Here is a 57,512-nt window from a genome sequence, read left to right as displayed (position 1 = left end):
GCCGTTCTCGTCGGTCTCGGCGACCGCCGGGTCGCCGGTGGTGTGGGCGAGCGCGGGGAAGGAGCGGTGGTCGTGCATCAGGCCGGTGTCGACGACGAGCACGCCGACCGCGGTGTCCGGGTCGTGGAACCCCTCGGCGGGGGCCGGGTTGGGGGTCTCGGTGCGCGGCGCGGGGACGGGCTCGTCGCCGGGGCAGGCGTTGACGGCGATGTGCACGACGTGGTTGCGGCTGACCAGGCGCCGTCCCGTCCGGCCCTCGTGCCGCCGCACGGCCCGCAGCGCGTGGGCGACGGCCGGGTCGCCCTCCGGTCCGCCCTGGCCCGGGTCGCCGACTCTGATACGGGTGACGCCGGTGCGGTTGGTCTCGGGGCTCGCCCGGCGCACCTGGTCCGGGGTCAGGTCCGGGGCCTCGGTGAAGTACGCCCGGACGGCGTCCTCGACCACGCGGGCGTCCTCGCCGTCGCGGACCAGGACGACGCCCTTCTCGTAGAGGAACTCGGCGGAGTCGTCCGGGCCCATCGCCAGGGGGACGTCGGGCATCGAGCGCTGGATGTGGTGGAACTGCTCCTGGAATCGCTGTGGCGCCATCACACGTCCTCCGGATGGGCGAGGGTCGACAACTAGAGTCGGGGTCTCGGTGATTGATACAGAGCCGAACTGGTGTCGTGCGGTTCCGCGGCCCTAACATCCGAGGGGTGACAGCGGGAGACGACTCGGTTCTCGGACTGCTGCCGATGGTGTTCGCCGCTCCGAAGGAAGCGCTGGCCGGGGCCCAGCGGGTGCTCGGCGGCGATCCGCCGCCGCTGCACGCCTCGGTCGCCCATCAGGTGATCGGCATCTGGCAGCGGGACTGGGGCGACATGCGCATCGCCCTCCGTCACCTGCGCCGCGCCCGCGATCTCGCCGCCCGCGCCGAGTCCGCCGAGCGGGAGGCCGACGTGCTCGGCACGCTCGGGGTGGCGCTGGTGCACGCCGGCCGCACCCGGCAGGGGCTCGCGGCGTTCGAGCGGGGCGTGCGGAGCGGGCCGCGGCACACCCGCGCACGCGTGCTGTACCGGCGGGCCTACGTCTGGTGGGTGCTCGGCCGTCACCGGGAGGCGCTGGAGGACGTACGCCGGGCGATCCCCGTGCTGCGGCAGGCGGACGACGTGATCTGGACGGCACGGGCGCTGACGCTGCGGGCCACGGTGCACCTGGCCCTGGGCGCGGTGGACCGGGCGGACGCGGACTTCACGGCGGCCGAGGCGCTCTGGGACACCACCGGGCAGGAGCACGACAAGGCGGACGCGGTGGAGAGCCGGGGCCTGGCGGCGTTCCGGTCGGGCGACATCCCGGCGGCGCTGCGGCTGCTGGACGAGGCCGAGGAACGCTACGCCAAGCTGGGCACGCCGACGTTCATGCTGAACATCCGGCGCTGCGAGGTGCTGATGGCGGCCGGCCTGGCCCCGGAGGCGCTGGCCGAGGCGGACGCGGCGATCGGGGTGCTGGACCGGATCGGCGGTCAGTCGACGCGCAAGGCGGAGCTGCTGCTGGTCGCGGCCCGGGCGGCACGGCTGGCGGGCGACCCGCACACGGCGATCGCCCGCGCGGCGCTCGCGGTGCGGCTGTTCGGGGCGCAGCGGCGCACCTGGTGGGAGGCGCACGCCCGGCTGGTGCTGATCGAGGCGCGGGTGGCCACGGGCCGCCGCTCGGGGCGGCTGGTCGCGGACGCGGCGGCGGTGGCGGAGCGGCTGGCGTCCTTCGGCGCCCCGGCCGCCCCGGAGGCGTCGCTGCTCGCCGGCCGGATCGCGCTCGCGCTGCGGTGGACGCAGGACGCCGAGCGGCATCTGGCGGTCGCCGCGCGCAGCCGGCACAGCGGGCCGCCGCTGGCGCGGCTGACGGGCTGGGCGGCGCAGGCGCTGCGGGCGCGGGCGGCCGGTTCGGCGCGGGGCGTGCTGGAGGCGTGCCGGCGCGGACTGGACGTGCTCGACGACCACCGGATGACGCTGGGGGCGTCCGAGCTGCGGGCGCGCGCCACCGAGCAGGGCGCGGAGCTGGCCGCGCTCGCGCAGCAGGCGTCGCTCGCGGCCGGGCAGCCGCGGCGGCTGCTGGTGTGGAGCGAGCGCTGGCGGGCGACCGCGCTGTCCGCACCGCCCACCCGGCCGCCGGCCGATCCGCAGCTGCTGGGCCATCTGACCGCCTTCCGGGAGATCGCGGCCCGCGCGGAGGCCGCCCGGATGGAGGGGCGGCCGGTGCCGGCGCTGGAGCGGGAGCAGCGGCGGCTGGAGCGGGAGATCCGGTCGCGGACCCTGCACATGCGCGGCGACGCGCCCGGCGACGGGCACCGGTTCGACGTGGGCCGGCTGCTGGCGCGGCTCGGCGACTCGCGGCTGGTGGAGCTGGCCGTGGTGGACGGGCGGGTGCATGTGCTGCTGTGCGCCGAGGGGCGGGTGCGGCGGTTCGAGGCGGGGCGGCTCGCGGAGGCGGAGGCCGAGGCCGAGTTCGTGCAGGCGGGGCTGCGGCGGCTGGCGCATCCGGGCGCCGAGGGCCGACTGCCGCTGGTGGAGCTGGCGGGGCTGCGGTTGGAGGCGCTGCTGCTGGGCCCCGCCGCCGCGCACCTCGGGTCGGGCCCGGTCGTCGTGGTGCCGCCGGGCCGGCTGCACCGGGTGCCGTGGGCGCTGCTGCCGTCGCTGCGGGACCGGGTGCTGAGCGTGTCGCCGTCGGCGAACAGCTGGCTGCGCGCGCGGGAGACGGAGCCTCCGCCGGGGGGCCGGCAGGTCCTGGTGCGCGGGCCCGGGCTGGCGACGGGCGGCGCCGAGGTGCCGGAGGTCGCCGGCCGGTACGGCACGCCGACCGTCCTGGAGCACGACGAGGCGCGGGTCCCGCGGGTGCTGGAGGAGCTGGACGGGGCCGCGCTCGCGCACATCGCCGCGCACGGCACGTTCCGCGCGGACAGCCCGCTGTTCTCGGCGCTGCGGATGGCCGACGGGCCGCTGATCGTGCACGACTTCGAGCGGCTGGACCGCAGCCCGTACCGGATCATCCTGTCCAGCTGCGACACGGCCCGTCTCGCCGCGGTCGGCGCCGACGAGCTGCTGGGCCTGGTCACCGCGCTGCTGCCGCTGGGCACGGCCGGTGTGCTGGCGAGCAGCGCGCCGGTGAACGACGCGGCCGTGGTCCCGCTGATGCTCGCCCTGCACAAGGGCCTGAGCGCCGGTCTGTCGCTGGCCGAGGCACTGCGCGACGCCCGGGCCTCGCTGCCCGGCGACACGGTGCATCGGGCGACGGGGTGGGCGTTCACGGCGTTCGGCGCGGCCTGAACCGGGCGCGGAGCGGGAACGGCCTGAACCGGCGCGAGGCGGGCGCGGGCCCGGAGCGGCCCGAACCGGGGCGGACCGGTGACGGGCGCGAACGACCTCAACGAGGCCGGGAGCGGGCGCGGTCCGAGCCGGGCCGGGGCGCGAGTGGCCCGCACCAGCCGGGCGCGGTCCGAGCCGGGCCGGGGCGCGAGTGGCCCGCACCAGCCGGGCGCGGTCCGAGCCGGGCCGGGGCGCGAGTGGCCCGCACCAGGCGACGCCCGCACCAGGCCGGGACCAGGCGTGGCTCGGACCAGGCTCGGATCGGGAACGGCCTGCACCGCGGGCGGCGGCCCGGACGGGGCCGGGAGCCGGCGCGGTCCGGACCGGGACCGGACCCGGTCGTGGTTCAGGCAGGTCGTGTGTCGGGGAACTCCACCAGCCAGGGCAGGGAGGCCCGGTCGCCTGCGCCGAGGCGGGCGTAGGCGCTGTAGAGGTGGTTGCCGACGGTGCGGATGGACAGGGTCAGCCGCTCGGCGATCTGCCGGTTGCTCAGGCCCGCGGCGGCGAGGGTGACGATCTGCCGCTGGCGGGCGGTGAGTTCGCCGAGGACCAGTCCCGACAGGGCGGGCGTGCGGGCGGACTGGCAGCGCCGGGCCAGGGCGGCGGCGCGGGCGCGGGAGATGCCGGCGGCGCGCGGGTCGCGGTGGGCGCGCACCGCCTGGGCGTACGCCTCGGCGGCGAACAGCAGCAGGCCGCGCCGCTCCAGGTGTTCGGCGGCGCGGTCGAGGGCGGGCCCGTCACGGCGGGCCAGCGCGTCGGCGTGCTCGGCGAGGACCCCGTCCAGCGGGCCCGCGGCCCGGTGCGGCGCGCCGAGGCGTACGGCGTCGTACGCGCTGTCGTCGTCCACGGCCGCCAGCGCCGCGTCGAGGTCGCCGCGTACGGCGGCCTCCCACACGGCCGCCGCGCCCCGGTCGCGACGGCCGGCCAGGGCCTCCCTGGCGGTGGCGGCGTCGCCGGACTGGGCGGTGGCCAGGGCCAGTTCATCGGCGCAGGCCGGGTCGCGCGGTGCGGTGGCCAGCCCCAGCCGTGCCCAGGCCGCCGCCTCCCTCAGCTGCCCGCGCAGCCGCGCGAAGCGGGCGCGCACCGCCGCGTACTCCGCGGGCAGCGGGGCGCCCTCGTCCGCTGCCCACTCCCCCGCCGGCGCGGGCAGGGGCCGTACGTCGGCCCGGTCCACGCGCGCGGCCAGCGCGGCGCGTTCGGCCTCCAGCGCGGCGGCGTACCGCTCCCGCGGGCCCGCCAGCCGCCGGGCCCGCAGCCTTCCGGCCACCGCCCGCAGCGCCGGGCCGTACAGGGGGTGGGCGAGCCGGGCGAGGCCGTGGTCGTCGACGTGGACGAGGCGGTCGTACTCGAGCTGTTCCAGGGCCCTCATGTCGAGCCGGTCGACGGGCAGCGGGAGCGGTTCGGCGAAGGCGAGCCGGTCGAGGGTCTCGCGTTCGGCCGCGTCGGGGCGGTCCAGGACCGGCGCGGTGCGCTCGCGCACGGTCGCGGTGAGAGGCAGCGGGCCACGCCAGGCCCGCTCGCCGGTGCCGACGACGGGGGCGAACTGCCCGCCCGCGCGCAACGCGCCGAGCAGTTCGCGCAGCAGCCGCAGATCGCCCTGGACCAGACGGTGCAGCCGCTTCTCCGTGAGCGGCTCCAGGGGCGTGCCCGCGCCCGCGGCGAGGAGCCGGGCGGTTCCGGCGGCGGGCAGGGGCTCAAGGACGAGCCGGGGCAGCAGCTCGCGGGTCCACAGCCGGGTGACCGCGCCGGGAGCGGGGACGCCGTCCGTGGCGGCGACGAGCAGGCGGGTGCGCCCGTGGAGGGCGAGCTGGTGGACCAGGGCGGCCGAGGAGTCGTCCAGCAGGTGCGCGTCGTCCACCACCAACTGCCGTACGCCGGACAGCAGCCGGAGAGCGCCGGGCAGGGTGACGTGCTCGGGCAGCACATGGGCGAAGGCGGCGAAGGGAAGGCTCCGGGTCTCGGGCGTGCCGGCGGCCCGGACGCAGTCGGCGCCGCGGACGGCCTCGTCGACCAGCCGCGTCTTGCCGCAGCCGGCGGGCCCGGTGACCACGATGCCGCCCCGCCCGGCGGACAACGCGCGGCGGACCAGCTCCAGTTCGTCCTCCCGGCCGGTGAACGGCCAGGGCGCATCGAGGGTCCTGGTGCCCGGTGCGCAGGTCGTCGGGTCAGCAGTCGTCACGTCAACAGGAGTCGGGCTGCTCACCCCTGATACACGCGGACTTGAGTAGCCCTCGACTCAGGCGGCCCCGGGTCGGCCGACGGCAGGCTGTGGGCATGCCCGGTCGCTACTGCTCCCTCGCGCCGGCGGCGGCCCGCGCCGTCGTCCCGGGGCTGACCGCCGAGCGGATCGGCGCGCCGGGACGACGGCGGCACCTTCGGCAGCGCCGCCGTCAGGGCCCGGCTCGTCAAGGGCCGCCGCTACTTCGTCCGTGTCCGCCCGTACTCCTCCTGGGGTCCGGGCGAGACCGCGGTGATGTGCTGGTGACGGCACCGCCCGCACCCCACGGACGGCTGGACCGCCATCCGGCACCGGGGGAGCGGCCGGGGACGTCGTCTTCTGGGGGAGGACGACGTCCCCGGCCACGCCATGTGCCCGCCGGGTCTGCCCGGCGGGCACGGGGGTACTCCTGAGACGGACGCGGCCCGCGACCGGGGTCGCACCGGAAGGAGGCCTCTGTCATGGGCTTTGCGCACCGGCCGCCGGCCGGCGACGCCCGCCGGGACACCGCCCTGCTGGTCGCGGGCGGTTACGGAGCGGTGGTGCTGGGAGTCGCCGCCTGGGTCGGCATCCTGCGCGCGACCGGGGAGGCCGGGCTCGCCGGGGTGTGGCTGATCGCGGTGACGCTGCCGGTGTCGGTTCCGCTGCTGGCGGTTCCGGTCCCGCAGGGCGCGTACGTCCCGCTGCTGGCCGCCGGGGGCCTGGCACAGGCCTGGGTGCTGTGGCGGGTGCTGCGGGGGCGGCGGGGGCGGCGGACGGGCTGATCCCGGCCCACGGGCCCGGCCCTCACGAGCCCGGCCTCGAAGACCGCTCGGGCCCGCGAGGCCGGGCTCAGCCCCGTGGGCAGCACTCACTCCGGCGAGTCCCGCTCCCGCGCGCCGGGCCGGCCAGGGCGTCCGCCGTGCCCTCCGGGACGCCCGCACCGCCGGACGCCCGCCCTCCCGGGCGATCCCGGTGCGGGACTCGGACCAGTGGGCCGGCCCACTCCGGCGAGTCCCGCTCCCGCGCCGGGCCGGCCAGCGCCTCCACCGCCTCCCGGACCGCCCACACCGCCGGGCGGTCGCGATGCGGGGCCGGCCGGCGCGGACACGGACGGGGCGAGGTGCGTCACGTCGACGTGGCACACACCGGGGCGGGGGAAGAACCGCCGGGCCGCCGGGGGCAGGAGACACACGCCCTCGCCCCGCACCGCGAGCAGCAGCCCTTCCAGGTCCGGGACGACGGGGCCGTAGCGCGCTGCTCCGCGGCGAGGTCCCGCCGCACACCCACGCCGGCTGACGCGGCCGGAGCGGGAGGCCAGGGCGGGTCACTGTCCTTCGGGGCTGAGGTCGAGGCGGCGCAGGAGTTGCGCGTTGAGGGCGACGACGATGGTGGACGCGGACATGAGCAGCGCCCCGACGGCCGGGCCCAGGACGACGCCCGCCCAGGCGAGCGCGCCGGCGGCGAGCGGCAGGGTGAGGAGGTTGTAGCCCGCCGCCCAGGCCAGGTTCTGGATCATCTTGCGGTAGGAGGCGCGGGACAGGGCGATGACGGCGGCGACGCCCCGTACGTCGGAGGAGGCGAGGACGACGCCGGCCGACTCGATGGCGACGTCGGTGCCGGCGCCGATGGCGATGCCGACGTCCGCCCGGGCGAGGGCGGGGGCGTCGTTGACGCCGTCCCCGACCATGGCGACCGTGAAGCCGCGCTGCTGCAGGCCGGCGACGGCCGAGTCCTTGTCGGCGGGCAGCACCTCGGCGAACACCTCGTCCACGCCGGGCCGGAAGCCGAGCGCGGCGGCCACCCGGTCGGCGACGGCCTGCGCGTCGCCGGTGATCATGACGATCCGCAGACCGCGGTCCCGGAGCCGCGCGAGGAGCGGACGGGCCTCGTCGCGGACGGCGTCCTCGAGCGCGAACGCGGCCAGCGCCCGCGGGTGTTCCTGGTCGCCGAGGTCCAGCAGGTGCAGTACGGCGGCGCCGTCGGCCTCCCAGCGAAAGGTGGCGGCGAGGACGTCGTCGGGGATGTGCGCGCCGGTCTCGCGCAGCAGCCCCGGGCCGCCGACCGCGTAGAGCCGGCCGTCGACCACGGCCTGGACGCCCCGGCCGGCCAGCGGGCGGAAGGCGGTGGCCGCGGCGGGCGCTGCGGCGGCGGCCATGACGGCGCGGGCCAGCGGGTGTTCGCTGTCGGCCTCGACACCGGCCGCGATCGCGAGCACCCGCTCCTCGGGCAGCCCGGCCCCGGCCGCCGTGACCCGGCCGGTCAGCACGGGGGCGCCCTTGGTGAGGGTGCCGGTCTTGTCGAAGAGGACCGTGTCCACGGTCCGCATTCGTTCGAGGGCGAGGCGGTCCTTGACGAGGATGCCCGCCCGCGCGGCGATGGCCGTGGACAGGGCGACGACCAGCGGGATCGCCAGGCCCAGGGCGTGTGGGCAGGCGATGACCAGGACGGTGACCGTGCGGACGACGGCCTCCTCGGTCGAGCCGGCCGCCCACCATGCGGCGAAGGTGACGACGGCGGTGACGGAGGCGACGTAGAACAGCGCGCCCGCGAACCGGTCGGCCAGCACCTGGGCACGGCCCTTGGACCGCTGGGCGGCGGCGACGAGCCGGGTGATGCCGGCCAGCGCGGTGTTCTCGCCGACCGCCTCGACCCGCACCCGCAGCACCGAGTCGGTGGCGACGGTCCCGGCGACGACCCGGTCCCCCACGGACCGGGCGACCGGACGCGACTCCCCGGTGATCATGGATTCGTCGACCTCGGCACGGCCCTCGACGACCGTGCCGTCCGCCGGCACCCGGCCGCCGGGCCGCACCAGGACCTCGTCGCCGACGTCCAGCGCGGACACGGACACCTGGTGCGTGCCGCCGGGACCGATCAGCTCGGCGGTGTCCGGCAGGAGCGCGGCGAGCGCGGACAGCGCGCCCTGCGCCTGGCCGATGGCCTTGGTCTCCTGCCAGTGACCGAGCAGCATGATGGTGACGAGCGTCGCCAGCTCCCACCAGAAGTCGAGGTCGAACAGGCCGAGGGTGGTGGCCAGCGACGCCGTGTAGGCGACGACGACGGCCATGGAGATGAGCAGCATCATCCCCGGCGCCCGGCCGCGGATCTCGGCCACCGCGCCCGTCAGGAAGGGCAGCCCGCCGTGGAGGAAGACGGCGGTGCCGAGCACGGGCCCGACCAGGTCGGTGTCGGGCAGGGTGAGTTCGTAACCGAACCACTCCTGGAACATGGGGCTCGCCGCCACCAGGGGCAGCGCCAGAACCAGACAGACCCAGAAGCGCCGGCGGAAGACCTCCGGGTCGTGATGCCCGGCGTGCGCGTCGTGCTCGGGGTGCGGTGCGCCGTGGTGGTGCGCGTCGTGCTCCGCGCGCGGTGCGCCGTGGTCCTGGTGCGCGTCGTGCTCCGCGTGCCGCGCGCCGTGGTGATGGTGCGTGTGCGCCTGCCCGGCTCCCCTGCCCTCGGTCATGGGGCCAACTCCTCGCGTGGTACCGACTCCTGCCGGGCTCACGCTAGGAGCGGGCCGCCGCCGGGCCGGGCACTGCGCGCGCACGGTGGTTTCCCGAGGATGCACGGCGATACGGCGCCGGGGACGACGAAGGCCGCCCTCCCGTCTCCGGAAGAACGGCCTGCGACCTGCGATGAAGCTGGTCGGGACGACAGGATTTGAACCTGCGACCCCTTGACCCCCAGTCAAGTGCGCTACCAAGCTGCGCCACGTCCCGTCGCCGACCCGCGGTTTCCCGCGTGATCGTGCTGGCCAACCCTACCGCATGCGTGAGGGCGCTTTAATGGGAGGCACCGCGAACGGGAGGGGACGACGATGAGGCGCGTGTACGTGGGACTGGGGGCGGCCGTCGTACTGGCGGGGGCCGGCCTGTACTGGTTCAAGCCGTGGACGCTCTGGGTGGACGAGACGGTGCGGGAGGCGCTGCCGTCGGCGAGCGCTCCGGCGGCCTCGCCGAGCGCGCCCGGCACGGCCGAGCCCGGTGCGACGACGTCCGGCACCCCGGAGCCGGAGCCCACGGGTCCGGTCACCGTGGCGCGCGGCGAGCTGATCAGCCATGAGCACGAGACGTCCGGCGAGGTGAGCCTGCTGCGGCTGGCCGACGGCTCCCATGTGCTGCGGCTGTCGGACCTCGACACCAGCAACGGACCCGATCTGCGGGTGTGGCTGACGGACGCGCCGGTGAAGGAGGGCAGGGCGGGCTGGCACGTCTTCGACGACGGCTCGTACAAGGAGCTGGGCCGGCTCAAGGGCAACAAGGGCGACCAGAACTACGCGGTCCCGGCCGACGTGGACCCGGCCGCGTTCACCAGCATGAGCATCTGGTGCGACCGCTTCAACGTGTCGTTCGGGGCGGCGGAGCTGACCCGCGCCGAGGCCTGACCCGGCCGGGGGCGACGGGCGGCAGGGCTCCGGCGGGGCGCCACGGCGGCCGGGGCACTGCGCTGCCGAGGGATGACGGACCGGCACGTCACCCTCGCAGCACCGCCGCACCGCCGCACCGCCGGCGGCCCTCGCGGTGCGCCCCGCCCGATCCGCGGCCGCCCGCCGGCCCGAGATCCGGGTGGTCTTGCCGGATTGACACCTTTCGGGGCGGGTTCGAGGGTGGGCGGGAGGTTCCGTCGCCGTCCGCAGAGGGGCTGCCGTGGTGAGTGATGCCGCCGCCGGGACGATCGGGGTCGCCGTCGTGGGCTTCGGCTGGATGGGCCGGGTGCACAGCCGGGCGTACGCCCGCCTTCCGCACCACTACCCCCGGCTGCCCCTGAAGGTCCGGCTGGTGGCGGTCGCCGACGAGGCGCCGGGCCGGGCCGAGGAGGCCGCCGCGCAGTTCGGGTTCGCCTCGGCGGTGCGCGACTGGCGCGAGGTGGCCACCGACCCCGAGGTGCGGGCGGTCAGCGTCACCGCCCCGAACTTCCTGCACCGGGAGATCGGCGTCGCGATGGCCGAGGCCGGCAAGCACCTGTGGATCGAGAAACCGGTGGGCCTCACGGCCGGTGACGCCCGCACGGTCGCCGACGCGGTCGCGCGGGCGGGGGTGCAGGGCGCGGTCGGCTTCAACTACCGCAACGCGCCCGCGGTGGAGGCCGCGCGGGAGCTGATCGCGTCGGGCGCCATCGGGGCGGTCACGCACGTCCGCATCCGGCTGTTCAGCGACTACGCGGCGCATCCCGAGGCCGCGCTGACCTGGCGGTACGAGCGGGAGCGGGGCGGCAGCGGGGTACTGGGCGACCTCGCCTCGCACGGCGTGGACCTGGCCCGCTTCCTGGTGGGCGAGATCACGTCCGTGGCCGCCGACACGGCGGTCTTCGTCCCCGAGCGGATCCGCCCGGCGGGCGTCACCCTCGGCCACGAGCGAGCCGCGGGCGACGGGCCGGGCAGCATGACGGGCCCGGTGGAGAACGAGGACTACGTCGGCTGCCTGCTGCGCTTCGCCTCCGGCGCCCGGGGCGTCCTGGAGGCGTGCCGGGTCTCGGTCGGCGAGCAGAACGCCTACGGCTTCGAGGTGCACGGCGCCCGCGGCGCGGTCCTCTGGGACTTCCGGCGGATGAACGAGCTGTCCGTCAGCCGCGGCACGTCCTACCAGGACCAGCCGGTCGGCACGGTCCACGTCGGCCCGGGGCACGGGGAGTTCGCGGCCTTCCAGCCGGGCGCCGCCAACGCGATGGGCTACGACGACCTCAAGGTCGTGGAGGCATACCGCTTCCTGCGCTCGATCGCCGAGTCCACTCCGTACGGGGCGACGCTCCCGGACGCCGTGCGCGCGGCGGTCGTACTGGAGGCGATGGCGCGCTCGGCACGAAGCGGCGCGTGGGTCGACGTACCGGACGGCCGGGCGGGGTGCGAGTGAGGCCGGGACGCGTACCCGAGCAGCACGTGTGAGGGACAGCGACGCGCGCCCCGGCCTCTCCCAGTCCGCAATCTGGCACATGGGCGGCCGGCATGCCCGCCGGGTGCGTCCGGCCGGGGCACGGGTGCGTCCGGCCGGGCAGGAGGGCTTCAGGGGGCCGACAGGACCAGGCGGCGGGCGAAGTTGCGGTAGCCGAGCCGTTCGAAGGCGGCGGCCATCGGCCGGTTCGGCAGGTCGGTGTCGGCGCGGACGAGGCGGGCTCCCTCCTCCTGGGCGAGGAAGCGGGTGATCTCCGCGAGGAGGTCGTCCACGTAACCGTGGCCCCGGTGCCCGGGCAGCACCCCCAGATAGCCGACGACGTGCGCGGTCGGGCTGCTGGAGGGCAGGGCGAAGCCGACGGTGCGACCGTCGGGGGTCTCGGCGATCCGCCACCAGGAGCGGTCGCCGGACATGTCGTCCCGGTAGAAGGCGACGTCGGCACGGGCCTGCGCCTCGGCGCCGAGCCGCTCGGCCTCCGCGCGCGAGCCGGCGTCGAGGGTGCCCTCGAGCACCCGGCGGAACAGATCGACGAAGACCTCGTCGTCCGGCTCGGCCCGGAACCGCAGCCGCCGCGACGGCTCGGGCACCCCGCGGTCGGCCGTCCACTCGTAGCGCAGCCGCTCCAGCTCGGCGCTGAGGCCCACCCGCCGGGCCGCCTCCCGGCGCCAGGCCAGCTCGGCGACCGCGTCCGGCCGGTCCCGCCAGTCGGCGGGCAGCAGGACGTGGTAGTCGGGCGGCACGCCCTGCCCGGCTTCGGCGAACACCGCCTGACCGGCGGCGAGCAGCCGAGCGGCGACGTCCACGCGGTCACCGCCGACGTCGGGATCGACGTGGAGCGAGTCGAGCGCACCGGGCCGCCCGGCCCCCACGGGACCCCACCACAGGGCGATGGCGCACGGCCGCCCCTCGTCCTGCGCGACCCAGGCCCACTGCGCTCGGTAGTCGCCGCGGGCGAGCCCGGCCAGGAAGTCGTCGGCCCCGACCCAGACGCCGACCTGCCCGTCGGGCAGCAGCGGACGGACCTGCTCGGGATCGAGACCGGACTCGGCGAGGCTGCGGAAGATCAAGAGGGCTCCGGGTGCGGGGAGGGACGGTCGGTCGGCGGCGAGGGCGCCGGCGACAGCGTTCCACACCGGGCGCCTGGAGCGACACGCATTTCTTGAGCGGCCTTGCTTCGGGCGCCCTCGGTCAGGCGCCGCAGGAGCGCAGGAACCGCCGGGTGCGCACGGCGATCGGGAAGGGCTTGTCCGGCTCGCACGGGTACATGTCCTGCTCGACGATCGCGAACAGCTCGACGCCGAGCCGTTGTGCGGCCGTCAGGACGGGACCCAGCTCCGGGATGCCGGACGGCGGTTCGCACATCACCCCGCGCTGCACGGCCGGCCCGAAGGGTACGCCTCCGGCCACCACGTCGGCCAGGATCTCCGGGTCGACCTGCTTGAGGTGCAGATAGCCGATGCGCTCGCCGTAGGTCTCGATCAGCTTGACGCTGTCGCCGCCGCAGTAGGCGTAGTGACCGGTGTCCAGGCAGAGGCCGACCAGGTCGGCGTCGGTCGAGTCGAGGAAGCGTTCGACGTGGGCCTCGGTGTCGATGTGGGTGTCGGCGTGCGGGTGGACGACGATGTCGAGGCCGTACGTCTCCTTCACGCGGCGCGCGAGGCGTTCCGTGCCCCGCGTCAGGTGGTCCCACTGCTCGCCGGTCAGCTCCGGCGGTTCGAGGATCTCGGCGGTCCTGTCGTCGCGCCAGAAGGACGGGATGACGACGAGGTGACCTGCGCCCATGGCCCGGGTGAGCGCGGCGACGCGGCTGACGTGGTCCCAGGTGGCGTCCCAGACGGCGGGGCCGCGGTGCAGGCCGGTGAAGACCGTGCCGGCGGAGACCCGCAGGCCGCGCCGGCCGACCTCGTCGGCGAGCCGGGCCGGGTCGGTCGGCAGATAGCCGTAGGGGCCCAGCTCGATCCAGGAGTAGCCGGCCTCGGCCACCTCGTCGAGGAACCGCTGCCAGGGCACCTGGCGGGGGTCGTCGGGGAACCACACGCCCCAGGAGTCGGGCGCCGAGCCGATCCTGATGCGGTCCAGGACGGGGGCGGGGGCGTCTGCCATGTCGGGGTCCCTTCGTCGGTCTGCGTGGCCGGTCTGCGTCGCGGCGTCCGCGGCGGAGACCGGCCGGAGGGCGGTGCCGGCTCGGCGCCCGGTGACCCAATTCCTCCTGGCCGGCCGCCTCGCCGCGGGCGGCGCTCTCGACTCCATCCTGCCCCGGATACGGCGCGCCGAAGTGGTCGCCGGTGCCGCCGGCCCTACCGGCGTCTCCCCCACCGCCGTCGCCGGGACGCCGCTCACCCGGCCGGGTGTGCCGGGAAGGGCGGGGTCTCAGTGCGCCTCGTCCAGCCGGGTCCGCTGTTCCGGCGTGAGCTCCAGGTCCACGGCGGCGAGGTTCTCCTCCAGTTGCGCCACCGACGACGCCCCCGCGAGCGGAACGATCGGCAGCGGGCCGCCCGACTGCCAGGCCAGCACGACCTGGTTGACGGTCGCGCCGGTCTCCCGCGCGACCTCGCGCAGCACGGCCAGGCGGGCCGGGGTGCCGGGGTGGTCGTAGTCGGCGGGCAGCGGCTTGTCCTCGCGTACGTACGCCCCGGCGAGCAGCGGCGAGTAGGCGACCAGGGTGAGCGCGGGCTCGGCCCGCAGATAGCCGAGGAGTTCGGGGCCGGCGTGACCGAGGCTGCCGTCGGGGAAGAGGTCGCTGGGCATGTCGGTGCGCGGGCGCAGATGGCTGTGCTGGTACTGGAGCACCTCGTAGCCGGGCAGTCCGGCCGCGGCGGCCAGGGCGCGGGCCCGCTCGACCCGCCAGATCGCCTGGTTGCTGACGCCGAGCAGCCCGACCGTGCCCTCCGCGACGAGGGCGGCGAATCCCTCGACGGTCTCCTGCTGCGGCACGGTGGGGTCGTCGATGTGCGCGTAGAGCAGGTCGAGCTTCTCCACGCCGAGGCGTTCACGGCTGCGTTCGGCGGACTCCCGGATCACGCGGGCCGACAGGCCCTCCGGGTTGTCGGTGTAGCCGGTTCCGGGGGCGAGCGGCCGGGCGCCGAGCTTGGTGGCGATGACGACCTCGTCCCCGATGCCCCGGCTGCGCCGCCACCGGCCGAGCAGTTCCTCGCTCTGCCCGCCCTGGCCGCCGTCGACCCAGAAGGCGTAGTTGTCCGAGGTGTCGATGAAGTTGCCACCGGCCTCGACATAGCGGTCCAGTACGGCGAAGGAGGTCCGCTCGTCGGTCACCGAGCCGAAGAGCATGGCGCCCAGCGCGAGCACGCTGACCTCGCGGCGGTGGTGCGGATCCGTGCCGATGGTGCGGTACTTCATGGGTTTCCCTCCGGTGCGTGCCCGCCCGCGCGGACTGCGGGCTCGGGGTGCGGGCCGACGTGCTCGCGGATGCTGCGGGCACGCACCGGAGTCTTCATTCTGGAGCGCACTCCAAGTCAAGCGGGTCGGGTGCGCGGGCTCGGCGCGGCCCGGCGTGCGCGACCGGCGCGGCCGGGCTTCACAGCCCGATCGTGCCCGGTCCCGCGCCCCGCGTGACGGTGTCCTTGACGGTGCGGGGGTCGTCGACCGTGTAGTCGTAGTAGTCGGCCGGGTTCTCGACGCTGCCGCCGACGACCGGCTCGCCGACCTCCTCGCCGGTGAAGAGGTTGTTGCGCTCGACGATGCTGCCGTCCGGCCCCGAGTAGCTGTTGGTCATGGGCTCCTCGACCTCCTCGAAGTGGTTGCCCTCGATGAAGCAGCCGGAGTCCGCGTTGCAGGCCGGACCGGTGTCGCTGTTGTCGAAGAAGTAGTTGTTGTAGATGTGCACCGGGTCGCCGAACCGGGTGCGCGGATTGCGCTGCGGGGTGCGGTCGTACCAGTTGTGGTGGTACGTGACCTTCAACCGGCCGGTGTCCTGGGCGCCGTTGCTGTCGGAGTGGCCCAGCAGCATGTTCTTGGTGTGGTGGTGGGTGTGGTTCCAGGAGACGGTGATGTAGCTGGAGCCGCGCTTGATGTCGATGAGGCCGTCGTAGCCGGCGGACAGGTCGTTGTGGTCGATCCAGATGTGGTGGGAGAACATCTGGACGTTGATCGAGTCGTCGCTGGCGTTGCGGAACGTCAGGTTGCGGATGATGACGTTGTGCACGGCGTTGGCCGGGGGCGTGGTCACGTCGCTCACCGGAAGGCCGATGTTCAGACCGCCGCCGGAGATCCCGGAGGTGGCGCCGACGCCGACGATGGTCTTGTCGGAGGTCACGTCGTACATGCCGGCCGGGAGCTGGATCATGCCGTTGACGCGGACGATCCTCGGTCCGTCGGCGCGGATGGCGGCGATGAGGTCGGCCGCGGTGGACACGGTGACGGTGGGGCCGCCCGCGCCGCCCGTGGTGCCGTTCTGTCCCCAGGCGTTGACGCTCGCGAAGCCCGTGGGGGCGGACTCCGCGAGGACGGCGGAGGGCGCGGCGTCGGGCGCGGCGGGGGCGGTGGGAGCGGCGGCCGTGACGGCGAGGGTGGCGAGGGCCGCGAGGAAGAGGGTGCCTTTGCGGTTCATGTCGGTCTCCTGGATCTCAGGCGATCTTGCCGACGCCGACGCCGGCCGGGACGATGCTGGGGATGCTCGCGGCGGGGTCGGGGGTGTAGCCGTAGTACGTCCGGGGCTCCACGACCGTGCCGAGGGTCTGCGGCTGCCCGCAGTTGACGTACACGTTCCCGCGCTCCACGACCCGGCCGGGCCCGCTGTCGTCGTAGCCGGAGTAGATCGGGTGGGCGACGTTCTCGAAGTAGTTGGCCTCGACCAGCACGCCCGCGTCCTCGGTCGACGCCACTCCGTACAGCCGGTTGTTCCGGTAGAGGTTGTTGTAGACGTGCACGGGCTCGGCGAACCTGACGCGCGGGTGGCGCTGGTCGGTGCCGTCGAAGAAGTTGTGGTGGTACGTCACCCGGAGCTTGCCCCGGTCGGCGGTGTAACTGTCGTTGTGGCCGAGCAGGCAGGTCTTGCTGTGGTCGTGGAAGTGGTTCCAGGACACGGTGACGTAGTCCGACTCCCGCTTGATGTCGAGCAGTCCGTCGTAGCCGAGCGAGAAGTCGCAGTGGTCGATCCAGACGTGGTGCGCGCGGTTGGTGACGCTGATCGAGTCGTCCGAGGCGTCGGTGAACCGGATGTTGCGGATGATCACGTTGTTTCCGGGCCGGGTGGTCGTGCCCAGCTGGAGCCCGCCGCCGGTGATCTCCGCGGTGGACCCCACGCCGAGTATCGACTTGTCGGCGACGACGGTGATCATTCCGTCGAACGCGATGCGCCCTTGGATCAGCAGCACGTACGGGGAGTTCCGGCCGGCGTAGTCGCGCAGTTGTGCGGCGGTGGTGACGGTGACCGTGGGCCCGGCGACGCCGCCGGTGGTGCCGGTGAGGCCGAGCGCGCCGACGCCGGCGAACCCGTCGGCCGACTGCGCGGCGAGGGCTGCGAGGCGGGCGGGGTCGGCAGGGGCGACGGCGCGGGCGGGGGCGGCGCCGGTGGCGAGGAGGGCGGCGGACGCTGCGGTGGCGGCGGTGCCGGCGAGCAGGCCGCGCCGGGAGATGCCGGGGCCGTGAGGGTTGTGGGGCATGTGGGGGAGGTGGGGGGTGTGGGGGGAGTCGGTCATGATTCAGGCGCTCCTCGGAGGCTGTTCTCAGATGCGGCCGACGCCGACGCCGGCCGGGACGATGGTGGGGATGCTCGACACCGGGTCGAGGGTGTAGCCGTAGTAGGTCCGCGGCTCCACGACCGCGCCGAGGGTCTGCGGCTGCCCGCAGTTGACGTACGCGTTCCCGCGCTCCACGACCCGGCCGGGCCCGCTCGCGTCGTAGCCGGAGTAGATCGGGTGCGCGACGTTCTCGAAGTAGTTGCCCTCGACCAGCACGCCCGCGTCCTCGGTCGACGCCACCCCGTACAGCCGGTTGTTCCGGAAGTAGTTGTTGTAGACGTGCACGGGCTCCGCGAACCGCACGCGGGGATGGCGCTGGTCGGTGCCGTCGAAGAAGTTGTGGTGGAAGGTGACCCGCAGAGTGCCGCGGTCCTGGCTGCCGTTGGCGTCCGAGTGGCCGATCAGCATCGTCTTGCTGTGGTCGTGGAAGTGGTTCCACGACACGGTGACGTAGTCCGCGCCGCGCACGATGTCGATCAGGCCGTCCGCGCCCGAGCTGAACTCGCAGTGGTCGATCCAGATGTGGTGCGAGGACTGCTGGATGCTGATGGAGTCGTCCTCGGCGTCGGTGAAGCGCAGGTTGCGGATGATGACGTTGTGGCGGCGGTAGAGGTCCAGGCCGCCTCCGGTGATCTCCGCGTCGTCGCCCAGACCGATGATGGTCTTGTTGGAGCGGACGCCCTGTTTGCTGGTGATGCGCATGGTGCCCGAGACCTGGATGACGTACGGCTCGTTGCGGTCGCAGTAGTCCAGGAAGGCGTCGGCGTCGGTGACGGTGACGACCGGGGCGCCGGCGCCGCCGGTGGTGCCGGTGAGGCCGAGCGCGCCGACGCCGGCGAACCCGTCGGCGGTCTGTGCGGCGAGGGCGGCGGTGCGCGACGCCGGTCGGGTGGCGGCGCGGGCGGGGGCGGCGCCGGTGGCGAGGAGGGCGGCGGACGCCGCGGTGCCGGCGAGCAGGCCGCGCCGGGAGATGCGGTGGGCGTGGCGGGTGTCGGGGACGTGGGGCCGGTGGGGGGTGTCGGTCATGATCCGGGCTCCTCAGATCTTCCCGACGCCGGCGCCGGCCGGGACGACGGTCGGGACCTCGGCCGCGCGGTGCGGCGTGTACGAGTAGTAGGTCCGCGGCTCGACGACCGAACCCCGCGTCTCGATGGCGTGGTTGCAGTCGACGAGAACGTTGTCACGCTGGACCAGTCGGCCCAGATCGCCGCTGAAGTCCACGCGGGCGGGGTTGTTGACGCTGTAGAAGTAGTTGCCTTCCAGCACCACCCCCGCGTCCATGGCCGAGGCGACGCCGTAACTGTTGTCCCGGTAGTAGTTGTTGTAGACGTGCACGGGCTCGGCGAACCGGACGCGCGGGTTGCGCTGATCGGAGGCGTCGAAATAGTTGTGGTGGTACGTGACCCTCAGTCGGCCCCGGTCCTGGGCCGCGTTGTCGTCGTCGTGACCGAGCAGCAGGGTCTTGTCGTGGTCGTGAAAGCGGTTCCACGACACGGTGACGAAATCCGAGCCGCGCTTGATGTCGACGGCGCCGTCGTCGCCGTTGGAGAAGTCGTTGTGGTCGATCCAGATGTGGTGGGAGAACATCTGGATATTGATCAGGTCGTCCGTGGCTCCGTCGATCGACAGATTGCGGATGATGATGTTGTGCACGGCGTTGGCGGGCGGCGAGGTGACCCGGTCGTCCACCGGGAGGCCGATGGTGAGCCCGCCGCCGGTGAGCCGTGCGTCGGCGCCCAGACCGATGACGGTCTTGTCGGAGGCCACGGGGTGCATGCCGTCGGAGGTGCCGACGGGCAGCGTGATGGTGCCGCTGACCTGCACGATCAGAGGTTCCGGGCGGGAGATGTAGTCCAGGAACCGGGCGGCGGTCGTGGCGGTGACGACCGCTCCGCCGGCACCGCCCGTGGTGCCGTTCTGCCCGAGGGCGCCGACCCCGGCGAACCCGTCCGCCACGGCGAGGGCGCCGGGCGCGGGCCCGGCGGCCGCGACCGGGGCGGGCCCGGCCCCGAGCAGCGCGCCGGCCAGTGCGGCGACGGCGGCGAACGCGGTGGCGGCGCGCCGGACGGGCCTTCTGCGGGATAACCGCGGTGGGGATGACGGGATGAGTGCCATGAATGCCCCTTTCGCTGTTTCGCGATGGATGCGCCTCATTACACGGCAAGCGCTTTCCATGGAAAGTAGGTTCATTGTCCGGACCACGTCAATCAGCGGGACGTGACAAAAGCTCAACAAATACACTCAGAAACAAACACGAAATACGGCGTTTCAGGGCCTCCGAGCCCCCGCCCGATCAACCGAGCACAGGCGCGATCCGGCCACCGGCCGTCGCGGCACGGGCGCCGGTTCGGGTAGCGTGCCGGCCATGTCGAGCCCCGAGTCGGACAGGGCGGGGGCTTTCGGTCACGCGCCGTCAGCCCCCTGAGCCACTGAAGTTTCGGCGTTGCCGCCCCGCCGTGTCGCGGGGCCGCGCAAGTGCGCCCGCGGGGCCGACCGCGGTGACGAGACGCCCTTCCCGCGTTTCTCCTCGCCCCGGAGCCACTCGATGCCTCTCCCGCTGTACCTGCTCGCCATGGCCGTCTTCGCCATGGGCACCTCGGAGTTCATGCTCGCCGGCCTCCTGCCGGACATCGCCTCGGATCTCGACGTCACGGTCGGCACGGCAGGCATGCTCACCCCGGCCTTCGCGCTCGGCATGATCGTCGGCGCACCCTTGGCAGCCGCGCTCGCCCGCGGCTGGCCCAGGCGCACCGGCCTGCTCGGATTCGTCGTCACGTTCGCGGCGGCGCACGCCGTGGGCGCCCTCACCACGAGCTTCCCCGTGCTGTTCGCCGCCCGGATCGTCGCCGCGCTCGCCAACGCCGGGTTCCTCGCCGTCGCCCTGACGGCGGCCGCCGCACTGGTCCCGCCCGACAGGAAGGGGCGCGCGCTGGCCGTACTGCTGTCCGGCACGACGGCGGCCACCATCGCCGGTGTCCCCGGCGGCTCGGTCCTCGGCACGCTGCTCGGCTGGCGGGCCACGTTCTGGGTGGTCGCCGCCCTCTGCCTGCCCGCGGCGCTCGGCATCCTGAAGGGGATCGCGGCCGGATCGGCCCAGGAGGGGACGACCACAGGACCGACCTTGCGGGCGGAGCTCGCCCGGCTCGCCGGCCCGAGACTGCTCCAGGTCATGGCGCTCGGCGCGCTGGTGAACGCGGCGACGTTCGCGAGCTTCACCTTCCTGGCCCCCGTCGTGACCGACGACGCCGGGCTGGACGAGTGGTGGATCTCCGTCGTCCTGGTCCTCTTCGGCGCCGGATCCCTCACCGGCGTCACCGTCGCCGGCCGGCTGTCCGACCGGCGTCCCGGTCCGGTGATCGCGGCCGGCGGCCCGCTCCTGCTCGCCGGCTGGCCCGCCCTGGCACTGCTGGCCGACGCACCGCCGGCCCTGTTCACCCTGGTGTTCGTACAGGGCGCGCTGTCGTTCGCGCTCGGCAGCACCCTGATCACACGGGTCCTCTACGAGGCGGCGGGCGCACCCACCATGGCAGGCTCGTACGCGACGGCGGCACTCAACGTCGGCGCCGCCGTCGGCCCCCTCGTCGCCGCGTCCACGCTCGACACTCCGGCCGGGAGCCTCGGTCCCCTGTGGGCGAGCGGCGCCCTCGTCGCCGCGGCGCTGCTCGTCGCGGTGCCCTTCCGCGCGGTGCTCACGACGACGGGGCGAGGGGCCGAGGAGACGCTCATGTGACGCCGGTCGTCGCAGCCCTGGGCACCGGCGCCTCGCAGGCAGTGCCGTATCCGTTCCTCCTGCGGCGCACCGCGTCCACGCCCGGCCCCGCGTCGTCCGCGGGGCCGGGCAGGTGCGCGACGGCGGTGGCGGGACAGGGGAGGCCGTGATCCGCCCCGCACCGGCCGCTCAGCCGATGCGGATCGGACCGGACCGGACCCAGGGCCGCCGACACACGCCGCGGCCACCGGGGTTCCGGGCCGACCGCTACAATGACCGCGTCGGCCTTCGGCGCCCCAACGGGTGCGTCCGGAGGCTTTTTTCATGCCCTCCCACACCTCCGCGTCCAGCGCACACCCCGCCACCACCTACCGCGACCTGCTCCGCAACCATGAATTCGCCGGTCTGTACGCCAGTTTGATCCTGACGGTCACCGCGAGCACCTTGTCCGGCTTCGCGCTCGGCACGCTGGTCGGCCGTGAGACCCGGTCGCCGTTCCTGACGGCCGTGAGCATGTACGGCGCCGCGTTCGCGACGGTACTCGGTGCGCTGACACTGATGTCGGTCGCGGACGGAAGCCGCCCGCGCCGGAGCCTCGTCGCGCTCCAGTGCCTCTCGCTCGTGGGTGTCGCCGCACAGGCGGTTCCGGGGCTGCCGCTCGCCGCGCGGTTCGGTCTGCTCCTCGTGCCGGGCTTCTTCCAGTCCCTGGCGACCGGAACACGGATGGGACTGATCGCCGAGGTGGTGCCGGCGTCCGCGTACGCACTGGCGCGTTCGCTGATGAACATCACCTCGGGCGGCACGGCCGTCCTCGGCTACGCCGTCGGAGCCGTCCTGCTGCGGTACATGAGCCCACAGGGGATCTTCGTCGCCGCGGCAGCCCTGACCGGCGCCGGATCGACCGTCGTGGCGGTGACCGTCCGGGAGCACTCGATCCGTCCGGCCCGTCGCCCCGGACTGCGCCGGACCTGGACGACGAACGTCGCGCTCTTCTCCCACTCCGGCCAACGCGCCCTGCTGCTGAACCTGTGGGTCCCCAACGGCCTGATCGTCGGCTGCGAGGCCCTGTTCATCTCCTACGCCCCCGACCAGGCCGGCGCCTTCCTGGCCGCGGGATCGGCAGGCATGCTCCTCGGTGACCTGGTCGTCGGACGGCTGCTCACCGCCGAGCAGCGACGCCGCCACGCGTTCGCCCTGCGACTGCTGCTCGCGATCCCCTACCTGCTGTTCGCCCTCCACCCGCCCGCGCCACTGGCGGCAGCCGCGGTGTTCGTCGCCGGCGCCGGGTTCGCCGCCACCCTCCCACTCCAGGAGCAGCTTCTCGAGCTGACCCCCGACCCGGTCCGTGGCCAGGTCCAGGGAGTCGAATCGGCGGGCCGGATGACATGGCAGGGCCTCGGAGCCGCGCTCGCGGGCGGCGCCGCCCAGCACCTGACCCCCGGCACGGCCATCACCGCCGTGGCCGCGATCTCCGTCGCGGTCACCGTCTTCTCCCGGCCGTATGTGGTCCGCGCCCGAGCCGTCGCCGTGGAGACGGCCGGCCCCGCGGACGACCCGCATCTGTAGCCGCGGGCGCGTACGACGGGGCCGATCCCGGACGACTCCGAAACCGGCCCTGATCTGCGACTCTCACAAGTCGGGACGACAGGATTTGAACCTGCGACCCCTTGACCCCCAGTCAAGTGCGCTACCAAGCTGCGCCACGTCCCGATGCGCGCCGCCCGTGCGATCACGGGGACGCGCGGACAGAACTTTACCGCACCTCCCCCGTGGAGCCGAAGCCGTGGCCGGGCGGGACAATCGGGGGCATGGGTGGATCGGAAGGACTCGGCGGCGCACGGGACCGGGACGACGAAGGGCGGGCGCGCAGCGCGCGGCCCCGGGACGGGCTCGGGCGGCCGCTGCCGTACGGGGCCGACGGGGTGGAGCGGCAGCCCGAGGGGGTCGCACGGACGCCGGAGGACACCGTCGCCGAGGCGCAGACGCTGCTGGACGCCGGGAAGCCGTTCCACGCGCACGAGGTGTTCGAGGACGCCTGGAAGTCGGGGCCGGCCGAGGAGCGGGGCCTGTGGCGCGGCCTCGCCCAGCTCGCCGTCGGGCTCACCCACGCGGCACGCGGCAACGTCACCGGCGGGGCGCGGCTGCTGCGGCGCGGGGCGGGCGCGGTCGAGGAGTGGGCGGACGTCACCGGGCGGGGGCGGCCGTACGGGCTGGATCTCGCGGGGCTGGGCGGCTGGGCCCGCGACCTGGCGGGCGTCGTGGAGGGCGAGGGGCGTGCGGTGGACGCGCGGGAGCACGCGCCGCGGCTGCTCGGAGCGTGATCGTCCGGGCGGTGGAGGCACTGTCGGCGGGGTGCGGCAGACTCTGGGCGTGCGAAAGATTCATGTCATCGGTATCGGCGCGGGCGACCCCGAGCAGCTGACCCTCCAGGCGGTCCGGGCGCTGCGGGACACGGACGTGTTCTTCCTGCTGGACAAGGGCGAGGTCAAGTCGGACCTCACCCGGTTGCGCCGGGACATGCTCGACGCGCACATACCCGGGGGGACGTACCGGGTGGTCGAGGCGCGCGACCCGGAGCGCGACCGTTCGGCGGGCGGCGCTGCCTACTCGCCGGCGGTCGGCGACTGGCGCAGCGCCCGCGCCGACATCTACGAGCGGCTGATCGTCGAGGAACTGGGCGAACAGGAGCGCGGCGCGTTCCTGGTGTGGGGCGACCCCGCGCTGTACGACAGCACGCTCGGCATCCTGGAGGAGGTCCGCGGGCGCGGCAGGGTGGACTTCACGTACGACGTGGTCCCCGGCATCAGCAGTGTCTCCGCGCTGGTCGCCCGTCATCGCACGGGGCTGAACCGGGTCGCCCGGCCGGTGCAGATCACCACGGGACGGCGGCTCGCGGAGGGTTTCCCGGAGGGGGTGGACGACGTGGTGGTGATGCTCGACGCCCACCAGACCTTCCTGCGGTACGCCGACCAGGACATCGACATCTACTGGGGCGCCTACATCGGCACGCCGGACGAGATCCTCGTCTCGGGTCCGATAGCCGAGGCGGCGCCCCGGATCGAGCGGGTGCGCGCGGAGGCACGGGAGCGGAAGGGGTGGATCATGGACACCTATCTGCTGCGGCGGAAGCCGGAGGGCGGTTCTCGCTAGGGGCGGACCGGCGGCGAGTGCGCGGAACCCGTCGCGCCGGGTCCGCTCGCCTCGCCACCGGTCGGCTCCCCGCCACCGGCCCGTTCCCCCCGCCGCCTGTCCGTCCGTCAGCCTCCCGTGTGCCGCGCGGACGCGCTGACCGGTACCGCGTCGCGTCCGCCCGTGGCCGGGGGACCGTCCGTGGCCACAGGTCCGTCCGCGCCCGGGGGACCGTCGGGCGACGGGTCCGGCAGCCGGCGGGCGCGCAGGGCCTGGAGGCCGACCAGGTCGTCCGGCCTGGCGTCCGGCACCTCGGCGTCGAAGCGGGCCAGCGCCGGAATCCGCCGGGCGCAGAGGACCACGAGCACGAGCGCCAGGCCGAACAGCACGTACATCAGGCCCAGTCCGCGGCCCTCCCCCGTGCCCAGGATCCGGCCCGCGGTGCCGGCCAGTGCCCCGTCCGGTTCCATCGCGGGCCCGAGCAGCGCGGCGGCGCCGGGACCGAGCAGCAGGAAGCCCACCGGCATGGTGCACCAGGCGAACACCGTGTTGACCGCGAAGATCCGGCCGTGGAAGCGGGCGGGCACCTTGACCTGGATGATCGTGGCGTAGATCGCGTTCATCACGGTCAGTCCGGCGAACATGCCGAACACCCCCGCGGCCACCAGCGGCAGCGACGGGCGCAGTCCGGTGACCGCGCAGCAGGCGGCCAGGACGAGGAAGGCCAGCAGGACGCCGGTCATCCTGCGCTGTTTCGGCCCGCCCCAGACCGCCATCAGGGCGCCGCCCGCGGCGATGCCCACCCCGCCCGCGAGCGATACCCGGGCCACCTCGCCCAGGCCCGTGAAGCCGAGGACCAGCGGCTGGAAGAAGATGAGCAGCGGCCCCAGCAGCAGGTTCGTCACGGCGAAGAACAGCAGCATGGCCCGGAAGCCGGGCGTGCTCATCGCCAGTCGGAAGCCGGCCCGGATCTCCTCGCCGACGCCCTCGCGGCGCTGCCAGCCCAGCCGGGCCGGGAACCGCAAGGAGGCGGTGACGGCGATGGCGACGGCGTAGCTGCACACGTCGATGATGAGGATGCCGCGCAGTCCCACGGTCGCCAGCACGGCGGTGGCGAGCAGGGGGACGGCGAACTGGACCGCCCCGGCGCCGGCCTGCACCAGGCCGTTGGCGTGGCCGAGGTACTGCTTGGGCGCGAGCTGCGGGACGGCCGAGGCCCAGGAGATGCGCTGGAAGGTCAGCGCCACGGACAGCAGGGTCATCAGCGGGTACAGGACGGCGTCGGTGAACGCCCCGGCCAGCAGCAGTGTCAGCATCAGGCCCTGGATCAGCAGGGCGGCGACGTCCGCGGCGATCATGACGCGTCGTCGGCTGAACCGGTCGGCCACGGCTCCGGCCAGCGGGGCCACGAGCAGGCCCGGCACCAGCGCCAGGGAGGACAGCAGGCCGAGCTCGAGCAGCGAACCGCTGCCGAGGAACACCCACAGCGGCAGCGCGAACTCGGTCATGGCGGTGCCGGCCATGGAGACGAGCTGCCCGGCGGCGACGGCGAGGAAGCGGGGCATCGCGGGTTCGGGCGGACGGCGGTCCCGTCGCCGGCGAGGGCCGGGGGACGGCGACGGCGTCCGCCCACCGGGATGCGAGCCGCCTTCCTCACCGGGCCCGCCGCCGGACAGCGGCTCCTCGCCGTGGGACACGTCCGCCAGTCGCCACGTCCGCGCCTGCGGCCGCGGTGCGGCGGGGGCGGTCGGCCGCGGTGTGCCGGCCTGCGCCTGCGGCGGGCCCGCGTCCGTCGGCGCGGTCAGGGCCGGGTGGACGCCGGTGATGATGTCCGCCAGTTCGGGCGCGCGGAAGTTCAGGAAGTAGTGCCCCGCCTCGTCCAGCACCACGAGGGCGCTGGTGCGGGTGACGAAGTGCCACTCGCGGAACCGTTCCTCGTGGTACAGCGTGATGTCGTCGCGTTCGCCGACCACCGAGATCACCGGCGCCGACAGCGGTTCCACCCGGTCCTGGAGCAGCGCGGTGAAGTATTCCTCGGCGTCCCGGTTGTCGGCGCGCATGTCGCGCACCATGCGGCGGGCCTGCGCCGGTTCGACGTCGTCCATGCTCAGGCCGATCGAGATCAGCCAGTCCCGGTAGCGGCGGTCGCTGCCGAATCGTTCCAGCCTGTCGAGCATCCGCACCACGGGACCGCGGGGCCGGGCGAAGGGGAAGATGCCGCCGGCGTAGACGGCCTCCACCGGCCGGCCGGCCGCCTCCAGGGCGAGGGCGAGGGCGATCACCAGGGCGCCGCCGACCCCGCAGTGGCCGTAGAGGACGAGCGGGCCGTGCACGCGTTCCAGGATCTCGGCGACGGCCGCGTCCACCAGTTCCGGGAGGGCGGTGCGGCGGCCCTGGAGTCCCATCTCCTCGCCGGTGCCCGCCAGGGCGAACAGGGCGTGGCCGGGCGGCAGCGCCTCGGCGAGCGGCCGGTAGACGACGGCGCTGCCGCCGCCGTACGGCACCGCCACCACGGTCAGCTCCGGTGTGCGGCCCGGCGGCGGGGTGGGCGTCAGTTCGTGCAGCACCCGGGCGGGGCCGCGCTCGGCCTCCGGCGTGGTGAGGTGGGCGGCCAGGCCGCGGACCGTGGGATGCCGGAAGAGGTCCATCAGGGTGACCCCGGCCGCCTCGGGCAGGGCCCGGCGCAGCGCGGCGATGATCCGGATGGCGAGCAGGGAGTGCCCGCCGAGGGCGAAGAAGTCGTCGTCGCGGTCCGGCAGGGGTACGTCGAGGATCCGGGCCCACACCTCGGCGACGGCGCGTTCGGCGTCGGTGGCCGGCGCCCCGCCGCCGCCCCCGGCGCCCCGCACCGGCGCGGGCAGCGCCCGCCGGTCGAGCTTGCCGTGGGGGCCGATGGGCAGGGCGTCCAGGACGACGTAGGCGGAGGGGAGCATGGAGTCGGGCAGGGTGCGGCGCAGCGCCTGGCGCAGCGAACCCGGGTCGGCGGCCATGCCGTCCGGACCGTCTTCCAGGACGTCGCCCGACCGGCCGGGTTCCGGGGCGTCGCCGGGTGCTTCGGCCGGGTCGCCGGGTGCTCCGGGCACCAGGTAGGCGACCAGGCGCCGGTCGCCGGGGCGGTCCTCGCGCACCACCACCGCCGCCGCGCCGACGCCGGGCAGGGCGCGCAGGGCGGCCTCGATCTCGCCGGGTTCGATGCGCAGCCCGTGCAGCTTGACCTGGTCGTCGGTGCGGCCGAGGTATTCGAGGGCGCCGTCCGGCCGGTGCCGGGCGAGGTCGCCGCTGGCGTACATGCGGGCGCCGGGCTCGCCCCACGGGTCGGGGACGAAGCGCTGCGCGGTCAGGTCGGGCCGGTTGAGGTAGCCGAGGGCCACGCCGGGGCCGGCGATGTACAGCTCGCCGGGCATGCCGACGGGCACGGGCCGGCGGTTGCGGTCGAGGACGTACATCCGCATGTTCTGCACGGGGCGCCCGATGGGCACGCGGTGCGCGCCGGCGAGCGACTCGCGGGTGCAGGGCCAGGCGGTGCAGTCCACGGAGGCCTCGGTGGGGCCGTAGAGGTTGTGCAGTTCGCAGGAGCGGAAGCGGTCGAGGAAGCGGCGGGCGAGGTCGGCGGGGAGTTCCTCGCCGCTGCAGATCACCCGGCGCAGCGTGGTGCACCGCTCGACGCCGTCCTCGGCGAGGAAGACGGCCAGCACGGACGGCACGAAGTGGACGGTGGTGACGGCGTGCCGGCGTACGGCGTCGCGCAGGTAGCCGCCGTCGCGGTGGCCGCCGGGGCGGGCCATGACCAGCCGGGCGCCCTCGCGCAGCGGCCAGAACAGTTCCCACACGGAGACGTCGAAGCCGGTCGGCGTCTTCTGGAGCACGGCGTCGTCGGCGTGCAGCGGGTGGGCGCGCTGCATCCAGTCGAGCCGGTTGTGGATGCCGCGGTGGGTGCAGATCACTCCCTTGGGGCGGCCGGTGGAGCCGGAGGTGAAGATGACGTAGGCGGGGTCGTCGGGGGCGATGTGCGGCGCGGGCGGGGCGGCGGGGTCCGGGCGCCACAGTTCGGGGTCGTCCAGGGACAGGACGCGGGTTCCCTCGGGCGGCTGCGGCAGCCGGCCGTGGACGGCGTCGGCCGCGAGCAGCACCGGGGGCGCCGCGTCGGCGAGCAGGCCGGCCAGCCGTTCGGCCGGGTTGTCGGGGTCCAGCGGCAGATAGGCGCCGCCCGCCTTGAGCACGCCGAGCAGCGCGGCGACGAGCGCGGCGGAGCGCTCCGCGCAGACGGCGACGACGGTGCCGGGTCCGACGCCCGCGCCGCGCAGCCGGCCGGCCAACGCGGTGGCGCGGCGGTCGAGTTCGCGGTACGTCAGCTCCTCCGTGCGGGGCCGGCCGTCCGGTCCGGCGGGGCCGTCGACGACCAGGCAGACCTGGCCGGGGGTGCGGGCGGCGCGCTCCTCGAAGCGGCCGTGCAGGGTGTGCGGGCCCGGCACCTCCTGCGGGACGTCGTTCCAGGTGCGCAGCACGGTCTCGCGCTCCGCCTCGTCCAGCAGGTCGAGCCGGGACAGCGGCACGTCGGGGTGGCGCACCGCCTGCCGCAGCAGCCGCTCGAACAGCACCGGCAGCCGGGCCGCGGTGGCGGGCGAGAACAGGTCGGTGCTGTAGGTGAAGAAGCCGTGCAGCCCGTCGGGGGTCTGGCGCAGATACAGCTCCAGGTCGAAGCGGGTGGCGCGGATCTCGAACGGCTGGTGGGCCACCTCGGGCGCGTCCGCGCCGGGCCCGGCGGTCCTGTCGTGCGTGCCGCGGCCGTGCTCGGTCCGGTCGTGCTCGGCGCGGGCGCGCCCCGCACGATCGTGCTCGGCGCGCTCGTAGTTGAGCAGTGTGAAGGCGGTCTGGAAGACGGGGGTGCGGCTGGGGTCGCGGGGCAGTGCCAGCTCGCCCACGAGCTGTTCGAACGGCATCTCCTGGTGGGCCAGGTCGGCGAGGAAGCCGTCCCTGACCCGGCCCAGCAGGGTGACGAAGTCGGGGTCTTCGGACAGATCGGCCCGCAGGGCCAGGACGTTGGCGAACAGGCCGACCAGCGGCTCCAGTTCGGGCAGGGTGCGACCGGCGACGGTGGATCCGACGGCGAAGTCGTCCTGGCCCGACCAGCGGCCCAGCAGGGCCTGGTAGGCGGCGAGCAGGGTCATGTACGGGGTGGCGCCGTGCGCGGCCCCGAGGTCGAGCACCGCGCGGGAGAGTTCGGCGTCGAGGGCGATGCCCTGCCCGGCGCCGCGGAAGGTGGGCTCGGCGGGGCGGGGCAGGTCGGCGGGCAGGTCCAGGGGTGGTACCCCGGTCAGCCGGGCGCGCCAGTGGTCCAGGTCGGCCTGCCGCACCTCGCCCCGGTAGCGTTCCCGCTGCCAGGCGGCGAAGTCGCCGTAGCGGACGGCCGGTTCGGGGTCGGCCTGCGGTTCGGGGGCGTCGTCGGCGCAGGCGGCGAGGAGTTCGCGCAGGAACAGTTCGCTGGACCAGCCGTCGGAGACGATGTGGTGGTGGACGAGGACGAGCACGTGCTCGTCCGGTGCGGCGCGCAGCAGCGCGGCGTGCAGCACGGGGCCGGTGGCCAGGTCGAAGGGGCGGGAGATCTCCTCGTCGATCCAGCGGGCGAGAAGGGCCTCGCGCCGGGCGGGGTCGGCCTCGGGGGGTGTGGTGCGGACGTTCAGGCGGACGCCGCCGTCCGCGGTGACCTCGACGCGGGGGCGGCCGTCGGCGTCGGACGGGAAACGCATCCGCAGGCTCTCGTGGCGGGCCACCACCCGCCGCAGCGCGCGCTCCAGCCGCTCCGGTTGCAGCGGCCCGCGCAGCCGGACCGCCTGCGGCACGGTGTAGGCGGTGGTGTCCGGGACGAAGCGGTCCATGAACCACAGGCGTTCCTGGGCGAAGGACAGCGGCGGTTCGGCGCCCTCGGGACGCCGGGGCACGGTGAGCGCCGGGGCGGCGGTGCGGGCCCGGCGCAGTCTCCGGGCCAGCAGTTCGGCGCGGGCGGCGGACGTGCCGCGGGCGTCGTGGCGGTCCTCCGGCTGCGGTCTGTCGTCGACGATGCTCATACGGCCGGATCCCCTTCCTTGATCATCTCTTCGACCTCGGCGTCGCTCAGCGCGGCGATGTCCGCGAGCAGCAGGTCCTCCACGGCCACGGCGGTCTGCGCCACGGTGGGCGCGGTGAACAGGGTGCGCACCGGGACGTCGACGCCGAGGGCGGCGCGCAGCCGGGCCACGGCGCGCAGGGCCAGCAGGGAGTGCCCGCCGAGGGCGAAGAAGTCGTCGTCGGCGCCGATCCCCCGTACTGCGAGCACCTCCTCCCACACCTCGGCCACCAGTTGTTCGGCCTCGGTGCGGGGCGCGGTACCGGAACCGGTGCGCCCGGCGGCCTGGCCGGCGGCGCCGGGCGCGGGCAGCGCGGCGCGGTCGATCTTGCCGCGCGAGGTCAGCGGCATCCGGGCGAGCACGACGACGGCGCTGGGCACGAGGTGGCCGGGCAGCAGGCCGCCCAGGTGGTGCAGGAGCTGCGCCGCTTCCGGTTCGGCGCCGGGGCGCGGCACGATCCAGGCGGCGAGGCTCTGCCGGCCCGCGTCGTCGTACAGTCCGGCGACCGCTTCGGCGACCGCCGGGTGGCCGAGCAGGGCGGCCTCCACCTCGGCGGGTTCCACCCGGTGGCCGCGCACCTTGAGCTGACGGTCCGTGCGGCCGAGGAACTCCAGTGCGCCGTCGGGCCGTTGGCGGGCCAGGTCGCCGGTGCGGTACATGCGGGCGCCGGGCGGGCCGAACGGGTCCTCGGTGAATCGACGGGCCGTCAGTTCCGGGCTGCCGGCGTATCCGTCGGCCAGCCCGTCGCCGGAGAGCCACAGTTCGCCGGGCACGCCGGGGGGTACCGGTCTGCGGGCCGGGTCGAGCACATAGGCGCCGGTCGCGGTGATCGGTCGGCCGATGCCGGGCCGTACGAGGGCGTCGTCGGGGCCGAGGCGGGCGGCGGCGGCGATGACGGCGGCCTCGGTGGGGCCGTAGGTGTTCCACAGTTCGACGCGGTCGCCGAAACGCTCCCGCCAGGCGGCGACCGCCCGGGAGTGCACCTGGTCGCCGCCGAGCACGACCGCCCGGAGCGCGGAGGGCCAGACGACGCGGTCGCCGGCCGCGACGAGTTCCTGCCAGTAGGCGGTGGGCAGGTCGAGCACGGTGACACGGTCGCCGGAGGGTCCGGCCAGCCAGTCCGGCAGTTCGGCGGACGGCACGGGCAGCAGGACCACCGTCGCGCCGGAGCACAGCGCCGGGAAGATCTCCTCGACATGCGTGTCGAAACCGAGCGAGGCGAACTGGAGCACGCGCTCCCCCGGCCCCAGCCGGTAGGCCTCGCGCATCCAGCCGACCCGCACGGCCAGCGCCCGGTGCGGCACCACGACCGCCTTGGGCTCGCCGGTGGAGCCGGAGGTGTACAGCACGTAGGCGGGATCGGTGGGCGCGGGGGCGGCGGGCCGCTCGGGTGCGGGCTCGTCCGCCCGGTCCGCGGCCGCGGTGAGGGAGGGCAGTTCCACGGTGGGCGGGCCGCCCGGGACCGTACGGCTCCCCGCGCCCGCCAGTACCGCCGTCGCGCCGGCCTGTCGCAGCATGGCGGCAAGCCGGGGCTCGGGCAGGCCGGGGTCCAGCGGCAGGTAGGCGCAGCCCGCCAGCAGGATGCCCAGCATTCCGGTCACGGTCTGGGCCGACCGGGCGCCGGCCAGGCCGACCGGGGTGCCCGGTAGCGCCCCGGCGGCGCGCAGCTGCCGGGCGACCCGGTCGGCGGCGGCGAGCAGGTCGCCGTAACCGAGCACCAGGCCCGCCGACTCGTCCTCCAGGGCCGGGGCGTCGGGCGTGGCGGCGGCCTGACGCAGCAGCCAGGTCACCACGGTCTCCCCGGCGGCCGTGCCGGGGACGTCCGGTCCGCGCAGCAGGGCGCCGGTCTCGTCCGGGGCGAGCAGCGGCAGCCGGTCCACGGGCGTGTCCGGGTCGGCGGCCGCGGCACGGGCCAGCAGCGGCAGCCGGTCCAGGAGCGCCTGGGCGGCCCCGGGGGCGAGCAGCGCGGGGTTGTGCATGAGGACCAGGTCGATGCCGTCCGGTGCGGGCCAGGCGTCCAGGGACAGGTCGAACGGCGTCGGCGGCGGGTCGGTGCGCAGCGGCTCGATGCGCAGCCCGGTCCCCGCCCCGAACTCCTCGCCGCCGTCGCCGGACGCCGCGCTCTCGGTGTGCAGGTTGAACCAGGAGCGGAACAGCCGCGGCTGACCGGCCCCGCGCGCGGACCCGAGCGTGCCGAGCAGCTTCTCGTACGGAACGTGCGGATGGGTGAGCGCGCCGGTGACCGTGCGCCGGGTGCGCGACAGCAGCCCGGCGAACGTCACCTCGCCGCCGAGGTCGGCGCGCAGCGGCAGTACGGCGGTGAAGCAGCCGACCAGTTCCTCGTCCTCGGCGCGCTCACGGCCCGCGAAGGCCGTGCCGACGACGACGTCCTCCTGCCCGGTGTGCCGTCCGACGAGGATCTGGAACAGGGCCAGCCACGCCATGAAGGGCGTGCAGCCGTGCCGCCCCGCCAGTGCGGCGACGGCGTCCGCGGTCGCGGCGTCCACCCGTGCGCGGGCCGGGGCGGACGGTCCGGGCTCCGTCGCGCCGGGCGGGACGGGTGAGCCGGGGGGCAGTCCCGGGCCGGGCGGCTCGGCCAGTTCGGCCGTCCAGTGGGCGAGGGCGCGGTCCGCCTCGGGACCGGCCAGCCGGGAGCGCCGCCACATGACGTGATCGCCGTAGCCGGCCGTGAGCGGGCGGAGTTCCGGCTCGCCTCCGGCGGTGAACGCGGCGTAGCAGTGGGCCAGTTCGCGCAGCAGCAGCTGGATGGACCAGCCGTCGGAGACCAGATGGTGGGCGCCGAGCAGCAGGACGTGCTCGTCGTCGGCCACCCGGTACAGCTCGGCGCGGAACAGCGGTGCGCGGTCCAGCCGGTAGGGCTCGGCGCCGCGCAGTTCCGCACGCCGTACGGCCTCCCGGCAAGCCTCGGGCGTGCCGCGCAGGTCGTGCCGGACCAGGACGGGGCCGGTCGCGGTGACGCGCTGCACGGGTGTTCCGTCCGTGTCGGTGACGCAGGCGCGCAGCGGCTCGTGGCGGGCCGCCGCGGCGGCGAGGGCGCGCTCCAGCGCGCTCGCGTCGAGGGGGCCGCGCAGCAGGCGGACGGTGGTCAGGTTCTCCGAGGTGTCGTCGGGGTCGAGCCGGTGCAGGAACCACATCCGCTCCTGCACCGGGGTCAGCGGGTACTCGCGGTCAGCCATGGCGGTGCTCCTCGACGAGCCGGGCGAGGGCCGCGCCGAACGCGGCCGGGGTGGGAGTCTCGAAGAACAGGACGGCGGGCACCGGCACGCCGAAGCGGTCCTCGGTCCGGGCGGCGATCCGTACGACGGCGAGGGAGTCGCCGCCGAGCGCGAACAGGTCGTCGTCCGGGCCGATGCCGGGGCGGCCCAGCACCTCGGCCCACAGCGCGCACACCGCCTCGGTGACGGACGCGGTCCCGGCGGCCCACGACGGCGCGTGGGCGCCGTCCACGGCGCGGTCCTCCGCGTCGGCGGCGGCCTCCGCGCCGAGGGGGTTGGGGCCGGGGGCCGGCCGGGACTCGGACGGGGCGCCGTCGGGGGCCGGGGCGGGCCGCCACGCCTCCGGGGTGCGCAGCCGGCTCACGGGAGCGTCCGGATTCTCCGCCGACAGGCGCAGCAGATCGGCCAGTTCGGCCGTGAAGGCGCCGGCGGCCCCGGGGGCGAACCGGTCGCGCGGGTAGGTCAGCACCAGTTCGGCGCCGCCCGGGCCGGTGGTCGCGGCCAGGGTGAGGTCGTACGCGGTGCCGTCGACCTCCTGGCCCCATGGGCGGGAGGCCAGTCCGGGGCCCCAGCCGCTCCCGGCCCCGCCCGTGGCCGCGCGGGCGCCCTCCTCCCGTTCCACGAACAGCGCCTGGAACAGCGGGTGCACGCCCGGAGCGCGGCGCGGCGCGACCGCGGAGACGATCCGGTCGAAGGGCGCCGCGTGCGTCAGCGCGGCGGCGAGCGCGTCGCGGACGCGGTGCGCCAGGGTCCGGAAGCCGGGGTCGCCGTGGAGCTTGACCCGCAACGGCAGCAGGTCGGTGAAGCAGCCGACGGTGGTGGCGAGTTCCGGGTGCGGGCGGCCTCCGGAGACCACGCCGACGGTCGCCTCGGCGGTGCGGGCGGCACGCGCCAGCAGCATCAGGTAGCCGGTCAGCAGGGCGGTGTGCGCCGTCAGGGGCGCTCCCCGGCCGGCCCCGCGCAGCGCCTCCAGCGTGGCGGCGTCGACCCGGGCGACGGCCGTGGCGGTGCTGCGTCCTCCCGCCCGGACGGGGCGGGAGGGGGGCGCGAGGTCGGGCAGCAGCCGCGGCGGGGCGCCGGCGAGCTGGTGGCGCCAGTAGGCGAGCCGGTCGGGCAGCACCCGTTCCAGCCGGTCCCCGGACCACTGGGCGTAGTCCGCGTAGTCGGGGGTCTCCGGGCCGGCCGGCACGGTGTGCGGCCCGTCCCGGTAGGCGGTGGCGAGCCCGTCCAGCAGGACCGCGACGGAGGCGCCGTCGGCGGCGAGGTGGTGGCAGGCCAGCAGGAGCCGGTGCCGGTCCGCCGCCAGGCGCAGGACGGTCAGCCGCAGCAGTCGGCCCGTGGCCGGGTCGAAGGGCTGTCCGGCGGCGGACACGGCCATGCCGCGGGCGATGTCCTCCCGCTCGGGTTCCGGGAACGGCGTCAGGTCCAGGGTCTCGACCAGGACGGCCGTCTCGGCCGCGGTGGGCGGATCGGCGGGCAGGGTCTGCCACGGTTCGGCGTCCGGCCGGCCGTCCGGGCCGGTGCGGGCGGCGAACCGGGCGCGCAGCACCGGGTGGCGGCCCAGGACGGCGGCGAGCGCGGCGGTGAGCCGCTCCGGGTCGAGCGGCCCGTCCAGCGCCAGTCCGGCGGTCACCGGCGGGACCGCGCCCGGTCCGGCGACGAGTTCGGCCAGCCAGATCCGCCGCTGCTCGGCCGAGCACACCAGCGGACGGCCGTCCCTCGGCGCCCGGGGCAGCCCCGTGGCACCGCCGGGGGCGGTGGTGCGCCGGCGGGCGGCGAGGAGGCGAAGGGCCATCTCACGGCGGTCGGGCGGGGCGCCGGGGGTGGTCCGGGTTGGGTCGGCGGGGGCGGCCCGGGTTGTGTCGGCGGGCGTGGTTTCGGGGCCGGACGTGGTTTCGGGGCCGGGCGTGGTTTCGGGGCCGGGCGTGGTGTCGGGGCCGGGTGCGGTTGCCGTGCCAGTTGCGGTGTCGGGGCCGGGCGCGGCCCCGGTGGCGGGCCGGGTCCCGGGTGCTGCGGTGTCCTGGTCGCTCATCCCGTCGCCTCCGCGAGCCGTGCCGGGTCCTGGAGCAGGTCGCGCACTCCGGTGAGCAGTGCCGTCACGTCCCGCCCGTTCACCAGGCGGTGGTCGTAGGCGGCGCCGAGCTGCACGAGGCTGCGCTCCCGGAAGCCGCCGGCGCCGTCCGGGACCGCCACGGCTCGCGGCGCCGCGAGCGACAGCGCGCAGGCCTGCCCGGGGAAGACCACCGGCACGGCGAAGACCACGCCGGGTTCGGTGTGGAGGGTGAGGGTGATGTTGGCCCCGTTGAGGTCGCTCTCGCGGAAGGCGCCGCGCAGTGCCGCCATGCGGAACTTCATCACCGTGCGGGAGATCTCGCCGAGCCCGGCCCGGTCGGCGTCCCGTACGACGGGCACGTACAGTCCCGCGCCGACGTCGAAGGTGACGCCGATGTGGGCGCCGGGGAGCAGCCGGGTGGCGGTGCCGTCGGGGGTGAGCGAGGCGAAGCAGGCGGGGTCGTGCTCGCGCCGCGCGGCCAGGGCGGCGAGCGTGAGCTCGGCCGGTCCGACGAGGGAGCCGGCGGCGGCGCTCAGCTCCCGCCCGGCGGCGAGCGCGTCGGTGAGGTCCGCCTCCACCACGGTGAACGCGGCGGGCACCGTGCGGTGCGAGACGGTGACGGTGGCGGCCACGGCCCGCTGCACGCGGGTGAGGGGGGTGACGACGGTTCCGGGCGGGTCGTCGGCCGGGACCGCGTCGGCCGCCACGGCGGGGGCGGGCACGCTGGGTGACGATCCGTCAATTGTGCCGGCCCGGGCGGACCTTGCCGACACGCCGTGGTCCTCACCGGGCCGCCCGGTCCCCGCGATCCCCGCCGCGAGGCGCTCCACGTCGGCCCGGCGGACGACGGGCACGCCCAGCTCCCGTGCCCGCGACTCGGGGATGCCCAGTTCGGCCAGCAGGGCCCGCGCGGGCTGGGTGACGACCAGACCGGGCGCCGCCGCGCCGGCGCCGGCGGCGGCACGGGCCGGCTCCGGGCCGGCGGCCGTACGGCCGCGGGCGGCGGCGAGCGCCTCCTCGTCCGCGTGCAGGCGGGCGAGGAGCGCGCCCGGCGGGTACTCCCGGCCCGGCTCCGCCACCTGTTCGAGCAGTCCGTCCGCCGGCGCGGCCACCTCCTCGAGCGCCTTGGAGGTCTCCACCTCCAGCAGCGGCTCACCGGCCACGGCCCTGCCGCCGTCCGCGACGGCCCACGCCGCCAGCAGATGAACGGCGTCGTTGCTGTTGAGCTTCGGCATGCGGACTTCCGCGGCCCCGGTCATACGTGCGCCTCCAGTCGTGCACCGGCTCCCGCCGCCGTACCGGTCACCCGGCGCACGACGGCGCGCCGGACGTCCCCGGCGCTCAGGAACACCTCGTCCTCCAGATGCGGCGCGGCCGGGATCACCCGGTCCGCCGCGCACCGCAGCTCCACGGGCCCGCGCAGCGTGTGCCACAGGCGGGTGTGCAGTCCGTGGGCCACTTCGGCGCCCCAGCCCGCGCCGGGCGTGCCGTCCTCCAGCACGAACACGGCCGGCGCGGCCCCGCACAGCGCCGCCAGTTCGTCGGCCTGGACCGGCCACAGCCGGGCCGGCACCAGCAGCCGTACGCCGATCTCGTCCTCCAGCAGCAGGTCGCGGGCCGCCTCGACCGCCCGGTGCGCCAGGCCGCCTGGGGCGATCAGCACCGCGTCCGGCTCGGGGGAGCCGGCGGGTTCGACCACGGCGACGCCCGGACCGCCGTCCGCTGCGTCGGTGACGCGGAACCCGAAGACGTCGTCCACCACCGCGCCGGTCCAGCGGCGGGCGGTGTAGAGGATCTTGTCCTCGAAGAGCACCGACGGCGTCCCCGTGCCGAGCGCGTGGGCCAGCAGCGCGGCGGCGTCGTGGAACGGGCTCAGCTCGTACAGGTCGAGGTCGGGCACGCCCATCAGGTGCTTCTGCGGGCTCTGGCTGTGGGTGGGGCCGTAGCCGCGGCGCCCGCCGACGGGGCAGCGGACCAGCAGCGGCACCGGGACGCGGCGGCCGTACATGGTGACCGACTTGGCGGCGAAGTTGACGAGCTGGTCGACGGCCAGCGTCACGAAGTCGCCGAACATGATCTCGACCACGGCCTTGCCGCCGGCCAGCGCCAGCCCGGCCCCGGCGCCGACGATCGCTCCCTCGCTCAGGGGCGTGGACCGCACCCGCTCCCCGAACCGGGTGGACAGTCCCCGGGTGACGCCGAAGGCCCCGCCGTAGGGATCGGTGACGTCCTCGCCGAGCAGCCGCACGGCGGGATCGGCGGCCATCAGCGCGTGCAGGGCGTCGTTGAGGTGCTCGCCGATCCGCTCCGGCCGTCCCGCCGTACGGGGCGCGGGGCCGGCGGCGTCCGCCGGTCCGGTCGCCGGCGACGAGGGTACGGGCGCTGGCGGCGGCGGTACGGCGGCGGCCTGGCCGTCCGACGGCGGACGTGCGGAGACCTCGGTCACCAGCCGCGCCACCGTGGCGGCGAGCCGCGCGTCGGCCTCCCGGAACCGCTCCGGGAACGCCTCCGCGTACCCGCGGTACCAGTCCCGGCGGTGCAGCTCGGCGATGCGCTCGATGGGCCGGGTGTCGTCGCCCTTGCTGTGCGGTCCCAGCCGCACCGTGTCCAGCTCGACCACCAGCGGACCCGCGCCGTCCCGCACGGCCGCCAGCAGGGGCGCCAGTTCGGCGCGCAGCACGACCGGATCGGTCGTGGCCGAGTGGTGGTAGGCGATGCCGAACGCCTCGGCCCGCCCCCGGATCGTGCCGGCCAGCTGAGCCTCGGTCGGCGTGGACTGGGCGATGCCGTTGTGCTCCACGACCACGACGACGGGCAGCCGCCACAGCGCCGCCAGGTTGAGCGCCTCGTACACCGCGCCCTCGCCCCAGGTGCCGTCGCCGACGAAGGCCAGGGCGAGGCCGCCGGCCGCCAGGTCCCGCCGGTGCAGGGCGGCGCCGACGGCCACGGGCAGGCTCTCGCCCTGCACGCCCGTGGACAGGAACCGGCCGGTGTACAGGTGCTGGCTGCCGCCGACCCCGCCGCACACCGCGCCGGCCCGCCCCATCACCTCGGCGAGCAGCCCCTCGGCGTCCGCGGTGAGGGCGAGGTAGTGCCCGTGGCCGCGGTGGTTGCTGAACACGAAGTCGTCGGGGCGCAGCAGCGGCGCGAGCGCGACGGGGATGTACTCCTGCCCGAGGCAGGTGTGCGTGGTGCCGGCGATCCGGCCTTCCCCGAACAGCCGCAGCAACGCCTGTTCGAAGTGGCGGATCAGCAACAGGGCGGCGAGATCGTCGTCTTCGGGCTCGTTCATCGGTTCCCCCATGTGGTGGTGAGTGCGGTGTCGGTTCCGCCGGCCCACGGGACGGCGGCGGAGACGGTTCGCGGACGGACGGCGTGTGGCGCGGGGCGGCGTCTCGCGGGCGGGCGGGGACTGACGGGGCGGACGCCCTCGCCGTGGCGTGTGGTGGGGCTGCCGCCCGCGGCGAGGACAGGGCGGGCGAGCGGCCGGAAGCGCGCAGATCACGGCCGCCCGTCAGCCGGTGGGCGCTCCTCCGTCCGCCGGCCGCTTCCCCGGCCGCGGCGCGGTCCGTGCCCGGCGGGCCGCCAGCGCGCGCAGCGCCGCCGCCCTCGCGGACGAGGAGCCGGCGTCGCCGGTGGGGACGGAGGTCCGGTCCGGCCGTGGTCCGGCACCCGCTTCCGACACGGTTCCCGGTCCGGATACACCTCCCGGTCCCGACACGGCTCCGGGGACGGCCGGAGCGGCTCGCCGGGCCGTGGACAGAGCGGTCAGGAAGCGTTCCGGCGCGCCCGGGTCGAGCCCGGCGACGAAGGCGTGCGCCGCCCGCCGGGAGGCTCCCGACCTGGCCCGGTACGCCGTCTCGTCCTCCAGCAGGGCGCGCAGCGCCGTCAGCCAGGGCGTCACGTCCTGCGGCGGGATCACCGGCTCCGGACGTGCCTGGCCGGCCCGCGCCGCGTACCCGGTCACCGGGCGCACCGGCAGCGTCCCGGCCACGCCCAGCTCCGCCTCCGCGAGTCCGCCGACCGCGGAGGCCAGCACGGGGATGCCCCGCAGCTGCGCCTCCACCGCGCTGTAGCCGAAGGTCTCGTCCCACAGCGAGGGCATCAGCAGCACCGAGGTGCGGCTCAGGACGTCGTCGATGTCGTCGACGGGCGCGGTCAGTTCGATGTTGCGGCGACGGCGCAGCCGCTCCAGGTCCGCGGGCTGCGTGCCCCACGTCGGCACGGCCAGGAAGGGCACGTCGGGCAGGGCGTCGGCCAGACCCAGCAGCACCGTGATGCCCTTGTAGCCGCACGGGTTGATCAGCGTGACCGCGCGGCCGTCGGCACCGGCGGCGCCGTGGTCGGGGAAGGGCCCCGGCCCGTAGACGTGCGGGTGGATCAGCACCGAGTCGAGGCCCGCGTGGTCGGCGACGTACCGCTGGGCGGCACGGCTCACCGCGACCACCGCGGCGGCCCGGCGCACCAGCGCCGTCCCGGCCGCGCTGGGGTAGAACGCCCCCGGCCCGAACGGCAGTTGCTGCAGGGTGTGCACGAGGTAGACGACGCGGTCGGGAGTGGCCGCGAGGGCCGCGCCGAGCACCATCAGACCCGGGTCGTCGCTGGGCGTCAGGGTGACGTCGGGGCCGAGGACGCGGGCGGCGGCGCGGATCCGGCCCGGCAGCAGCCAGGGCGAGCGCACGGCGTGCACCTCCACGCCCCCGTACCGGTAGACGACGGCGTCGGGACCGTCGTCCAGCACGGTGGCGCCGCGTTCGCGCAGCGCCGCCACGGCGGCGTCCGGACCGGTCTCCGGACCGGTGGCGAGCGCGCCGGTCAGCGGGCCGACCACGAGACAGGTGTGACCGCGGCGGGCCAGCTCCTCCATCAGCAGCCGGTTGGAGCGGTTCGCGCCGCCGTGCGAGGGCAGGTGGATGAGGTTCTGGGCGAGCAGGATCTTCACCGGGCCGCTCCGTCGGGGGACGCGGCGGCGCGGGCGGCGCGCAGCCGGGCGCGGTCCGGTGCGGACAGCGCGCGCAGCCGGGCGACGGTGCCCGCCACCGGCCGTTCCAGCGCGGCCAGTTGCCGGGCCGCGGCCACCGCACCGCCCTTTGGGAGGGTGAGGTCCGTAACGGGGTGCTGGTCACGGGTGCGGGTGGCCACGGCGGCTCCGTCTGCGGGGACCGGCACCTCGGACGCGCGTTCCCGGGTGCCGTCGCCGACCGTGGCGTCGGGCGCCCGCTCGGCATGACCGGCGCCGGCCGCCACACCGGCGGCCCGCTCGCCGTACCCCTCGTCGGCCGCCGCCGCGACGATGGCCTCCGCCAGCTCCCCGGGCCCCCACCCCTCGGCGGGAGCCACGCGGGCCAGGCCGCGGCGGGCGAGGCGGGCGGCGTTGTCCGGGCGGTCGATGCCGTCGGCCATGACCACCTGCGGGCAGCCGGCCGCCAGCGCCCGCGCACAGGTGCCGATGCCGCCGTGATGGACCAGCGCGGCGGCCCGCGGCAGCACGTCGGCGAACCGGATCCCGGGCTGCCAGCGCACGTTGGGCGGCAGCCGGTCCGGCAGCAGGTCGCGGTGGCGCACCACGAGGGTGGTGGGCAGGCCGGTCAGCCCGGCGGCCTCGGTGAGCGCCGGGTAGTAGCGGGGGTGCAGCATCCGGCCGGTTCCGCCGGTGGCGAGGACGGAACCGGGCGGCGGGGCGCCGGCCTCCCCGGAGACGTCCTGCGCCCCGGCCCTCTCCCCGAGGGCCCGGGACGCGGTGTCCGCGAGGGGGAAGCCCGTCAGCCGCACCCAGTACGGGGAGCGCGGCCCGGCCTCGTCGAACCACCGCGGCCACAGGCCGATCACGGCGTCGCAGGCGTCGAACCAGCGCCGCCAGTCGTCGACGGGAGGCAGCCCCAGGCCGGCCCGCACCTCGGTGAAGCCGGCGACCAGTTCGGTCCCGTAGGTGTGGGCGGCCACGGGCGCCGCCATCACCTGGGTCGGCGCCAGCGCCAGCCAGGCGGCCGGGGCGCCGAGCAGTTCGCCGACGAAGCGCACCGACACACCGGAGGTGTGCCGGCCGACGAGCACCGTCTCGCCGGGACGGTACAGCTCCCGCAGCATCGCGCACTCCCGGGCGATCTGCTCGAACATGCCGTTGCGCCGGTAGAAGCCCTCCCAGCCGAGGCGGCCGGGGGCGGAGCCGAGCAGGCCGGGCGTGTCGGCCAGGGTGCGCTCAAAGGCGGACTCGTCGTCGATGGCCCGGAAGCCGAGACCGGCCGCGACGGCGGCGTCCCGGTAGGGCGCGTGGGTCAGCAGCACCACACGGTGCCCCGCCCCGGCGAGGGCGGCGCCCACCGCCACGAAGGGCAGCACGTCGCCGTCGCTGCCGTGCGTCACCAGCAGGAAGAGGGACATCCGCCCGCCTACGCCGACTCGGCGCCGACGCCACCGCCGGCGCCGGTGGAGTCCGCCAGCAGGGCGCTGAGCTCTTCCTCGCTCATGCCGTCCAACTCGGCTTCCAGGGCGCGCAGTTCGTCGGCGTCCAACGCGCCCAGCAGCAGCTCGTCCACCGCGGCGGCGGCGCCGCGCACGGTGAAGCCCTCGGTGAACAGGCGGTCGAGGGGCAGTTCCACGCCCCAGGTGTCCTGCACCCCGGCGAGCATCCGGACCAGGTTCAGCGAGGTGCCGCCGGCCGCGAAGAAGTCGGTGTCGACGTCTTCGGGTGCGGTGCCCAAGGCTTCGGCCCACAGGGCCGCCACGCACTCCTCGGTCGGGGTCATCGGGCCCCTCCGCCCACTAGGGAACGGACACGGGCGTACGGGACGTCCATCGTGGTTCTCCTTGCGCACTTGCACATGACTGACAGAGGGGTCCGCCGGCGGAACCGGCCGGGCCCGCGACGTACCGATGCGTGGGGGGAGTCGTGCAGCTGGAAAGAGAGACCGGGGAGTCGACTGCTCACCCGGGGCCATTCCCTGAAGTGGGAGCGCTCCCACGATGGCCCGAAGCATTTCCCCCGTCCCGCCGACGGTAGTTCAGCAGCGGCCCGTCGGGCCTGTCAATGCGTACGCAAGGGGAAATTGGGCCACAGGCGACCGCGATTGGCCGGTCGCACCCCCGTCGCGTCCCCTGGCGCGGGCGGCGGAGGCAGCAGGCAACTGCATGGCAACGGGAGGGGGCAGGGGGAGGGGAAGGGGGAAGACACAGGCCACGTGCAGCGGACGGCGGAGGCCGCAGGCGGGGTTCTTGCCCTGACGGCTGACGACGCTTCGGCTGCAGGACACCGTATGGTCACACCGGACGGGCACGTTTCGGCCGTCCCCGCTTGACTCGCCTGGCATGCGTCCGCCTCCCCGCCCCCGGACGCGATGCGAAAGGACGTCGTACGCCGTGTCCCTGCTTCGGTCAGCGGCCCTCCCCCAGCCGCTCCCCGCCCCCGCCGCCGCCCCGGGCGGCCTGCCCACCCCCGCTCCCGCTCCCGTCTCCGTCCGGGTTCGCGGTCCGCTGCGCTCCCCCGTCGTCTCCAGGCTCGCCCGGCACGCCTTCGCCGTGCTTCCGCTGCTGGTCATCGGGGCCTGGGCGGTGGTCGACTGGCCGTCCATGCGGGCCGGCGCGGCCCGGCTGGCCGGGGCCGAACCGGGCTGGCTGCTCGCCGCGTTCGGGTTCACCTGCCTCGGCTGGGTGGCCGCCGCGCTGAACCGGCAGGGCGCCATACCGGAACGGCTCCCGCCGGGACTGCTGCTCGCCTCGCAGTTCGCGGCCGGCGCCGCCAACCACGTCCTCCCGGCCAGCATCGGCGCGCACGCCGTCACCCTGCGCTTCCTTCAGGCCCAGGGCATCCCGCTCGCCCGGGGCACCGCCTCGCTCGCCCTGTACTCGCTGGTCAGACCGGTCGCCAAGACGATGGTCCTGCTCGTGTTCCTGATCGCCTTCCCCGGCATGCTGCGCCTCGGCGCCCTGTTGCCGGACGACCGCACGCTCCTCGTGGTCGCCGCCTCGGTGCCGGCCGCCGGGGCCGCGGCGGCCGTGCTCCTGACGACCGTGCCCGCCCTGCGCCGCCCGACCGCGTCCTTCCTGCGCACCGCCCTCACCGACGCGCGGGTCCTGCACACCCGCCCCAGCCGAATCCTCGCCCTGTGGGGCGGGGCCGCCGCCACGCCGCTGATCCAGGGCAGCGTGATCGCCACGGTCGGCTTCTCGCTGGGGCTGCCACTGAGCTGGGCGCAGGTGGTGTTCGCGCTGCTCGTCGCCAGCACCGCGGTCGGCGCGGTCCCGGCGCCGGGCGGCATCGGCCCGGTGGACGCGGCGCTCGTCTTCACGATGGTGGCGTTCGGCGCGCCGGTGGGCCTGGCGACGGCGACCGTCGTGGCCTACCGAGTGGTGACGGTGTGGGTGCCGCTGCTGCCGGGCGCGCTGGTCCTGTCGGCGCTGGTGCACCGGAAGGTGCTGTGACGGAGGGACGGTGAGGGAGGGGCGGTGACGACAGGCGCGGTGACGGAAGGCTTCAGTCCAGGCCCAGCCGGCGCAGGACGCCCGTCGTGTCCGGTTCGGCGGTCAGACCGGCCGGCAGCGGCGGCCGGCGTACGACGACGACGGGCAGGCCCTGGGCGCGGGCGGCCGTGAGCTTCGCGGCCGTCGCCGCTCCCCCGCTGTCCTTGGTGACCAGGACGTCGATGCGGTGCTCGCGCAGCAACGCGGACTCGCCGGCGACGTCGAACGGCCCGCGGGCGAGCAGCACCCGCGTGTCCGGCGGCAGCGGCGGCTCGGGCGGATCCACGGACCGTACGACGAAGTGCAGGCCGGCGAGGTGGGCGAAGGCGGCGAGGCCCAGCCGGCCGGTGGTGAGCAGGACCCGGCGGCCCAGGCGGGGCAGCAGTGCGGCGGCGGCGTCCAGGGAGGCGACCGGATGCCAGTCGTCCCCGAGGGCCGGCCGCCAGCCCGGCCTGCGCAGCACCACGGCCGGCACGCCGGTCAGCGCCGCCGCCCGCGCCGCGTTGGCCGTGATCGTCTCGGCGAAGGGATGGGTGGCGTCCACGAGGGCGTCCACGTCGTGCGCGAGCATCCACTGGGCGAGCCCCTGCGGCCCGCCGAAGCCTCCGACGCGCACCTCACCGGGGAGCGCCCCCGGCCGGGTCACCCGGCCCGCCAGCGAGGTCGTCACCCGCACGTCCGGCCGCGCGGACAGGGCGGCGGCCAGTTCACGGGCCTCGGTGGTGCCGCCGAGGATCAGGACGTGGGGGGACGGGGACATGGGGGTGAGCGTACGCCGACGGGATCTCACGGTCGGGGGGGGCGTCGTCACGGCAACAGCAGCTGCACGCCGCCCACGACCGTCGCCGCGATCACGAGTTGTTCGAACAGTCGCTGGTTGATGCGGTTCACAGCCCATTTGCCGACCACCGCACCAGGCACGACGAACAGCACGAGTGCGGCGTCCAGCAGCAGCGAGCGGCCGTCGATCAGGCCCAGCCCGACGCTGAACGGCACCTTCGACACGTTCACGACCAGGAAGAAGAACGCCGACGTCCCCAGGAATCCCAGCTTCCGGAACCCCGCCGACAGCAGGTACAGCGACATCACCGGCCCGCCCGCGTTGGCGACCATCGTCGTGAAGCCGCCCAGGACGCCGTACGACCGCGCCTTGATCCGGCCGGCCGCGGTGGCCACCTCCTCCGGCTCGGGCTCCGGTTCCCCCGCCGTCCCGGCCCGCCGCCGGCGCCACACCGTCACGCCCGCCATCAGCAGCAGGATCGCTCCGATCGACCTGCGGACGACGTCGTCACCGGCCCACATCAGGAAGACCGTGCCGAGGACGACCCCCGCCCCGACAGCCGGGAACAGCCGCCACAGCGTGGGCCAGTGGGCGTGCCGCCGGTAGGTGGCGGAGGCCACCACGTCCCCGGCGATCAGCAGCGGAAGCAGTACGCCGGTGGAGGCGCGGGCCGGAAGCACCGCCGCGAAGATGGCGAGGCTGACCGTGTTGGCGCCGCTCACAGCCGTTTTCGAGAAGCCGACGAGAAACACGGCGAGGGCGAGGGCGGCGAACTGCCAGCCGTTGATGTTCCAGAGCGTCATCGTGTCCATGCGGACACTCATGCTAGGCGTATGCGATCAACGCCTGATCAGCACCGCACCGACCGCCCCATCACCACCGCACCGACCGCCGCATCAGTGCCGTACCGCCGCCCGGCCGGCACCGCACCCACCGCCGGATCAGCGCCGCACCGCCGCCCCACCAGCGCCGCACCCACCGCCGGATCAGCGCCGCACCGCCGCCCCACCAGCGCCGCACCCACCGCCGGATCAGCGCCGCACCGCCGCCCCACCAGCGCCGCGCCCACCGCCTGATCAGCACCGCACCGGCAGCGGGGCAAGCGCCGCATCCGCCCCCGCCCCGCTCCCGTTCACGCCCGCTCGACGAGCACCGCGCTGCCCTGCCCCACGCCCACGCACATCGTCGCCAGCCCCCGCCCCGCGCCGGTGCGGCGCATCCGGTGCAGCAGCGTCGTCAGGATGCGGGCGCCGGAGCAGCCCAGCGGATGGCCGAGGGCGATCGCGCCGCCGCTGGGGTTGACCAGCTCGGGGTCGAAGCCGAGCTGCTCCACGCAGGCGAGGGCCTGTGCCGCGAACGCCTCGTTGAACTCGGCCTCCTCGACGTCCCCCACCTCCCAGCCGGCGCGCGCCAGCACCTTCCGCGTCGCCGGGACCGGGCCGATGCCCATCACGTCGGGGTGCACCCCCGCGGAGGCGCCGGCGACATAGCGGCCGAGGGATACGAGACCGAGATCGTTCAGGGCCTCCTCGCTGACCAGCAGCAGACCGGCCGCGCCGTCGTTCATGGGAGAGGCGTTGCCCGCGGTCACCGTGCCGCCCGGCCGGAAGACCGGCTTCAGACTCGCCAGCTTCTCGTACGAGGTGTCCTCCCGGACGCACTCGTCGCTGTCGACGATCACCCCGTCCGGGCGTTCCACCGGCAGGAGTTCCGCGTCGAAGTGGCCATTCTTGCGGGCGTCGGCGGCGAGCCGGTGGCTGCGCAGGGCGAACTCGTCCTGCCGCTCGCGCGGGACGCCGTACCGCTCGGCGACCTCCTCGGCGGTCTCGCCCATGGACAGCAGGCCGTGCAGATCCTTCATCGCCGGGTTGACCAGCCGCCAGCCGAGCCGGGTGTCGGCGGTCTCGATGCGGTGCGGCAGGGCCTCGTCGGGGCGGGGCAGCACGAAGGGGGCGCGGCTCATCGACTCGGAGCCGCCGGCGAGGACGACGTCGGCCTCGCCGGCCGCGATGGTGCGGGCGGCGGCGGTGACGGCTTCCAGCCCGGAGGCGCACAGGCGGTTGACCGTGGCGCCGGGCACGGACTCGGGGAGCCCGGCGAGCAGGGCGGCCATGCGGGCGACGTTGCGGTTGTCCTCGCCCGCCTGGTTGGCGGCGCCCCAGTAGACGTCGTCGACGCGGGCGGGGTCGAGCGCCGGCACGTCGGCGATCAGGCCGCGGATGACGGTGGCGGCGAGATCGTCGGGCCGCACGCGGGACAGGGCTCCGCGCAGTTTGCCGATGGGGGTGCGGCGGGCTGCCGCGAAGTGGACGGGACGCACGACGGGACTCCCTCGGGGCTGACCGGGTGACCGGGGTGACCGGATGGTCGGCAGAGTGTTAATTAGCACCGCTAGTTTGCTTCCTGGGACTATAGTCCGCCGCCCGTCCGCCTGGAAAGGACCCCGCACCCGCCCCGTCCGGCGAGACGCGTGGTGTTTACACCGGTTCGCCCGGGGCACCCGCGCTCGCATGGAGTGGTTGCGGAGCGCCGCCTGTGTGGACGAGGACCCCGAACTTTTCTTCCCCGTGGGTACCACCGGTCCCGCACTGCGGGACGTCGCCGCGGCCAAGCGCGTCTGCGCCCGGTGCGCGGTGACCGCCGAGTGTCTGCGCTTCGCGCTGAGCAGCGGGCAGACCTCGGGCGTGTGGGGCGGAACGGCCGAACACGAACGCGCCGCACTGCTCCGCCACTCCAGGGCGTCCAGCACGACCTGAGACCGGACGTCCCGCACGATACGAGGAGAGACACGCACCATGACCGTCGTGAGAAGCACGCTGCCCGACGACGCCCGCCGGGTCGCCTGCGACGCGCTTCAGGAAACCCTGGTGGACCTGCTCGGGCTGTCACTGACCGGCAAGCAGGCGCACTGGAACATCGTGGGCCCGCGTTTCCGTTCCATCCACTTCCAGCTCGACGAACTCGTCTCGAGCGCCCGGAGCTTCGCCGACACCGTGGCGGAGCGGGCCGCGGCCCTGGGCGTGCCGCCGGACGGCCGCCCCGAGACCATCGCCGCCGCCTTCGCGCTGCCCGGCCCCAAGGACGGCTGGCTGCGCGACGAGGAGGTCGTGCGGCTGATGGTGGAGTCGCTGGACGAGGCGATCGGGCGGCTGCGCAAGCGGATCGAGGCGACCGAGAAGCCGGATCCGGTCACGCAGGACCTGCTCATCTCCATCACCGCCGACCTGGAGAAGGCGCGGTGGATGTTCGAGGCGGAGAACTTCCCGCGCGAGTGAGATCGCGAGCGCGGCGCGCAGACGGACGTCGCGAACGAGCCCGCGCCCGAGCAGACGCGAAGGCGTCACGAGCCGATGTCGCTGGGCCATGATCCGTTGAAGTCGTGACCGAAGCGGTCGTCACCGCCCGGACGGTCGCAGTCCGCGGGCCGGTCGCCGTCGCGGCCGCGCGGGCCCCGCACGGGGCGGACCCGCGCGCCCCGCGGCGGGCGGCAGGCCCCGAACACCCCTCCAAGCGGGGGACAATGGCCGGAAGCGACACCGTCCGCGCGTGACAGGACCCTCCACGGCCCGCAGCGGCCGAGTCTCCCCCACCCCTCGACCGGCGTGGTGAGGCCCGCCGACAGGACGCCGAACCGGCAGTCCGCGCCGCCCCGTCGCCCCGTGCCGCACCGGCCGCGGAGGTGGCCGAAGACAGTCTCCGCCCCGGCGCATGATCGTGTCAGACTGCTCGAAACCCCAGGCCCGGCGCACCGCCGGGCAGTCGAGCAGAGGAGCTCCGCGTGACCGGGACCCGGCCGGCCGTCCACATCGACACCACGAAGCCGCATCCGGCGCGGGTGTACGACTGGTACCTCGGCGGCAAGGACAACTACCCGGTGGACGAGCAGCTCGGCCGGCAGATCGCGGCCATCGACAGCGGCGCGCCGCGGGCCGCGCGCAGCAACCGCTGGTTCATGCAGCGCGCCACCCGGCTGCTGGTGCGCGACGGCATCCGCCAGTTCCTGGACATCGGTTCGGGCATACCGACCGAGCCCAACATGCACCAGATCGCCCAGGCCGTCGCGCCGGACGCGCGGGTGGTGTACGTCGACAACGACCCGATCGTCCTCGCCCACGCCGCCGCCCTGCTGCGCGGCACCCCGGAGGGCCGGACGGAGTACCTCCAGGCGGACGCCCGCGATCCGCACGCCATCCTCGAAGGGGCGGCCCAGGTCCTCGACCTCGGCCGGCCGGTCGCGCTCTCGCTGATCGCGCTGATGCACTTCATCGCGGACGAGGACGGCGCCTACGACGTGGTCGACACGCTGGTCGGCGCGCTCGCGCCGGGCAGCTGTCTGGTGCTGTCGGCGATGACGGCCGACTTCGAGCCGGAGAACGTGCGGCGCGGCATCGCGGCGTACACGGCGAACGGGGTCACCCTGGTGGCCCGCTCGCGTGACGAAGTGGGCCGTTTCTTCAGGGGACTGGAGCTGCTGGAGCCCGGTGTCGTGTCCGTGCGTGACTGGCGGCCCGACCTCGCGGGCGACGAATCCGACATCGGCCCGGCGCCGGTGTCGCTGTACGGCGCGGTGGGCCGCAAGCCGTGACGGCCCCGCCCTTGCGGGTGCCCGTGCCCTGAGCCCTGGGCCGCCCCGGCCTCGACGGCACCCCGGCCTCACGAACCCCGGCTCCGAAGGCCTGCGTCCCTCGCCTGACGGCCCCCGCCCCGGTTCAGCCCAGCCGGGCCAGCGCCGCCGACACCAGCGTCCGCGTGCCCGGCAGGAGCACGGCGAGGTCGGGAGCGAAGCGAGGGCTGTGGTTGCTGGGCACGTTGTCCAGCTTCTCCGTCAGGTCCGCCCCCGGCGCCGCCTCCCAGACGCCGGCCGGGGTCGTGGTCACGAACCAGAAGTCGTAGGGGACGCCCTCGGGCGCGAGGAGGGAGAAGTCCTCGCTGCCCATCGCCGGGCCGAAGTCCAGCACCGCTCCCTCGCCCAGGAGCCCGCGGTGGACGGCCGCGATGTGCTCGTCGAGGGCGGCGTCGTTGACGGTGTTGGGGCAGCCGGGCCGCACCGTGACGGTGGGCGGTGCGGGGCATCCGGCGGCCTGGCACTCGCCGGTCACGATCCGGTGGACCGCGGCGAGGACGTCCTCGCGCACCCGGGCGTCCTGGGTGCGCAGGTTGAGGGAGAGCCGGGCCTCGTCGGGGATGACGTTGCCCCGGGTGCCGGCGTGGAAGCAGCCCACCGTGAGGACGGCCGACCGGGCGGCGGCGACCTCCCGCGAGACGACGGTCTGCAGCCGCGTGACGATGAACGCGCCGGTGACGACCGGGTCGACCGTGGTCTCGGGGCGCGAGCCGTGACCGCCGCGGCCGTGCACGACGACCTCGATGTCGTCGGACGCCGACATGATCAGGCCGGGTGTGTGCGCGACGAACCCGGCGAGTCCGGGTGCGGCGTGCTGGCCGAACAGCGCGTCGGGACGCGGGAAGCGCGTGTGCAGCCCGTCCGCGACCATCGCCGCGGCTCCCCCGCCCGACTCCTCGGCGGGCTGCCCGATCACCACCACCGTCCCGGACCACGTCTCCCGTCCGGCGGCGAGCGCCTCGGCGGCGCCGGCCAGCCAGGTGACGTGCAGGTCGTGTCCGCAGGCGTGCATCACGCCGTCGACGGTGGAGGCGTACTCCAGCCCCGTCGCCTCCGGCACGGGCAGCGCGTCCATGTCGCCGCGCAGCCAGACGACCGGCCCGTCCCCGTTGGCCAGGACGCCGACCACGCCGGTGCGGCCGACGTTTTCGGCCACCTCGTAGCCCGCGGCGCGCAGCCGGGCGGCCAGCAGGCCCGCGGTGCGGTGTTCCTCGAAGGCGAGTTCGGGGTGGCGGTGCAGGTCCCGGTAGAGCTGCTCCAGCGCGTGGGGCCGCACGTCGGCGGTGATGTCCCGCGCGAGATCCGCCGCTGCCTGCGGTTCCCTCATGCTGCTTCCTTCCCTCGACCGCGGTTGGCTGGGACGCGTCGTGGCACGCCCGGCGGAGCACCGCGCGATCATGACCGCGTCCGGCTGCCGGTACGCTGTGGCAGCCGCGGCATCTTCCCATCATCACCGGCGCGGACGCGGTGAGTTGCGGCCCGCGGCGTCATGAGGTCACACAGCTTGAGGATGAACGACAGGTGCTCATAGCGGGCCGGTACCGGCTGCAGGATCCCATCGGGCGGGGCGCGATGGGCGAGGTCTGGCGGGCGTACGACGAGACGCTCGGCAGAGCGGTGGCGGTGAAGCTGCTCCTGCCCCAGGACTCCGACCCCACCGCCTCCTCCCGGTTCCGTCTGGAGGCGCAGACCGCGGGCCGGCTGCATCACCCGTACGTGGTGGGCGTGCTGGACTTCGGGTCGTACGAGGACCGGCTGTTCCTCGTGATGGAGCTGGTGGACGGCGACAGTCTGGCGCGGCTGCTCGCCGGGTCCGGTCCGCAGTCCGCCGAGCGGGTGGCCCGGATGGCGGCGCAGGCCGCGGCGGGGCTCGCCGCCGCCCATCAGCAGGGCATCGTGCACCGCGACATCAAGCCGGCCAATCTGCTGCTGGACGCCGACGGCACGCTGAAGATCGGCGACTTCGGCATCGCCCGTTTCCTGGACGACCCGGCCGCCGCGCTCACCGCGACCGGGCAGATCGTGGGCACGAGCCTGTATCTGGCGCCCGAGCGCGCCCTGGGCAGGCCCGCGGGTCCGGCCAGCGACGTCTACTCCCTCGGCTGCGTGCTCTACCAGCTCCTGACCGGCGTGCCGCCGTTCCGTGCCGACACGCCGATCGCGATCCTGCATCAGCATCTGGACGCCGTCCCCGTGCCGCCCCGGCAGCTGGGCGCCGACGTGCCGCCCGCCTTCGAGAGCTATCTGCTGGGCCTGCTGGCCAAGCAGCCAGAGCACCGGCCCACCGCCGCCGAGGTCGCCGAGTGGTTCGCCGGCGGCGCCTGGCAGGGCCGTCCCGAGCCGCTCCCGGCCGCCGCACCGGCTCCGGCCGCGGTCCCCCCTGCCGCCCCGGCGCCGACCACCGCACCGCCGCGGCCGGCCGCCGGGGCCGGACCGGCGACGACGTATGCGCTCCCGTCCCCCTCGCGGGGCCGTGGCCGGTCCGCCGCCGCCCCGGCCGTCACCCCGCGGCGGGTGGCCGCGGCAGCCGCCGCGGTCGCCCTGTTCCTGGGCGCGATGCTGGCGGGCAGGGCGTGGTTCGCCCCGGACGGGACCGCGACGGAGGGCTCCCGCACGGACTCCACCGGTACCTCTGCCCCGGCGAGCCCCTCACCCGGCGCATCGGCCCCGGCGACCCCGTCGTCCTCCCCCACGCCGGTCTCGGCGACCCCGTCGTCCTCCCCCAAGCCGGTCTCGGCCCCGACGCTCTCCTCCCCGACGCCGGCCCCCGAGGACGACGGCGGGCACGACGGCGGCAAGGACGACCGGAGCGGAAAGGGCGGCAAGGACCCCGGGAAGGGCGAGGACCGGGAAGAAGAGGACGACGACTGACGCGCCCGCCTACGCCGACGCCCGCAGGAAGTCGGCCGGCGGGACGAAGAAGCGGGTGCCGGTGACGGCCCGCGAGTAGTCCAGCAGCGGATCGGGGCCCGCGTCGTCCGCGCCGAGGTACATGCGCTCCAGCATCGTCTCCGTCACCTCCGGATCACGGGAGAGGGCGAGGAAGTACGTGCCGAACTCGCCGTGCCCCGGTCTGCCGAACGGCATGGCGGCGCGCACGATCCGCAGCTCGGCGCCGTCCGGCCCGACGACGCTGTTGACGTCCTTGTGGGAGCCGGGCGCGTCGAGTTCGACGTTGGTCTGCTTGGTGCGGCCGATCACCTTCTCCTGGGTCTCCACCGGCAGGCTCTCCCAGGCGTCCACGTCGTGCAGGTACTTCTGCACGACCGCGTAGCTGCCCCCGCGGAAGTCCCGGTCCTCGTCGCCGACGAGGGCCGCGTCGGCGGCGTCGGGTCCGACGGGGTTCTCGGTGCCGTCGACGAAGCCGAGGAGGTTGCGGGCGTCGTAGTAGGCGAAGGCGTGTACCTCGTCCTCGACGACGGCCACCCCGCGCAGCCGCTTCATGATCTCGGCGGCGAGCGCGAAGCACAGGTCCGCCCGGGCCGCCCTGACGTGGAAGAGCAGGTCCCCCGGGGTGGCGACGGCATGGTGGCGAGGCCCCTTCAGCTCGCGGAAGGGGTACAGCCGGGCCGGGCGGGGCCCGGTGAACAGCCGGTCCCAGGCGTCCGACCCCACCCCGGCCACGCAGGACAGGCGTCCGTCGGGGTACGGGAAGCCGAGTGCGCGTTCCCAGCCGGCGAGCCCCGCCAGCACGTCCCGGGCCGTCCTCTCCCCGCCCGGTGCGACGGACACCACCAGGAACACGGCTGCGCTGGTCATCGGGTTCAGCACGGGCTGCGGCTGCCCGCCGGCCGAGGATGTCGGCGACGACATGGCTCCCCTCCCTGTGGGACACGACGCAACGGCCCGGACGGCCGATGGGCCCCTGACACCCTGCCCGTGAGAACCGGCCATGACACGGTCGCAGTCCCGGCGCACGGATGCCCGCCGTGCGCGCCCCGCGCGCCGCTCGTCCGGGTGACCGAGGGGCGGTCAGCCGTCCGCGCCCGGCAGCCCCAGCACGCGCCTTACGGTGCGCAGCACGCCGTCGTCGTTGTTGGAGGGCGCGAGGTGGCGGGCCCGCCGGACGACGTCGGGGTGGGCGTTGGCCATCGCGAAGGACCACTCGGCGGCGTCGAGCATCTCCAGGTCGTTGAGGTAGTCGCCGAACACCATGGTCTGGGCGGGCGTGATGCCCAGTTCCCGCTGGAGGCGGCGGACGGCCGCCCCCTTGTCGGCGGTTCGGTTCATGATGTCGACCCAGTGCTCGCCGGAGACGACGACCTGGTGGGTGGCGGTGAAGGCGGCCAGCGCCGGCGCCGTGGTCCGCTCGACGGGGCCGAAGTCGTAGAGGGCGACCTTGAGGATGTCGTCGTCGACGGCGGTGACGTCGGGGACGACGCGCAGCTCCACGTAGTACCGGCGCACCTCGGCCAGGAAGGCCTCGTCGGCGCGCTCGACGTAGGCGGAGCGCTTGCCGCAGACGACGGCGCCCACGTCGACGCCGTCGGCGGCGAGCCGCCGCACCGCCGCCACCACCTCGGTCCGCGCGGCGGGATCCAGCGGGTCGGAGCTGAGTTCGACGCCGTCGCGCACCACGTAGGTGCCGTTCTCCGCGATGAAGACCATGCCCTGCGACGCCCGCCGGAACTCGCGCGCGAGGGTCGCGTACTGGCGGCCGCTCGCCGGGCTGAACAGCACCCCGCGCTCCGCCAGCTGCTCCAGCACCTCCCACAGCCCCGCCGGGGGCTGCTTGGCGTCGTCGAGGAGGGTGCCGTCCATGTCGGTGACGACCAGCCTGATGTCGGCGGGACCGGCGGGCCGGCCGGAGTCGGCGGGGGCGACGGCGGTGAGGGGCGCGTGCGAGAAGGGCATGTCCTGCTTCCTCCGGGTGAACGGCTGTCCACCCTACCGGTGCCGTCCGGCGCGCCCGTGGGCCGTCCCGCTCACCGGATTGCCGGGACAGAGTGATCACCGGGGCGGCACAATGGCCGGTGAGGGGCGGTCCCGGCAGGGGGCGGCAGAGGAGGACGACGTGAGCGAGGCCCACACCGACGCGGAGGGATCGGCACGGCTGAACACCTCGGTGGCGCACAACGCCCGGGTCTGGAACTTCTGGATCGGCGGCAAGGACAACTACGAGGTGGACCAGCGGGTCGGCACGCACGTCGCGTCGATGTTCCCGCTCGTCCGGGACATCGCCCGCGCCGACCGCGACTTCCTCGGCCGGGCGGTGCGGCATCTGGCGGGCGAGCGCGGGGTGCGGCAGTTCCTCGACATCGGCACCGGGCTGCCGACCGCCGACAACACCCACGAGATCGCGCAGCGCGTCGCGCCCGACGCGCGGATCGTGTACGTCGACAACGACCCGATCGTGCTGCTGCACGCCCGCACCCTGCTCACCGGCACGGCCGAGGGCCGCACCGACTACGTCGACGCCGACGTGCACGACCCCGACGCCATCCTGGAGCGGGCCGGCGGCGTGCTGGACCTGTCGCGTCCCGTGGCGGTGATGATGCTCGGCATCCTCAACTTCGTCCTGGACACCGACGAGGCCCGCCGCATCGTCCGCCGGATCATGGACGCGGTGCCCTCCGGCAGCTTCCTGGTGCTGACGCATCCCACCTTCGAGCCCGACCTGGGCGGCGAGGGTCAGATTCCGGCCATGAAGTTCTGGAACGAGAACGCCACTCCGCCGATCACCGCCCGCGGCCGCGCCGACGTCGCCGCGTTCTTCGACGGCCTGGAACTGCTGGAGCCGGGTCTGGTGTCGTGTGCGCAGTGGCGCGCCGGACTTCACGCGCCGGTGGTGGTGCCGCAGTTCGGCGCGGTCGCCGTCAAACCCTGACACGGACGGGGAGCAGTCCGGACGACACCGAAAGTATGATCAAGCAATGTCTGACATGACCGAAACCACGCCCGGTTGGCTCACGCCCGACGAACTCGAACTGGCCCGCGCCCGTATGCCCATCCTGTACGTCGAGGCCGTGCCGGTGCGCGTCGACGACAGCGGCGAGGTCACCAGCATCGGCCTGCTGCTGCGCATCGGACCGGACGGCACGGTCAGCCGCACCCTGGTCTCCGGCCGCGTCATGCACCACGAGCGCGTCCGGGACGCCCTGCTGCGCCACCTGGAGAAGGACCTCGGCCCGGTCGCCCTCCCGCGCATCCCGGCCTCGCTGCAGCCCTTCACGGTCGCCGAGTACTTCCCGACGCAAGGCATCACGCCGTACCACGACCCGCGTCAGCACGCGGTGTCCCTGGCCTACGTCGTCCCGGTGACCGGCGACTGCCGGCCCCGGCAGGACGCCCTCGACCTGGTGTGGTTCGACCCGCACGAGGCGGCGTCCCCCCAGTTGCACAGCGAGATGCCGGGCGGACACGGGGTCCTGCTCAAGCAGGCGCTCGCCCATGTGGGCCTCACCTTCTGAGCCCCGGAACCTTCTGAGACCGGGACCGGGAACCGGGCCCGGAACGCGTTCAGCGGGTCCGCCGACATCGGCGGACCCGCTGAACAACACCGTCGGGACGACAGGATTTGAACCTGCGACCCCTTGACCCCCAGTCAAGTGCGCTACCAAGCTGCGCCACGTCCCGGTGCCGTCTGACCTGGGGTTTCCCCCGGCCGAACGCGCAGGGAAACAATACCGCACTCCGGTCGGTGATCGCGCACGGCTTTGTCCGCGCGGAGCCCGGGGCCCTCACTCCCCCGGCGGCAGCCCCAGGCGGGGGTGGGCCTCCAGCAACCGGGTCGGGGCCGCCTGGCGCCAGGAGTCGGCGAGGATGGCCCGCAGCTCGTCCTCGTCGTCCAGGGCGGCCAGGCGGGCCCGCACCCAGGCGAACTGGGACTCGTGGTCGGCGATCCAGAACTTCCCCGGCTCGGCCAGCACCAGCTCGTCGCGCTCCTCCTTGGGACAGCGCACGGCCATGGAGGTCTCGTCCTCCGGGAGGGTGGCGAACATCTTCCCCGCGACCCGGAACGTGGGCATGCTCCAGGCGATCTTCTCCGTCGTGTCCGGCAGGGACAGGGCGATACGACGTACGTCTTCGGCATCCGGCATGATCGGCACCGTAGCGGCAGGCACTGACACTCACCCCGCGGACAGGTGTTTGTAGTACAGCGTGGTGGGGCGCAGCACGCCCGACGGGTCCGCCGCGTAGTCGGGGATCGTCCCGGCCCTGGTCCAGCCGGCGCCGCGGTAGAGGCGTTCGGCGGGGCTGCCGCTCTCGGTGTCCAGGTGGAGCAGGGTCATCCCCAAGGCGGCGGCCGCGCCTTCCGCGGTGTCCAGCAGCCGGCGGCCCAGTCCGCGCCCGCGGGCGTCCCGGTGCACCATCAGCTTGACCAGCTCCGCGCGGTGCCGGCTGTTGGGCTTGTCCGGGAAGACCAGGCTCACCGTGCCGACGACCCGCTCCCCGTCGTACGCCGCCCACACCGCGCTCTCCCCGGCGGCCACGGCGCGGGCCCGCCCCTGCCACCAGGCGACGGCGTCCGCCCGCGCGAGCGGCGCGAGGAACCCGACGGAGGCGCCGCCGGCGACGGTGTCGACCAGCAGATCGGCCAGCTGTTCGACGCGGTCGAGCACCCGCGTCGCATCCAGCGCGGTCACGGTCACGGCAGCACCACCGCCAGCGCGTACCGTGCGGCGCCGGGCCCGGCGCACCGGAACCGGGTCGGCCCCCACACGCGCAGCCGCAGGCAGTCGCCGGCGTCGAGGCGGTGCTCGACGTCCTGCGCGGTCACGGCGAGGGTCCCGTCCAGGACCCAGATGTGCTGTTCCAGGCCGGGGACGGGCGGCCGGTCGTAGGCGATGTCGGCGCCGGGTGCGAGCCGTCCCTCGACGAGTTCGCCGCGCAGCCCGGAGTGCGGCGGCGACACGGACCGCCGTACGAAGCCGGAGGCGCGGTCCTCCCACACCTGCTGGTCGGCGGCGCGCACCAGCGGCTCCGGTTCGGCCTCGACCTCGCCGAGGAGGCGGGACATGGTGCGGCCGTAGACGGCGCAGAGGCGGTTCAGCACGGCGGCCGTGGGGCTGATCTCCGCGCGCTCGGCACGGGACAGGGTGGAGCGGCTGACACCGCTGCGCTCGGCCAGTTCCCCCAGCGACCAGCCGCGCTCGGCCCGCAGCTCGGCGAGGCGCGCGCCCAGCCGGGCGTCGACGTCGGGGAGGGGAGCGCCGGGGGAATGAGGATCGGCGTGTCTCATATCCGGGATGTTATCCCGGATATGTGAAACGCCGCGAGGGGGGCGCCGCGTCCTACACCGCCGGGACCACCCGGCGGGTGAAGGGGTGGGCCGACGCGCCGCGGCGGGG

43 protein-coding genes and 3 tRNA genes (1 of these 46 running past the window's edge) are annotated in these 57,512 nt (G+C 75.2%); 15 read left to right on the top strand and 31 right to left on the bottom strand.

All coding sequences use genetic code 11. The annotated features are described in order from the left end of the window. On the bottom strand, nt 1–588 hold the 5' portion of the coding sequence (locus ABZY13_RS16355) for a S8/S53 family peptidase (protein ID WP_356631128.1). The gene continues 846 nt to the left of window position 1, outside the view; the window shows 588 of its 1,434 coding nt (coding positions 1–588); it begins with the start codon at nt 586–588; its stop codon lies off the left edge, out of view. Between the two features lie 146 nt (nt 589–734). Between ABZY13_RS16355 and ABZY13_RS16350 the strand changes: the two genes are divergently transcribed. Further along, nucleotides 735–3,299 carry a CHAT domain-containing tetratricopeptide repeat protein gene (locus tag ABZY13_RS16350; RefSeq protein WP_356631218.1) on the top strand — a complete coding sequence of 855 codons (2,565 nt, stop codon included), beginning with the start codon at nt 735–737 and terminating at the stop codon, nt 3,297–3,299. A 385-nt stretch (nt 3,300–3,684) separates the two neighbouring features. On the opposite strand, the gene ABZY13_RS16345 is transcribed toward ABZY13_RS16350, so the two are convergent. Beyond that, on the bottom strand, nt 3,685–5,517 hold the full coding sequence (locus ABZY13_RS16345; RefSeq protein ID WP_356631126.1) for a LuxR family transcriptional regulator: 1,833 nt from the start codon (nt 5,515–5,517) through the stop codon (nt 3,685–3,687). A 500-nt stretch (nt 5,518–6,017) separates the two neighbouring features. Between ABZY13_RS16345 and ABZY13_RS16340 the strand changes: the two genes are divergently transcribed. Further along, complete coding sequence (locus ABZY13_RS16340; RefSeq protein WP_356631124.1) at nt 6,018–6,320, top strand: hypothetical protein; 303 nt, start codon at nt 6,018–6,020, stop codon at nt 6,318–6,320. 542 nt (nt 6,321–6,862) lie between these two features. Here the strand turns inward: ABZY13_RS16340 and ABZY13_RS16335 are convergent. Both ABZY13_RS16335 and ABZY13_RS16330 read right to left on the bottom strand, forming a co-directional pair. Continuing rightward, on the bottom strand, nt 6,863–9,004 hold the full coding sequence (locus ABZY13_RS16335; RefSeq protein WP_356631122.1) for a copper-translocating P-type ATPase: 2,142 nt from the start codon (nt 9,002–9,004) through the stop codon (nt 6,863–6,865). A gap of 179 nt (nt 9,005–9,183) precedes the next feature. After that, nucleotides 9,184–9,260, bottom strand: a tRNA-Pro gene (locus ABZY13_RS16330). A 98-nt stretch (nt 9,261–9,358) separates the two neighbouring features. Here ABZY13_RS16330 and ABZY13_RS16325 point away from each other — a divergent pair. Together ABZY13_RS16325 and ABZY13_RS16320 are read left to right on the top strand one after the other, a co-directional pair. Continuing rightward, nucleotides 9,359–9,925, top strand: coding sequence for a DM13 domain-containing protein (locus tag ABZY13_RS16325; RefSeq protein WP_356631120.1), 567 nt, complete (start codon nt 9,359–9,361; stop codon nt 9,923–9,925). A 265-nt stretch (nt 9,926–10,190) separates the two neighbouring features. Further along, nucleotides 10,191–11,390 (top strand): Gfo/Idh/MocA family oxidoreductase, encoded by a 1,200-nt coding sequence (locus ABZY13_RS16320; RefSeq protein ID WP_356631118.1) that lies wholly within the window; start codon nt 10,191–10,193, stop codon nt 11,388–11,390. Nucleotides 11,391–11,539: 149 nt separating this feature from the next. Here ABZY13_RS16320 and ABZY13_RS16315 read toward each other — a convergent pair whose 3' ends face one another. The 7 genes from ABZY13_RS16315 to ABZY13_RS16285 all read right to left on the bottom strand — a co-directional run bounded on the left by ABZY13_RS16315 (nt 11,540) and on the right by ABZY13_RS16285 (nt 19,243). Next, nucleotides 11,540–12,496 (bottom strand): GNAT family N-acetyltransferase, encoded by a 957-nt coding sequence (locus ABZY13_RS16315; protein ID WP_356631116.1) that lies wholly within the window; start codon nt 12,494–12,496, stop codon nt 11,540–11,542. Nucleotides 12,497–12,617: 121 nt separating this feature from the next. Then, complete coding sequence (locus ABZY13_RS16310) at nt 12,618–13,532, bottom strand: sugar phosphate isomerase/epimerase (RefSeq protein WP_356631114.1); 915 nt, start codon at nt 13,530–13,532, stop codon at nt 12,618–12,620. Between the two features lie 267 nt (nt 13,533–13,799). Then, complete coding sequence (locus ABZY13_RS16305) at nt 13,800–14,786, bottom strand: aldo/keto reductase (protein WP_356631112.1); 987 nt, start codon at nt 14,784–14,786, stop codon at nt 13,800–13,802. A 178-nt stretch (nt 14,787–14,964) separates the two neighbouring features. Continuing rightward, entirely contained in the window at nt 14,965–15,996 is a 1,032-nt protein-coding gene (locus ABZY13_RS16300) for a pectate lyase (RefSeq protein ID WP_356631109.1), read from the bottom strand. Nucleotides 15,997–16,012: 16 nt separating this feature from the next. After that, on the bottom strand, nt 16,013–17,086 hold the full coding sequence (locus ABZY13_RS16295; RefSeq protein ID WP_356631107.1) for a right-handed parallel beta-helix repeat-containing protein: 1,074 nt from the start codon (nt 17,084–17,086) through the stop codon (nt 16,013–16,015). Nucleotides 17,087–17,113: 27 nt separating this feature from the next. Beyond that, nucleotides 17,114–18,154 (bottom strand): right-handed parallel beta-helix repeat-containing protein, encoded by a 1,041-nt coding sequence (locus ABZY13_RS16290; protein WP_356631105.1) that lies wholly within the window; start codon nt 18,152–18,154, stop codon nt 17,114–17,116. Between the two features lie 12 nt (nt 18,155–18,166). After that, entirely contained in the window at nt 18,167–19,243 is a 1,077-nt protein-coding gene (locus ABZY13_RS16285) for a pectate lyase (RefSeq protein WP_356631103.1), read from the bottom strand. A gap of 430 nt (nt 19,244–19,673) precedes the next feature. On the opposite strand from ABZY13_RS16285, the gene ABZY13_RS16280 reads away from it, so the two are divergent. Both ABZY13_RS16280 and ABZY13_RS16275 read left to right on the top strand, forming a co-directional pair. Beyond that, nucleotides 19,674–20,858, top strand: coding sequence for a Cmx/CmrA family chloramphenicol efflux MFS transporter (locus ABZY13_RS16280; RefSeq protein ID WP_356631101.1), 1,185 nt, complete (start codon nt 19,674–19,676; stop codon nt 20,856–20,858). Between the two features lie 303 nt (nt 20,859–21,161). Beyond that, nucleotides 21,162–22,403: a hypothetical protein gene (locus tag ABZY13_RS16275; protein ID WP_356631099.1), complete on the top strand. Its 1,242-nt coding sequence runs from the start codon at nt 21,162–21,164 to the stop codon at nt 22,401–22,403. Nucleotides 22,404–22,473: 70 nt separating this feature from the next. On the opposite strand, the gene ABZY13_RS16270 is transcribed toward ABZY13_RS16275, so the two are convergent. After that, nucleotides 22,474–22,547: transfer RNA gene (locus ABZY13_RS16270), tRNA-Pro, on the bottom strand. Nucleotides 22,548–22,645: 98 nt separating this feature from the next. On the opposite strand from ABZY13_RS16270, the gene ABZY13_RS16265 reads away from it, so the two are divergent. Then, nucleotides 22,646–23,158: a DUF309 domain-containing protein gene (locus ABZY13_RS16265; RefSeq protein WP_356631097.1), complete on the top strand. Its 513-nt coding sequence runs from the start codon at nt 22,646–22,648 to the stop codon at nt 23,156–23,158. A 49-nt stretch (nt 23,159–23,207) separates the two neighbouring features. Then, entirely contained in the window at nt 23,208–23,987 is a 780-nt protein-coding gene (gene cobF, locus ABZY13_RS16260) for a precorrin-6A synthase (deacetylating) (RefSeq protein ID WP_356631095.1), read from the top strand. A gap of 107 nt (nt 23,988–24,094) precedes the next feature. Here the strand turns inward: cobF and ABZY13_RS16255 are convergent, their stop codons facing one another. The 8 genes from ABZY13_RS16255 to ABZY13_RS16220 all read right to left on the bottom strand — a co-directional run bounded on the left by ABZY13_RS16255 (nt 24,095) and on the right by ABZY13_RS16220 (nt 42,105). Then, a complete protein-coding gene (locus ABZY13_RS16255; RefSeq protein ID WP_356631093.1) occupies nt 24,095–30,031 on the bottom strand; it encodes an amino acid adenylation domain-containing protein in 5,937 nt (1,978 codons plus the stop codon). Continuing rightward, nucleotides 30,028–33,267: an amino acid adenylation domain-containing protein gene (locus ABZY13_RS16250; RefSeq protein WP_356631091.1), complete on the bottom strand. Its 3,240-nt coding sequence runs from the start codon at nt 33,265–33,267 to the stop codon at nt 30,028–30,030. Before ABZY13_RS16250 ends, ABZY13_RS16255 begins: the two co-directional genes overlap by 4 nt. Then, nucleotides 33,260–35,101 (bottom strand): condensation domain-containing protein, encoded by a 1,842-nt coding sequence (locus tag ABZY13_RS16245; RefSeq protein WP_356631089.1) that lies wholly within the window; start codon nt 35,099–35,101, stop codon nt 33,260–33,262. Before ABZY13_RS16245 ends, ABZY13_RS16250 begins: the two co-directional genes overlap by 8 nt. A gap of 233 nt (nt 35,102–35,334) precedes the next feature. Next, on the bottom strand, nt 35,335–36,594 hold the full coding sequence (locus tag ABZY13_RS16240) for a 2-oxo acid dehydrogenase subunit E2 (RefSeq protein WP_356631087.1): 1,260 nt from the start codon (nt 36,592–36,594) through the stop codon (nt 35,335–35,337). A 20-nt stretch (nt 36,595–36,614) separates the two neighbouring features. Further along, the gene (locus ABZY13_RS16235) at nt 36,615–38,651 is read right to left on the bottom strand and encodes a thiamine pyrophosphate-dependent enzyme (RefSeq protein WP_356631085.1); all 2,037 of its coding nucleotides are present in this window, start codon (nt 38,649–38,651) and stop codon (nt 36,615–36,617) included. 222 nt (nt 38,652–38,873) lie between these two features. Continuing rightward, nucleotides 38,874–40,301 (bottom strand): glycosyltransferase, encoded by a 1,428-nt coding sequence (locus ABZY13_RS16230; protein ID WP_356631083.1) that lies wholly within the window; start codon nt 40,299–40,301, stop codon nt 38,874–38,876. Continuing rightward, nucleotides 40,298–41,740 carry a nucleotide disphospho-sugar-binding domain-containing protein gene (locus ABZY13_RS16225; RefSeq protein ID WP_356631081.1) on the bottom strand — a complete coding sequence of 481 codons (1,443 nt, stop codon included), beginning with the start codon at nt 41,738–41,740 and terminating at the stop codon, nt 40,298–40,300. The genes ABZY13_RS16230 and ABZY13_RS16225 overlap by 4 nt, the downstream gene beginning before the upstream one ends. Nucleotides 41,741–41,748: 8 nt before the next feature. After that, nucleotides 41,749–42,105, bottom strand: coding sequence for a phosphopantetheine-binding protein (locus ABZY13_RS16220; RefSeq protein WP_356631079.1), 357 nt, complete (start codon nt 42,103–42,105; stop codon nt 41,749–41,751). Nucleotides 42,106–42,715: 610 nt separating this feature from the next. Between ABZY13_RS16220 and ABZY13_RS16215 the strand changes: the two genes are divergently transcribed. Beyond that, complete coding sequence (locus tag ABZY13_RS16215; protein ID WP_356631077.1) at nt 42,716–43,777, top strand: lysylphosphatidylglycerol synthase domain-containing protein; 1,062 nt, start codon at nt 42,716–42,718, stop codon at nt 43,775–43,777. Nucleotides 43,778–43,829: 52 nt separating this feature from the next. On the opposite strand, the gene ABZY13_RS16210 is transcribed toward ABZY13_RS16215, so the two are convergent. The 4 genes from ABZY13_RS16210 to ABZY13_RS16195 form a co-directional block, all read right to left on the bottom strand. Then, nucleotides 43,830–44,576, bottom strand: coding sequence for a cobalt-precorrin-6A reductase (locus ABZY13_RS16210; protein WP_356631075.1), 747 nt, complete (start codon nt 44,574–44,576; stop codon nt 43,830–43,832). Nucleotides 44,577–44,623: 47 nt separating this feature from the next. Further along, nucleotides 44,624–45,409: a sulfite exporter TauE/SafE family protein gene (locus ABZY13_RS16205; RefSeq protein ID WP_356631073.1), complete on the bottom strand. Its 786-nt coding sequence runs from the start codon at nt 45,407–45,409 to the stop codon at nt 44,624–44,626. Between the two features lie 61 nt (nt 45,410–45,470). Next, nucleotides 45,471–45,680 carry a hypothetical protein gene (locus ABZY13_RS16200; protein ID WP_356631071.1) on the bottom strand — a complete coding sequence of 70 codons (210 nt, stop codon included), beginning with the start codon at nt 45,678–45,680 and terminating at the stop codon, nt 45,471–45,473. 49 nt (nt 45,681–45,729) lie between these two features. Then, nucleotides 45,730–46,917, bottom strand: a complete 1,188-nt coding sequence (locus tag ABZY13_RS16195) for a thiolase family protein (protein WP_356631069.1) — start codon at nt 46,915–46,917, stop codon at nt 45,730–45,732. Nucleotides 46,918–47,107: 190 nt separating this feature from the next. On the opposite strand from ABZY13_RS16195, the gene ABZY13_RS16190 reads away from it, so the two are divergent. The 3 genes from ABZY13_RS16190 (at nt 47,108) to ABZY13_RS16180 (ending at nt 49,182) form a co-directional block, all read left to right on the top strand. Beyond that, a complete protein-coding gene (locus tag ABZY13_RS16190) occupies nt 47,108–47,353 on the top strand; it encodes a WhiB family transcriptional regulator (protein ID WP_356631067.1) in 246 nt (81 codons plus the stop codon). A gap of 39 nt (nt 47,354–47,392) precedes the next feature. Continuing rightward, nucleotides 47,393–47,872: a DNA starvation/stationary phase protection protein gene (locus tag ABZY13_RS16185; protein WP_356631065.1), complete on the top strand. Its 480-nt coding sequence runs from the start codon at nt 47,393–47,395 to the stop codon at nt 47,870–47,872. 503 nt (nt 47,873–48,375) lie between these two features. After that, a complete protein-coding gene (locus tag ABZY13_RS16180; protein WP_356631063.1) occupies nt 48,376–49,182 on the top strand; it encodes an SAM-dependent methyltransferase in 807 nt (268 codons plus the stop codon). Nucleotides 49,183–49,306: 124 nt separating this feature from the next. On the opposite strand, the gene ABZY13_RS16175 is transcribed toward ABZY13_RS16180, so the two are convergent. Next, nucleotides 49,307–50,548: an amidohydrolase gene (locus tag ABZY13_RS16175; RefSeq protein ID WP_356631061.1), complete on the bottom strand. Its 1,242-nt coding sequence runs from the start codon at nt 50,546–50,548 to the stop codon at nt 49,307–49,309. Between the two features lie 194 nt (nt 50,549–50,742). On the opposite strand from ABZY13_RS16175, the gene ABZY13_RS16170 reads away from it, so the two are divergent. Then, entirely contained in the window at nt 50,743–52,092 is a 1,350-nt protein-coding gene (locus tag ABZY13_RS16170; protein WP_356631059.1) for a protein kinase, read from the top strand. A gap of 9 nt (nt 52,093–52,101) precedes the next feature. On the opposite strand, the gene ABZY13_RS16165 is transcribed toward ABZY13_RS16170, so the two are convergent. Then, nucleotides 52,102–53,034, bottom strand: coding sequence for a Dyp-type peroxidase (locus ABZY13_RS16165; RefSeq protein WP_356631057.1), 933 nt, complete (start codon nt 53,032–53,034; stop codon nt 52,102–52,104). Nucleotides 53,035–53,193: 159 nt separating this feature from the next. Next, on the bottom strand, nt 53,194–54,075 hold the full coding sequence (locus ABZY13_RS16160) for a Cof-type HAD-IIB family hydrolase (RefSeq protein WP_356631055.1): 882 nt from the start codon (nt 54,073–54,075) through the stop codon (nt 53,194–53,196). Nucleotides 54,076–54,235: 160 nt separating this feature from the next. Between ABZY13_RS16160 and ABZY13_RS16155 the strand changes: the two genes are divergently transcribed. After that, entirely contained in the window at nt 54,236–55,048 is an 813-nt protein-coding gene (locus ABZY13_RS16155; protein WP_356631053.1) for an SAM-dependent methyltransferase, read from the top strand. Between the two features lie 46 nt (nt 55,049–55,094). Then, on the top strand, nt 55,095–55,631 hold the full coding sequence (locus tag ABZY13_RS16150) for an NUDIX hydrolase family protein (protein WP_356631051.1): 537 nt from the start codon (nt 55,095–55,097) through the stop codon (nt 55,629–55,631). 92 nt (nt 55,632–55,723) lie between these two features. On the opposite strand, the gene ABZY13_RS16145 is transcribed toward ABZY13_RS16150, so the two are convergent. From ABZY13_RS16145 to ABZY13_RS16130, 4 genes are all read right to left on the bottom strand, one after another. Beyond that, a tRNA-Pro gene (locus ABZY13_RS16145) sits at nt 55,724–55,797 on the bottom strand. Between the two features lie 104 nt (nt 55,798–55,901). Then, nucleotides 55,902–56,261 carry an MmcQ/YjbR family DNA-binding protein gene (locus ABZY13_RS16140; RefSeq protein ID WP_356631049.1) on the bottom strand — a complete coding sequence of 120 codons (360 nt, stop codon included), beginning with the start codon at nt 56,259–56,261 and terminating at the stop codon, nt 55,902–55,904. Nucleotides 56,262–56,291: 30 nt separating this feature from the next. Further along, entirely contained in the window at nt 56,292–56,813 is a 522-nt protein-coding gene (locus tag ABZY13_RS16135; RefSeq protein WP_356631047.1) for a GNAT family N-acetyltransferase, read from the bottom strand. After that, nucleotides 56,810–57,403, bottom strand: a complete 594-nt coding sequence (locus ABZY13_RS16130; RefSeq protein ID WP_356631045.1) for an XRE family transcriptional regulator — start codon at nt 57,401–57,403, stop codon at nt 56,810–56,812. The genes ABZY13_RS16135 and ABZY13_RS16130 overlap by 4 nt, the downstream gene beginning before the upstream one ends. Nucleotides 57,404–57,512 lie beyond the last annotated feature (109 nt).

It is taken from the genome of Streptomyces sp. NPDC006610, from assembly GCF_040611575.1.
In the GTDB taxonomy this organism is placed as follows: Bacteria; Actinomycetota; Actinomycetes; order Streptomycetales; family Streptomycetaceae; genus Streptomyces.
Note: the sequence above shows the minus strand (reverse complement) of the source record. Positions and strands in the feature narration are given on the sequence as shown.

Coding starts and splice junctions, on each gene's coding strand:
- ABZY13_RS16350 (WP_356631218.1), top strand. CDS start 735: ATGGTGTTCGCCGCTCCGAAGGAAGCGCTGGCCGGGGCCCAGCGGGTG.
- ABZY13_RS16185 (WP_356631065.1), top strand. CDS start 47,393: ATGACCGTCGTGAGAAGCACGCTGCCCGACGACGCCCGCCGGGTCGCC.
- ABZY13_RS16190 (WP_356631067.1), top strand. CDS start 47,108: ATGGAGTGGTTGCGGAGCGCCGCCTGTGTGGACGAGGACCCCGAACTT.
- ABZY13_RS16240 (WP_356631087.1), bottom strand. CDS start 36,594: ATGCCGAAGCTCAACAGCAACGACGCCGTTCATCTGCTGGCGGCGTGG.
- ABZY13_RS16220 (WP_356631079.1), bottom strand. CDS start 42,105: ATGACCCCGACCGAGGAGTGCGTGGCGGCCCTGTGGGCCGAAGCCTTG.
- ABZY13_RS16290 (WP_356631105.1), bottom strand. CDS start 18,154: ATGACCGACACCCCCCACCGGCCCCACGTCCCCGACACCCGCCACGCC.
- ABZY13_RS16295 (WP_356631107.1), bottom strand. CDS start 17,086: ATGACCGACTCCCCCCACACCCCCCACCTCCCCCACATGCCCCACAAC.
- ABZY13_RS16130 (WP_356631045.1), bottom strand. CDS start 57,403: ATGAGACACGCCGATCCTCATTCCCCCGGCGCTCCCCTCCCCGACGTC.
- ABZY13_RS16275 (WP_356631099.1), top strand. CDS start 21,162: ATGCCCTCCCACACCTCCGCGTCCAGCGCACACCCCGCCACCACCTAC.
- ABZY13_RS16140 (WP_356631049.1), bottom strand. CDS start 56,261: ATGCCGGATGCCGAAGACGTACGTCGTATCGCCCTGTCCCTGCCGGAC.
- ABZY13_RS16340 (WP_356631124.1), top strand. CDS start 6,018: ATGGGCTTTGCGCACCGGCCGCCGGCCGGCGACGCCCGCCGGGACACC.
- ABZY13_RS16225 (WP_356631081.1), bottom strand. CDS start 41,740: ATGTCCCTCTTCCTGCTGGTGACGCACGGCAGCGACGGCGACGTGCTG.
- ABZY13_RS16210 (WP_356631075.1), bottom strand. CDS start 44,576: ATGTCCCCGTCCCCCCACGTCCTGATCCTCGGCGGCACCACCGAGGCC.
- ABZY13_RS16325 (WP_356631120.1), top strand. CDS start 9,359: ATGAGGCGCGTGTACGTGGGACTGGGGGCGGCCGTCGTACTGGCGGGG.
- ABZY13_RS16305 (WP_356631112.1), bottom strand. CDS start 14,786: ATGAAGTACCGCACCATCGGCACGGATCCGCACCACCGCCGCGAGGTC.
- ABZY13_RS16300 (WP_356631109.1), bottom strand. CDS start 15,996: ATGAACCGCAAAGGCACCCTCTTCCTCGCGGCCCTCGCCACCCTCGCC.
- ABZY13_RS16165 (WP_356631057.1), bottom strand. CDS start 53,034: ATGTCGTCGCCGACATCCTCGGCCGGCGGGCAGCCGCAGCCCGTGCTG.
- ABZY13_RS16245 (WP_356631089.1), bottom strand. CDS start 35,101: ATGGCCCTTCGCCTCCTCGCCGCCCGCCGGCGCACCACCGCCCCCGGC.
- ABZY13_RS16265 (WP_356631097.1), top strand. CDS start 22,646: ATGGGTGGATCGGAAGGACTCGGCGGCGCACGGGACCGGGACGACGAA.
- ABZY13_RS16335 (WP_356631122.1), bottom strand. CDS start 9,004: ATGACCGAGGGCAGGGGAGCCGGGCAGGCGCACACGCACCATCACCAC.
- ABZY13_RS16150 (WP_356631051.1), top strand. CDS start 55,095: ATGTCTGACATGACCGAAACCACGCCCGGTTGGCTCACGCCCGACGAA.
- ABZY13_RS16175 (WP_356631061.1), bottom strand. CDS start 50,548: ATGAGGGAACCGCAGGCAGCGGCGGATCTCGCGCGGGACATCACCGCC.
- ABZY13_RS16280 (WP_356631101.1), top strand. CDS start 19,674: ATGCCTCTCCCGCTGTACCTGCTCGCCATGGCCGTCTTCGCCATGGGC.
- ABZY13_RS16255 (WP_356631093.1), bottom strand. CDS start 30,031: ATGAGCATCGTCGACGACAGACCGCAGCCGGAGGACCGCCACGACGCC.
- ABZY13_RS16205 (WP_356631073.1), bottom strand. CDS start 45,409: ATGGACACGATGACGCTCTGGAACATCAACGGCTGGCAGTTCGCCGCC.
- ABZY13_RS16310 (WP_356631114.1), bottom strand. CDS start 13,532: ATGGCAGACGCCCCCGCCCCCGTCCTGGACCGCATCAGGATCGGCTCG.
- ABZY13_RS16235 (WP_356631085.1), bottom strand. CDS start 38,651: ATGAACGAGCCCGAAGACGACGATCTCGCCGCCCTGTTGCTGATCCGC.
- ABZY13_RS16160 (WP_356631055.1), bottom strand. CDS start 54,075: ATGCCCTTCTCGCACGCGCCCCTCACCGCCGTCGCCCCCGCCGACTCC.
- ABZY13_RS16250 (WP_356631091.1), bottom strand. CDS start 33,267: ATGGCTGACCGCGAGTACCCGCTGACCCCGGTGCAGGAGCGGATGTGG.
- ABZY13_RS16285 (WP_356631103.1), bottom strand. CDS start 19,243: ATGGCACTCATCCCGTCATCCCCACCGCGGTTATCCCGCAGAAGGCCC.